Origin of the sequence: Thermorhabdus hydrogeniformans (assembly GCF_049310025.1) — a bacterium.
Lineage (GTDB): Bacteria > Bacillota > Thermosediminibacteria > Thermosediminibacterales > Tepidanaerobacteraceae > JBJYKD01.
Genome location: NZ_JBJYKD010000016.1, coordinates 1 through 57149, shown reverse-complemented (window position 1 = coordinate 57149; position 57149 = coordinate 1). Strand labels below are relative to the sequence as shown.

At 45.0% G+C, this 57149-nt stretch carries 60 protein-coding genes, 2 pseudogenes and 1 riboswitch (1 of these 63 running past the window's edge); of the genes and pseudogenes, 7 read left to right on the top strand and 55 right to left on the bottom strand.

Annotation, left to right across the window (positions count from 1 at the left end; all coding sequences use genetic code 11):
- On the bottom strand, positions 1 to 1532 hold the start of the coding sequence (locus ACKX14_RS09410) for a DEAD/DEAH box helicase (RefSeq protein ID WP_422446961.1). 1639 nt of this gene lie to the left of the window's left edge; only the first 1532 of its 3171 coding nucleotides appear in the window; its start codon is at positions 1530 to 1532; its stop codon lies beyond the left edge, outside the window.
- A 141-nt stretch (positions 1533 to 1673) separates the two neighbouring features.
- Positions 1674 to 1757, top strand: a riboswitch (cyclic di-GMP riboswitch).
- A gap of 67 nt (positions 1758 to 1824) precedes the next feature.
- Between ACKX14_RS09410 and ACKX14_RS09405 the strand changes: the two genes are divergently transcribed.
- Entirely contained in the window at positions 1825 to 3795 is a 1971-nt protein-coding gene (locus tag ACKX14_RS09405) for a methyl-accepting chemotaxis protein (RefSeq protein ID WP_422446959.1), read from the top strand.
- A gap of 119 nt (positions 3796 to 3914) precedes the next feature.
- Here the strand turns inward: ACKX14_RS09405 and nifV are convergent, their stop codons facing one another.
- The 3 genes from nifV to ACKX14_RS09390 all read right to left on the bottom strand — a co-directional run bounded on the left by nifV (position 3915) and on the right by ACKX14_RS09390 (position 6513).
- Complete coding sequence (gene nifV / locus ACKX14_RS09400; RefSeq protein WP_422446957.1) at positions 3915 to 5069, bottom strand: homocitrate synthase; 1155 nt, start codon at positions 5067 to 5069, stop codon at positions 3915 to 3917.
- A gap of 124 nt (positions 5070 to 5193) precedes the next feature.
- Entirely contained in the window at positions 5194 to 5676 is a 483-nt protein-coding gene (gene trmL / locus ACKX14_RS09395; protein ID WP_422446955.1) for a tRNA (uridine(34)/cytosine(34)/5-carboxymethylaminomethyluridine(34)-2'-O)-methyltransferase TrmL, read from the bottom strand.
- Positions 5677 to 6513 carry a histidinol-phosphatase HisJ family protein gene (locus ACKX14_RS09390; RefSeq protein ID WP_422446953.1) on the bottom strand — a complete coding sequence of 279 codons (837 nt, stop codon included), beginning with the start codon at positions 6511 to 6513 and terminating at the stop codon, positions 5677 to 5679. It lies immediately after the preceding gene.
- Positions 6514 to 6719: 206 nt separating this feature from the next.
- Between ACKX14_RS09390 and ACKX14_RS09385 the strand changes: the two are divergent.
- Positions 6720 to 7073, top strand: a pseudogene (locus ACKX14_RS09385) (Uma2 family endonuclease); the annotation flags it as partial.
- Here the strand turns inward: ACKX14_RS09385 and ACKX14_RS09380 are convergent.
- The 37 genes from ACKX14_RS09380 to ACKX14_RS09200 all read right to left on the bottom strand — a co-directional run bounded on the left by ACKX14_RS09380 (position 7014) and on the right by ACKX14_RS09200 (position 40047).
- A complete protein-coding gene (locus tag ACKX14_RS09380) occupies positions 7014 to 8315 on the bottom strand; it encodes a Na+/H+ antiporter NhaC family protein (RefSeq protein WP_422446951.1) in 1302 nt (433 codons plus the stop codon). The pseudogene ACKX14_RS09385 and the gene ACKX14_RS09380 overlap by 60 nt on opposite strands.
- Positions 8316 to 8432: 117 nt before the next feature.
- Entirely contained in the window at positions 8433 to 9641 is a 1209-nt protein-coding gene (gene megL, locus ACKX14_RS09375) for a methionine gamma-lyase (protein ID WP_422446949.1), read from the bottom strand.
- 210 nt (positions 9642 to 9851) lie between these two features.
- Entirely contained in the window at positions 9852 to 11378 is a 1527-nt protein-coding gene (locus ACKX14_RS09370; RefSeq protein WP_422446971.1) for a sigma-54 interaction domain-containing protein, read from the bottom strand.
- Between the two features lie 384 nt (positions 11379 to 11762).
- Positions 11763 to 12485 (bottom strand): amino acid ABC transporter ATP-binding protein, encoded by a 723-nt coding sequence (locus ACKX14_RS09365; RefSeq protein WP_422446947.1) that lies wholly within the window; start codon positions 12483 to 12485, stop codon positions 11763 to 11765.
- Complete coding sequence (locus ACKX14_RS09360) at positions 12478 to 13140, bottom strand: amino acid ABC transporter permease (RefSeq protein WP_422446945.1); 663 nt, start codon at positions 13138 to 13140, stop codon at positions 12478 to 12480. Before ACKX14_RS09360 ends, ACKX14_RS09365 begins: the two co-directional genes overlap by 8 nt.
- Positions 13141 to 13212: 72 nt before the next feature.
- Positions 13213 to 14109 (bottom strand): basic amino acid ABC transporter substrate-binding protein, encoded by an 897-nt coding sequence (locus ACKX14_RS09355; protein ID WP_422446943.1) that lies wholly within the window; start codon positions 14107 to 14109, stop codon positions 13213 to 13215.
- A gap of 220 nt (positions 14110 to 14329) precedes the next feature.
- Positions 14330 to 14635, bottom strand: a complete 306-nt coding sequence (locus ACKX14_RS09350; protein ID WP_422446941.1) for a zinc-ribbon domain containing protein — start codon at positions 14633 to 14635, stop codon at positions 14330 to 14332.
- Between the two features lie 525 nt (positions 14636 to 15160).
- Complete coding sequence (locus ACKX14_RS09345; RefSeq protein ID WP_422446939.1) at positions 15161 to 15598, bottom strand: hypothetical protein; 438 nt, start codon at positions 15596 to 15598, stop codon at positions 15161 to 15163.
- A gap of 181 nt (positions 15599 to 15779) precedes the next feature.
- Positions 15780 to 16490: an acylneuraminate cytidylyltransferase family protein gene (locus tag ACKX14_RS09340; RefSeq protein ID WP_422446937.1), complete on the bottom strand. Its 711-nt coding sequence runs from the start codon at positions 16488 to 16490 to the stop codon at positions 15780 to 15782.
- 4 nt (positions 16491 to 16494) lie between these two features.
- On the bottom strand, positions 16495 to 17565 hold the full coding sequence (locus tag ACKX14_RS09335; protein WP_422446935.1) for a nucleotidyltransferase family protein: 1071 nt from the start codon (positions 17563 to 17565) through the stop codon (positions 16495 to 16497).
- A 15-nt stretch (positions 17566 to 17580) separates the two neighbouring features.
- Positions 17581 to 18594 carry an N-acetylneuraminate synthase gene (neuB, locus tag ACKX14_RS09330; protein ID WP_422446933.1) on the bottom strand — a complete coding sequence of 338 codons (1014 nt, stop codon included), beginning with the start codon at positions 18592 to 18594 and terminating at the stop codon, positions 17581 to 17583.
- Positions 18584 to 19786, bottom strand: a complete 1203-nt coding sequence (gene neuC, locus ACKX14_RS09325) for a UDP-N-acetylglucosamine 2-epimerase (RefSeq protein WP_422446931.1) — start codon at positions 19784 to 19786, stop codon at positions 18584 to 18586. Before neuC ends, neuB begins: the two co-directional genes overlap by 11 nt.
- A 19-nt stretch (positions 19787 to 19805) precedes the next feature.
- Complete coding sequence (locus ACKX14_RS09320; RefSeq protein ID WP_422446929.1) at positions 19806 to 20438, bottom strand: acetyltransferase; 633 nt, start codon at positions 20436 to 20438, stop codon at positions 19806 to 19808.
- Entirely contained in the window at positions 20435 to 21544 is a 1110-nt protein-coding gene (locus tag ACKX14_RS09315; protein ID WP_422446927.1) for a LegC family aminotransferase, read from the bottom strand. The genes ACKX14_RS09320 and ACKX14_RS09315 overlap by 4 nt, the downstream gene beginning before the upstream one ends.
- Positions 21545 to 21555: 11 nt before the next feature.
- Positions 21556 to 22542, bottom strand: a complete 987-nt coding sequence (locus ACKX14_RS09310; RefSeq protein WP_422446925.1) for an NAD-dependent 4,6-dehydratase LegB — start codon at positions 22540 to 22542, stop codon at positions 21556 to 21558.
- 22 nt (positions 22543 to 22564) lie between these two features.
- On the bottom strand, positions 22565 to 22942 hold the full coding sequence (fliS, locus tag ACKX14_RS09305; protein ID WP_422446923.1) for a flagellar export chaperone FliS: 378 nt from the start codon (positions 22940 to 22942) through the stop codon (positions 22565 to 22567).
- On the bottom strand, positions 22932 to 24857 hold the full coding sequence (locus tag ACKX14_RS09300) for a motility associated factor glycosyltransferase family protein (protein ID WP_422446922.1): 1926 nt from the start codon (positions 24855 to 24857) through the stop codon (positions 22932 to 22934). The genes fliS and ACKX14_RS09300 overlap by 11 nt, the downstream gene beginning before the upstream one ends.
- Position 24858: 1 nt before the next feature.
- Positions 24859 to 26226, bottom strand: coding sequence for a motility associated factor glycosyltransferase family protein (locus ACKX14_RS09295; protein WP_422446920.1), 1368 nt, complete (start codon positions 26224 to 26226; stop codon positions 24859 to 24861).
- A 5-nt stretch (positions 26227 to 26231) separates the two neighbouring features.
- Positions 26232 to 26633, bottom strand: coding sequence for a DUF8042 domain-containing protein (locus ACKX14_RS09290; RefSeq protein ID WP_422446918.1), 402 nt, complete (start codon positions 26631 to 26633; stop codon positions 26232 to 26234).
- Positions 26634 to 26644: 11 nt separating this feature from the next.
- The gene (fliD, locus tag ACKX14_RS09285; RefSeq protein WP_422446916.1) at positions 26645 to 28069 is read right to left on the bottom strand and encodes a flagellar filament capping protein FliD; all 1425 of its coding nucleotides are present in this window, start codon (positions 28067 to 28069) and stop codon (positions 26645 to 26647) included.
- Between the two features lie 5 nt (positions 28070 to 28074).
- The gene (locus tag ACKX14_RS09280) at positions 28075 to 28446 is read right to left on the bottom strand and encodes a flagellar protein FlaG (protein ID WP_422446914.1); all 372 of its coding nucleotides are present in this window, start codon (positions 28444 to 28446) and stop codon (positions 28075 to 28077) included.
- A 65-nt stretch (positions 28447 to 28511) separates the two neighbouring features.
- The gene (locus ACKX14_RS09275) at positions 28512 to 29348 is read right to left on the bottom strand and encodes a flagellin N-terminal helical domain-containing protein (protein WP_422446912.1); all 837 of its coding nucleotides are present in this window, start codon (positions 29346 to 29348) and stop codon (positions 28512 to 28514) included.
- 204 nt (positions 29349 to 29552) lie between these two features.
- Positions 29553 to 29765, bottom strand: coding sequence for a carbon storage regulator CsrA (csrA, locus tag ACKX14_RS09270; protein ID WP_422446910.1), 213 nt, complete (start codon positions 29763 to 29765; stop codon positions 29553 to 29555).
- The gene (gene fliW, locus ACKX14_RS09265; RefSeq protein ID WP_422446908.1) at positions 29766 to 30203 is read right to left on the bottom strand and encodes a flagellar assembly protein FliW; all 438 of its coding nucleotides are present in this window, start codon (positions 30201 to 30203) and stop codon (positions 29766 to 29768) included.
- A 12-nt stretch (positions 30204 to 30215) separates the two neighbouring features.
- Entirely contained in the window at positions 30216 to 30818 is a 603-nt protein-coding gene (locus ACKX14_RS09260) for a DUF6470 family protein (RefSeq protein WP_422446906.1), read from the bottom strand.
- Positions 30819 to 30833: 15 nt separating this feature from the next.
- Positions 30834 to 32033 (bottom strand): flagellar hook-associated protein FlgL, encoded by a 1200-nt coding sequence (gene flgL / locus ACKX14_RS09255; RefSeq protein WP_422446904.1) that lies wholly within the window; start codon positions 32031 to 32033, stop codon positions 30834 to 30836.
- Positions 32034 to 32041: 8 nt separating this feature from the next.
- Positions 32042 to 33445 carry a flagellar hook-associated protein FlgK gene (gene flgK, locus ACKX14_RS09250; RefSeq protein ID WP_422446902.1) on the bottom strand — a complete coding sequence of 468 codons (1404 nt, stop codon included), beginning with the start codon at positions 33443 to 33445 and terminating at the stop codon, positions 32042 to 32044.
- A 15-nt stretch (positions 33446 to 33460) separates the two neighbouring features.
- Positions 33461 to 33970, bottom strand: coding sequence for a flagellar protein FlgN (locus ACKX14_RS09245; RefSeq protein WP_422446901.1), 510 nt, complete (start codon positions 33968 to 33970; stop codon positions 33461 to 33463).
- A gap of 31 nt (positions 33971 to 34001) precedes the next feature.
- Positions 34002 to 34298, bottom strand: coding sequence for a flagellar biosynthesis anti-sigma factor FlgM (gene flgM, locus ACKX14_RS09240; RefSeq protein ID WP_422446899.1), 297 nt, complete (start codon positions 34296 to 34298; stop codon positions 34002 to 34004).
- Positions 34299 to 34435: 137 nt separating this feature from the next.
- Positions 34436 to 34840, bottom strand: a complete 405-nt coding sequence (locus ACKX14_RS09235) for a TIGR03826 family flagellar region protein (protein ID WP_422446897.1) — start codon at positions 34838 to 34840, stop codon at positions 34436 to 34438.
- Positions 34841 to 34894: 54 nt separating this feature from the next.
- Complete coding sequence (locus tag ACKX14_RS09230; protein ID WP_422446895.1) at positions 34895 to 35635, bottom strand: ComF family protein; 741 nt, start codon at positions 35633 to 35635, stop codon at positions 34895 to 34897.
- A 227-nt stretch (positions 35636 to 35862) separates the two neighbouring features.
- Entirely contained in the window at positions 35863 to 37077 is a 1215-nt protein-coding gene (gene nagA / locus ACKX14_RS09225; RefSeq protein ID WP_422446969.1) for an N-acetylglucosamine-6-phosphate deacetylase, read from the bottom strand.
- A gap of 17 nt (positions 37078 to 37094) precedes the next feature.
- Positions 37095 to 37634 carry a sugar phosphate isomerase family gene (locus ACKX14_RS09220; protein ID WP_422446893.1) on the bottom strand — a complete coding sequence of 180 codons (540 nt, stop codon included), beginning with the start codon at positions 37632 to 37634 and terminating at the stop codon, positions 37095 to 37097.
- 41 nt (positions 37635 to 37675) lie between these two features.
- Positions 37676 to 38665, bottom strand: a complete 990-nt coding sequence (locus tag ACKX14_RS09215) for an AEC family transporter (protein ID WP_422446891.1) — start codon at positions 38663 to 38665, stop codon at positions 37676 to 37678.
- Positions 38666 to 38943: 278 nt separating this feature from the next.
- Positions 38944 to 39276: an SIS domain-containing protein gene (locus ACKX14_RS09210; RefSeq protein ID WP_422446889.1), complete on the bottom strand. Its 333-nt coding sequence runs from the start codon at positions 39274 to 39276 to the stop codon at positions 38944 to 38946.
- A 166-nt stretch (positions 39277 to 39442) separates the two neighbouring features.
- On the bottom strand, positions 39443 to 39616 hold the full coding sequence (locus ACKX14_RS09205) for a cupin domain-containing protein (RefSeq protein ID WP_422446887.1): 174 nt from the start codon (positions 39614 to 39616) through the stop codon (positions 39443 to 39445).
- A gap of 98 nt (positions 39617 to 39714) precedes the next feature.
- On the bottom strand, positions 39715 to 40047 hold the full coding sequence (locus ACKX14_RS09200) for a sodium:solute symporter family transporter (RefSeq protein WP_422446885.1): 333 nt from the start codon (positions 40045 to 40047) through the stop codon (positions 39715 to 39717).
- A 119-nt stretch (positions 40048 to 40166) separates the two neighbouring features.
- Between ACKX14_RS09200 and vapB the strand changes: the two genes are divergently transcribed.
- Positions 40167 to 40391, top strand: coding sequence for a type II toxin-antitoxin system antitoxin VapB (gene vapB, locus ACKX14_RS09195; RefSeq protein WP_422446883.1), 225 nt, complete (start codon positions 40167 to 40169; stop codon positions 40389 to 40391).
- 17 nt (positions 40392 to 40408) lie between these two features.
- Positions 40409 to 40810, top strand: a complete 402-nt coding sequence (vapC, locus tag ACKX14_RS09190) for a type II toxin-antitoxin system tRNA(fMet)-specific endonuclease VapC (RefSeq protein WP_422446881.1) — start codon at positions 40409 to 40411, stop codon at positions 40808 to 40810.
- Positions 40811 to 40896: 86 nt separating this feature from the next.
- On the opposite strand, the gene ACKX14_RS09185 is transcribed toward vapC, so the two are convergent.
- The 8 genes from ACKX14_RS09185 to ACKX14_RS09150 all read right to left on the bottom strand — a co-directional run bounded on the left by ACKX14_RS09185 (position 40897) and on the right by ACKX14_RS09150 (position 47677).
- On the bottom strand, positions 40897 to 41601 hold the full coding sequence (locus ACKX14_RS09185) for an ABC transporter ATP-binding protein (RefSeq protein WP_422446879.1): 705 nt from the start codon (positions 41599 to 41601) through the stop codon (positions 40897 to 40899).
- Positions 41579 to 42322, bottom strand: coding sequence for an ABC transporter ATP-binding protein (locus ACKX14_RS09180; protein ID WP_422446877.1), 744 nt, complete (start codon positions 42320 to 42322; stop codon positions 41579 to 41581). Before ACKX14_RS09180 ends, ACKX14_RS09185 begins: the two co-directional genes overlap by 23 nt.
- Complete coding sequence (locus ACKX14_RS09175) at positions 42303 to 43286, bottom strand: branched-chain amino acid ABC transporter permease (protein WP_422446875.1); 984 nt, start codon at positions 43284 to 43286, stop codon at positions 42303 to 42305. The genes ACKX14_RS09180 and ACKX14_RS09175 overlap by 20 nt, the downstream gene beginning before the upstream one ends.
- A gap of 4 nt (positions 43287 to 43290) precedes the next feature.
- The gene (locus tag ACKX14_RS09170; protein WP_422446873.1) at positions 43291 to 44145 is read right to left on the bottom strand and encodes a branched-chain amino acid ABC transporter permease; all 855 of its coding nucleotides are present in this window, start codon (positions 44143 to 44145) and stop codon (positions 43291 to 43293) included.
- A gap of 69 nt (positions 44146 to 44214) precedes the next feature.
- Positions 44215 to 45531, bottom strand: a complete 1317-nt coding sequence (locus ACKX14_RS09165) for an ABC transporter substrate-binding protein (RefSeq protein WP_422446871.1) — start codon at positions 45529 to 45531, stop codon at positions 44215 to 44217.
- A gap of 309 nt (positions 45532 to 45840) precedes the next feature.
- Positions 45841 to 46800 (bottom strand): ROK family protein, encoded by a 960-nt coding sequence (locus tag ACKX14_RS09160; protein WP_422446869.1) that lies wholly within the window; start codon positions 46798 to 46800, stop codon positions 45841 to 45843.
- A gap of 17 nt (positions 46801 to 46817) precedes the next feature.
- The gene (locus ACKX14_RS09155) at positions 46818 to 47297 is read right to left on the bottom strand and encodes a ribonuclease toxin HepT-like protein (protein WP_422446868.1); all 480 of its coding nucleotides are present in this window, start codon (positions 47295 to 47297) and stop codon (positions 46818 to 46820) included.
- Positions 47294 to 47677 carry a nucleotidyltransferase family protein gene (locus ACKX14_RS09150; protein ID WP_422446866.1) on the bottom strand — a complete coding sequence of 128 codons (384 nt, stop codon included), beginning with the start codon at positions 47675 to 47677 and terminating at the stop codon, positions 47294 to 47296. The genes ACKX14_RS09155 and ACKX14_RS09150 overlap by 4 nt, the downstream gene beginning before the upstream one ends.
- Before the next feature lie 283 nt (positions 47678 to 47960).
- Between ACKX14_RS09150 and fba the strand changes: the two genes are divergently transcribed.
- Positions 47961 to 48890: a class II fructose-1,6-bisphosphate aldolase gene (fba, locus tag ACKX14_RS09145; RefSeq protein WP_422446864.1), complete on the top strand. Its 930-nt coding sequence runs from the start codon at positions 47961 to 47963 to the stop codon at positions 48888 to 48890.
- Here fba and ACKX14_RS09140 read toward each other — a convergent pair.
- From ACKX14_RS09140 to ACKX14_RS09130, 3 genes and pseudogenes are all read right to left on the bottom strand, one after another.
- Positions 48891 to 50143: pseudogene (locus tag ACKX14_RS09140) on the bottom strand (MFS transporter). It abuts the gene before it with no gap.
- A 773-nt stretch (positions 50144 to 50916) separates the two neighbouring features.
- A complete protein-coding gene (locus ACKX14_RS09135) occupies positions 50917 to 51099 on the bottom strand; it encodes a hypothetical protein (protein ID WP_422446862.1) in 183 nt (60 codons plus the stop codon).
- 90 nt (positions 51100 to 51189) lie between these two features.
- On the bottom strand, positions 51190 to 51738 hold the full coding sequence (locus ACKX14_RS09130; protein WP_422446860.1) for a metal-dependent transcriptional regulator: 549 nt from the start codon (positions 51736 to 51738) through the stop codon (positions 51190 to 51192).
- Positions 51739 to 51879: 141 nt separating this feature from the next.
- Here ACKX14_RS09130 and ACKX14_RS09125 point away from each other — a divergent pair, with 141 nt between their 5' ends.
- Positions 51880 to 52119: a FeoA family protein gene (locus ACKX14_RS09125; protein WP_422446858.1), complete on the top strand. Its 240-nt coding sequence runs from the start codon at positions 51880 to 51882 to the stop codon at positions 52117 to 52119.
- Positions 52120 to 52134: 15 nt separating this feature from the next.
- A complete protein-coding gene (gene feoB, locus ACKX14_RS09120) occupies positions 52135 to 54282 on the top strand; it encodes a ferrous iron transport protein B (protein ID WP_422446856.1) in 2148 nt (715 codons plus the stop codon).
- A gap of 2 nt (positions 54283 to 54284) precedes the next feature.
- Here feoB and pstA read toward each other — a convergent pair whose 3' ends face one another.
- The 3 genes from pstA to ACKX14_RS09105 all read right to left on the bottom strand — a co-directional run bounded on the left by pstA (position 54285) and on the right by ACKX14_RS09105 (position 57022).
- Positions 54285 to 55121, bottom strand: coding sequence for a phosphate ABC transporter permease PstA (pstA, locus tag ACKX14_RS09115; protein WP_422446854.1), 837 nt, complete (start codon positions 55119 to 55121; stop codon positions 54285 to 54287).
- A 2-nt stretch (positions 55122 to 55123) separates the two neighbouring features.
- Positions 55124 to 56017, bottom strand: a complete 894-nt coding sequence (gene pstC / locus ACKX14_RS09110) for a phosphate ABC transporter permease subunit PstC (protein ID WP_422446852.1) — start codon at positions 56015 to 56017, stop codon at positions 55124 to 55126.
- Between the two features lie 165 nt (positions 56018 to 56182).
- On the bottom strand, positions 56183 to 57022 hold the full coding sequence (locus tag ACKX14_RS09105; RefSeq protein WP_422446967.1) for a phosphate ABC transporter substrate-binding protein: 840 nt from the start codon (positions 57020 to 57022) through the stop codon (positions 56183 to 56185).
- Between the last annotated feature and the right edge of the window lie 127 nt (positions 57023 to 57149).

The window sequence follows — 57149 nt, the reverse complement described above, 5'->3', positions numbered from 1 at the left end:
GAACCGTTTTTTAATTTGTAGTATTTCTTTTTTTCCCTTATTGAGCGCAATATTTCGCCAGCGGTCTTGCGGTCAATGCCCTCAAAATCCACATCTATTTCCAGCAGGTTTCCGCCCAGGGATCTTATCGAAGATTTTATTTTAGGAGTTTTTGTTGAAAAAAGGTGCTTTACGTCGGCGGAATAAAGCACGTCCCCCATTTCGGCAAGGTGCGGCAGTGCGTCTTTTATGAAGGCGTAAAGATTGTCGTCATCCTGAAGGACCAATTTGCCCTTCTCTTTCAAAAAGCCGCTGTCGTCCAGCAGTTTCAATATGTACTGTTCCTTCTCGTAATCTCTTATGATGAAACCGTCGTCGCCGCTGAACGGATCAATCTCTCTGTCCCCGTAAATAAATTTTATATCTGCGGCGATTCCCTTCTTGAAGCCGTCAATACGCATACTCAGCCTCAGCGGTCTCTTGACGAACATATCCTTGAGGTCTGCGGCAATTTCCACGCATTGGCTTTTTTCCAGGCGCGGCAGCACCGAAATCAGCTTTTTCTGATTTTCACCGGTAAATTTCAACCCGTTGTTTCCTCTTATCAAAAGCCCTTTGAAAAACGGATAAGCCGGGTCTTCCGTGTCGAGTATATAAATTCTGGCGTCTTTCAAAATTACCCGACATTCCCGGTCCAGTGGCTTACCTATGGGTTCTGCCGCCTTTACGGCAATGCCGTCTCCCAATTTTTCGATCATTACGCCGCAGGGCGGCCTGTGAAGCTCAAAAGTCACCGGGCCCTCCTCAGGTGCCGTCATGTAAACGGTTCTTCCTCCCATAGCCGACGCTATTTTTTTCAAATAGGTCATATTGAGGTTTACGTATCTGTCGCTGAGAAGTATTTTTGGCGGTGATCCATACCTGGCAAGACTTCGCTCTATTTCATACATTTCTTTAATCACACGGAATACCTCACGGTCTTCCGGCGAGAAGTCGTGGAGTAAAGGATGGAATTTTAACATTTTGCCAAACTCAGAAGGCACGCCTCTTGCGGTTTTTTCGAGGAATTCTCTTACGTTTTTTAATACATACATGCGTTCGATACCAAGCCGCATCTCCATCCTCGCCATAAAGCCATACATTTCATTTTGAAAAAACTCTATGCGGTAATCGACCTTTACCTCCTGCTTTTTTTCAGGAGTTTTCGAAAGCAGTTCTTTTAAAACCTCGGCTTCAACATCGTTTTTTTCAACAGGGGATGTGTTTTTTTGTTGTACTCCGTTCTCCATTATATGGCATATGGTTGCAATGATATGTTTACATGCCCCTTCGTATTGCATATAGGCAGGACACGTACAATGAAAGCTCTCTAAAATTTTGCCTCTTAAATACAGAATGACTTGATAATCTCTTTGCCCCCTTACAAGGGCATATATTTTGTCACGGTCAACATAAATCCTTCTTACAGCCCCCGCTTTATAATACTCGAGGCCCTTATTTACCGTTTCAGCCGGGGCCAGCCTAAGAAGGACACTGTGTTCAGCGGTTTGCACTATCAATTCCTCCAGCTTCTCAATAGTCAAAAATCCTAAATTAACAATATAAATCGCACAATTTCATTATACTTTTATTAAAACCATCTTTCAACTTCGGTTGCAGTTAGTGGCAAAATTTGATATAATTGGACAAAAATATTTGTTTTTTGGCAAACTCCCCGAAAGGGGCGGGCGCAAAGCTATGGGCCTAAGGCTTTACGCTATGGCTGCCAGGCTGCACCATTCATTGGTTCAACGCCCGAAAGGGCTTTTTTATTGTCTCACCAAAATTTCAAAGGGGGTCTTGCTTTTGAATAAAAGTTTAAAAACACGCCTCGCCGTCTTTCTGATAGTAATGGCACTGGTCCCGCTGATTGTAATGGGCGTAATTGTAAACTACTTCTCAAAATCGGCCATGGAAAGGGAAATCGAGGAAAAAGTCAGCATTATTGTGGATAATCTGAATGACAATATAGACTTATTCGTGGAACAGAACAAAAATCTCGTTACTTTCCTGGCCACCACGAAAGTGGTAAGGACCATGGACGAGTCGCAGATCACTCCCTTCCTCTACGATATGACCCAGCAAAACCCGCAAATATTGAGGATATACATTGCGGACACGGCAGGTAAAGTTTTTGCGGTTCCTTTTGCCAGTTTTCCAGACAACTACGATGTAAAAAAGGAATCATGGTATACGGAGGCCATCTCCGGCAATAAAACTTACATATCCAACGTTAGAATAGACCCTACATCAGGCAATTTTATAATATCCATTTCAAATTCCATTTTATCCGATACGGGACAAACGATAGGCGTCCTTAACGCCGATATTTCCCTGGTCAGCCTTACGAAAATCGTCATGAACATGAAAATCGGGCAAAAAGGCTACGCCTATATCACCGATGTGGATGGAACGGTTATAGCCCACAAGGAATATAAAGTTGTAAAGGCGCGGGAAAACCTCTCCAAATTTGACTTCGTAAAACAGGCCCTGGCCGGAAAGCGCGGTTTCGCAGTTTATTCCTACGACGGAGAACGCAAATTTGTCGCTTACGGCCGCCAGAAAACCACAGGGTGGGGCATTTTCGTCCAGCAGCCTGTGGATGAAGCCTTCGCCCATACGAACAATGTCACCAGAACCATTTACATAACCGCCATCTTCATGGCCGTGCTGAGCCTTGCGGTGGGACTTTTGATAGGCCGCTACATAGCAACTCCCATAAGCCGGCTGGTTAAAGTCACCAAGAGCGTTGCGGAAGGCAATCTGTCCGAAACCGTAAACATCAAGGATTCAACGGAAATCGGCACCCTCGCGTCATCCTTCAATTTCATGATAACAAATCTTAAAAACCTTGTTCAGGAAGTAATGAAGGCGGCCGAAAGCATGTCTGCATCGGCCGAGGAACTGGCTTCCGGAGCCGAACAGAGCAAGCAGTCCACCCAGCAGGTAGCGGGAGCCATTGAGCAGATAGCCGCCGGCGCCAATGAACAAGCCAAAAAGCTTGCCGAAATATCCGAGATAGTCAACCAGCTGGTGGTCTCCAACGGCAAAGTCGAGGAAAACGCTCAGTCAACGGCGGAGTCGGCCCAAGAAATGGTAAAAAGCGCCAGAGACGGCCAGCAGAAGATACAGATTGCGACAGAAAAGATGGGTTCCATTAAATCATCGGTGGACCGCTCCAACAAAATCATGGAGGAACTTGATAAAAAGGTCCGGGAAATTGGCAACATATCCACCATCATCCGGGAAATTGTAGACCAGACAAACCTCCTGGCTCTCAACGCATCCATCGAAGCGGCCCGGGCCGGGGAGCACGGCCGAGGATTTGCGGTGGTGGCCGGCGAAGTGCGAAAACTGGCGGAACAGTCGGGAGAGGCAGCCAAGCAGATAGCCGATATAGTCAAGCAGATCCAGACGAGCAGCAAATTTGCAGTCACCGCCATGGCCGAAAGCATTCGGGAAGTGGACGAGGGGCAGGACCTCATTATGGATATCAACGAAAAAATAAATGAAATAATAAAGGATATTGATATGGCCGCGCAGCGTTCCAGGGAAATCTCAAGCGAGCTTACGGCCCAGTATACCCACGTGGAAAACATACTGGAAATGATTCAAAACATATCCAGTATATCGCAGGAAACCGCCGCCGGCACCGAGGAGGTTTCCGCTTCCTCCGAAGAGCAGACGGCCACCATGGAAAATGTAGCCGCTTCTGCCCAGGAACTGGCCAGACTGGCGGAAAATTTGACGGCTCTTGTCAACCGCTTCAAGGTCTAAGACCAAGCCAAAAAAGAAAAGGGGAGCCCCGATTGCTACGGTGGGCTCCCTTTTGTGCTGTACCATTTTTTCAATTTATTTTTTTATCGTATCGTTACATTTTTGCCGCTGCAGGTTTTCTACCCCGCCTTTTCCCGTAATCGCTCGATGTGCCTGTAAATCGAAATAAGCTCCCGGTCGAGAAGCGGCCTTTTGAGCGCCACAGCCGTACCCCGCACCTCTTTCAATATATCCTTCGCCGTCTCTTCATCAATAAAAATGCCGTATTCCTGCAATTTGGCTTTTATGGAGGCCGTCCCCGAATGCTTCCCGATTATAATTTTCCTTTCAAGCCCCAGCTCGGCCGGATTCAGAAATTCATATGTCGATGGGTCTTTTATCACACCGTCTGCATGTATACCCGACTCATGTGCAAATATGTTGTCACCGACTATAGTCTTATTTACCGAAAGGGGGCGCCCCGACGCCCTGGCAACGTACTCGCAGAGTTCCTTTAATAAAGAAGTTTTTATCCCGACTTCATAGCCCATGGCATATTTCAAAGCCATGGCCACTTCTTCCAGCGGCGCATTCCCCGCCCTTTCACCCAGGCCGTTGACGGTAACCCCCACATAGGTCGCACCGGCCTCGAGCCCTGCCAGAGCGTTTGCCGTGGCCATCCCCAGGTCGTTGTGCGTATGCATTTCTACGGGGATGCCGGCTTTTTCCACGAGCTCGCCGACCATCCTGGCGGTCTTAAAAGGATTCAAAATCCCCAGGGTATCGCAAAACCGAAGGCGATCGGCCCCGGCCTTTTTGGCTTCCCGGGCGAATTTTACCAGGAATTCCATATCTGTCCTGGAGGCGTCTTCGGCGTTTACAGAGACGTAGACCCCCTGACTCTTTGCAAATTCCGTGCATTTTGCCATCTGCTCCAGAACCCACTCCCGGCTCTTTTTCAATTTGTTCTTTATGTGGATATCCGATGTGGAGATAGAAATGGCCACCGCGTCAACGCCGCAGTCCAGGGACTCCTTTATATCCTCTATGTTCGCCCTGTTCCATGCCATTATGCTGGCCGAAAGGCCGGCTTTGACTATGGATTTTATGGCTTCCCTTTCATCGCCGCCCATGGCGGGGATGCCCGCTTCGAGCTGGTCTATGCCGAGTTCATCCAGCATCCTGGCGATTTCAAGTTTCTCGTGGTTGGCAAATACGACTCCCGCCGTTTGTTCCCCGTCTCTCAATGTGGTGTCCACAATTTTTACTGTCCTGCCCAAAAAACTTGCAGTCATTGTGAATACCTCCCGCGCTATGTATTATTGTATACGATTATACTAGTATAATTGCTTTCTGTCAATACACAACAAAAAAATCTCCTAAAAAATATAATTCAGGAGATTTTGAGACGATTTTACATCATTTTTTGGATGGCCCCTGTATTTTCAAACCTCGAAAACCGTTCTGCCTTAAAGCTTCATATACGACTATGGCCACCGAATTGGAAAGGTTCAGCGAACGGGCGTCATCCACCATGGGGATTCTCACGCACCTTTCGCGGTGGGCATTCAAAAGTTCCTGAGGGAGGCCGGCTGTCTCCTTGCCAAAAACCAGATAACACCCGGGTTCATATGTCACGTCGGCATAACATTTTTTGGCCTTAGTGGTGAGAAAATACATGGATGCGCCGGGATTTTTTTCTACAAATTCCCGATAATTCTCGTAATACCTGACATCCACCAGCGGCCAGTAGTCAAGGCCCGCCCTTTTTAAATACCTGTCGTCCAGAGAAAAGCCCAGCGGACCGACCAGATGCAGGACGCAGCCCGTTGCGGCGCATGTCCTTGCTATATTGCCGGTATTTTGCGGTATCTCCGGCTCCACCAGCACCACATTGAACATTTAAACCTCAACCTCACTCAAGCGGCTTACCATCTTTTTTCTCCTGTGAAAGTAAAATAATCTATCATATCCATACCCCTTCAAAAATTCCAGGGCTTTGTCAAAGTCCCTCCCCACATCTTCCGGTTCATGGGCGTCGGAGTTTATCAAAAGCTGGACATCATACTCCTTAAAATATTCCATCATCAGGGGCGACGGGTACAGTTCACCCGCCGGTTTTCTGAGTCCCGCAGTGCTTACTTCGGCGCATATATCTTTTTCTTTCAGAGCCCGTGCCACTTCCGCATAAATGCCCCCCATGTCCCGGCGCGCCCTGTGGCCGAAAACCTTTATCACATCCGGATGGGCGATGCAGTCGAAGATGCCGGACCTTACGGCCTTCAATAAAACGTCAAAATACTCTTCATAAGTTCGGTCAACATCCCGCCGTTCCCATTCATCAAAGAGGTCGGGGTTGTCAAAGCCAAAATCCCCCAGCCAGTGGACGGCACCCAGCACATAGTCAAAGGGATAGCGGTTTACAAACTCACGGATCTCCTCCTCATATTCCGGGATATAGTCCATCTCTATCCCCAGCTTCACGGGAAACCCAAGGCTTTTGGCCTTTTCCACTATATCGATGTATTCCTCAATATCCTCCGTGGCTTCCGAAGCCGCCCATCGGCCCCTGTAGCCTGAGCTCCTGTAAATGTCCCCTGCCTGGACGAACCTGTGGCCGTGCTCGGAAAAGCCTATTTCAATCACGCCTTTTTTGCGGCCCTCGTCCAGAAATCTCTTCATCCATTCGACGGTATACGGTCCCCGCTCCAGGTGGACATGATAGTCTCGATACTGCATGCGGTCCTCTCCCAATAGTTGTGATTCTCCTTCTTTTCATAGTTTCTTCTCAAGAACCACGTATAATTGGTTCTCCCCCATAGTTGTGATTCTTATTCAAAATATAGAAAGTCGTTACGGGTGATTGCGGCGGCCCGGCACCCAACCCAGCATAATGGTATAGCTTTATTATAGCATAGAATGCAAATCTTTACTTTATTCTTTTTGTTAAATTCTGTGACAGTTCAAAGCTGGATGAAAAAGGCTGCAGGGGGGCTCCGGATCTTATCATCGAAATAACGTCACCTTCCACGTCAAAAAAAGACATGATATTTAAACTTTCCCTTTACGAGAAGGCCGGCGTCAAAGAATACTGGATTGTCTGGCCGGAGGGGAAAACGGTCATGGTTTTTAAGCTGAGCGAAAACGGAAAATACGGCCGTCCGGAAGTATACTCCGACGAGGATACCGTCAAAGTCGGCATATTTAAGGATTTTGAAATAGATATGAAAAATGAAAAATTATCGAGCGGCGCTCTTTACTTTCGGAAATCCCAGGCCGATGGCGATGAGTGCCATTAGGCCCAGCAGATAGGGATAATATAGTGTCGGCATTATCTCTATGGGAGAAAGTTTTGATATACTTCCAGCCAGCAGCAGTTGAGCGCCATAAGGGATGATGCCCTGCCATACACAGGAAAATATGTCCAGCATACTGGCGCTGCGCCTGGGGTCCACGCCGTTTTCGTCGGATATCTTTTTGGCCATGGGACCGGTTATGACTATGGCCACCGTGTTGTTGGCCGTGCAGATGTCCGCCACGGATACCAGGGCGCCTATGCCAAGTTCCGCTCCTTTTACGTTCTTAATCCTGCGGCTTATTACATCCAGCAGGTAATCTATACCTCCCTCTCTGGTTATCAACGCCGCCAAACCCCCGATTAAAAGTGAAAGGATGAAAATCTCCTGCATGGAACCAAAACCCTCATATATCTTCTGAGTAAACCCGATAAAAGTAAAGCTGCCGTCGGCCAGGCCTATGACGCCCGCCAGTAAAGTTCCTATGATTAAGACCAGAAAGACGCTCATTCCCAAAAGCGCAAGTATTAAAACCGCAAGGTAGGGGAGTATTTTCAACACATTGTATTGAAGGGAGGCGGGTACCTGACCGCTCTCGCCGAAAATTATCATAACTATTATAGTCAGGATGGCGGCCGGCAGGGCTATCTTGAAATTCATTATAAACTTGTCTTTCATGGCGCAGCCCTGGGTTCTGGTAGCGGCTATGGTCGTATCTGAAATCATTGAAAGGTTGTCCCCGAACATGGCCCCTCCCACCACGGCTCCTACCGCCACGGCCAGCGGGAGGTGAGCTTTTACCGCCATGTCCGTCGCAATCGGAGCCACCGCGGCGATGGTGCCCATGGAAGTACCCATGGCGGTGGCTACAAAAGCCGCTATGATAAATATTCCGGGGAGTATTAGACCTGGCGGTATGATGGAAAGGCCGAAATTAACGGTAGAATCCACACCGCCCATGGCTTTGGCCACAGTGGAAAATCCTCCCGCCAGAAGGTAAATCATGCACATGATGACGATGTTGCTCTCACCGACGCCTTTAACAAAGGTATCCATTTTTTCGTCAATACTTCCTTTTCCGATAATAAAAGCTATTATGATACCCACCATTGCTGCCACCGGCGAGGGAAGCTGGTAAAAGGCAAAATCCACTCCTTTTAAATTGAAATAAATGCCCGTCCCCAAAAATAATGCCAGAAATACAGCCAGAGGTAAAAGAGCCACAGGGTTTTTTCTATGTTCCATACAGATCCCCCTTTTATTTATTTGGGGAATTGCCGGCGGTTTTTAAAACTTGACCGGCAATTCCTGAAAATTTTTTTCTTTATTTTAATTGATGTACATGCCTGCTTAATTTTTTCCTTATCGTTTTATCGCAACTGTCTCTTCAACTTTCTTTAAAGCCTGGTCCAGATCGGCGATAATATCCTCCACGTCTTCGATACCCACCGAAAGCCGTACAAGCCCATCAGTGATGCCGGCCTTCAACCTTTCCTCCGGCGGCACCGGCGAGTGAGTCATCGATGCGGGATGCTCAATAAGCGAATCCACACAACCAAGACTTACGGCCAGCGTTATCAATTTCACACTGTTCATCAAAACCTTGCCGGCTTCAAGGCCGCCTTTCACCTCAAAGCATATCATGCCACCAAATCCGTCCATCTGCCTTGCCGCCAGCTGGTGCTGGGGGTGGGATTTAAGTCCGGGATAGTAAACTCTTTCGATTACGGGATGCCCTTCCAGATATTCGGCCACTTTCATGGCGTTCTGGCAATGGCGCTCCATCCTAACGCCCAGAGTTTTCAGGCCCCGGAGCAGCAGCCAGGCGTCAAAGGGCGATATAATGCCGCCAAAATCCTTCAAATACGGTATCCGCATGGTATCCAGCAGTTCTTTCGGCCCCACTATAATACCGGCTACCACATCTCCATGGCCGCCGATGTATTTTGTGGCGCTGTGAACCACCACATCGGCACCGTACTCGATGGGCCTCTGCAGATAGGGTGACATAAAGGTGTTATCCACCACAAGTCGCGCACCGTGCCTGTGGGCGATATCCGCCGCACCTTCAAGGTCCACCAGTTTGAGAGTGGGGTTGGCGGGAGTTTCCACATAAACGACTTTTGTATTTGGCTTCATGGCCTTTTCTATATTTGAAAGGTTAGAAGTATCCACCAGAGTAACTTCCACCCCGTATTGTGGCAGCAACTCACTGATGAGGCTGTGGGTGCAACCGTAAAGTGTGTCTCCGCCCACAATGTGATCGCCCTTTTTCAAAAGGGATAGCAGCACCGTTGAAATGGCGGCCATGCCCGAAGCCGTGGCAATGGCGGCTTCCCCGCATTCAAGTGCGGCCATTTTTTCCTCCAGTTCAGCCTCTGTTGGGTTTCCCAGTCGTGTGTAAATGTATCCCCGCTCTTCTCCAGCAAATCTCCGGGCTCCCTGGTCTACATCTTTAAATACAAATGTGGAAGTCTGGTATATGGGAGTCACATGGGCTCCAGTCACAGGGCACGGTTTTTGCCCCGCATGAATGGCTTTTGTATTAAACTTCATTTTTCTTATATCCATAAATTTGAACCCCCCGAGGATTTTAATTTACTTGTTGCTATTTTTGAAAAAGCAAAAACTGTGCCACGTGCTTTGCGGCCGAATTTCGGGGGATATGGTAAATATTCTTACCGCATTTTAGGCTGGAAATGGTCAAATTATTTACCATCGGTATATTTTTTAACCACCGGACAAAAAAAATGTGTTCCTCTGCGATGCCTTTAGATCCTGTTAGACTTCACTCAGGTTTATTCCATACTCCCTAATCTTGTTAATGATTGTGGCGTGGGAAACCCCCAGCGCTCTGGCGGCCTTTCTTATGCTCCCGCACCTTTTTAAAGTCTCGCTGATAGCCCTCTTTTCTGTCTCGGCTACCAGGTCTTTCAGCTTTTTCTGGTGGTGGTTCTCTCTTTCACCGGCATCCAGTGAAGACCCGAATTCTTCCTCCCTTAAGATGAGGTGTCTTGATTCTATCCTGCCATTACACAGGTTCATGGCCCTCTCGATCACATTGGAAAGCTCCCTGATGTTCCCCGGCCAGTCGTAATTCATAAGTTTTTCCAGCGCTTCATCACTTATGCCTTCCACCTTTTTGTTCATCTTCTGGGAAAGCTTTTCTATAAAATGCCGGGCGAGGATTGGAATATCTTCTTTCCTTTCACGGAGGGGCGGTAGTATGATCGGTATCACATTCAGCCTGTAGTAAAGGTCGTCCCTGAACTGGCCTGACTTCATAAGTTTTTCCAGGTCCCGGTTGGTGGCGGCAATTACACGGACATCCACAGGAATCTCCTCATCGGCCCCTACCCTTCTTATCCTGCCCTCCTGGAGGACTCTGAGCAGTTTTACCTGGAGGTGCGGTGAAAGTTCACCTATCTCATCGAGAAAAATCGTGCCTTTGTCGGCATATTTAAAAAGCCCCTGCTTACCACCTTTTTTTGCTCCGGTAAAAGCGCCTTCCTCGTAGCCGAACAGCTCGCTTTCAAGCAGGGTATCCGGCAGAGCGGCGCAGTTGACCGGAACAAAGGGCCTGTCTCTGCGGGGGCTCGCCATGTGAATGGAACGGGCGAAAAGCTCCTTGCCGGTGCCGCTTTCCCCGCGAATGAGTACGGTGGAATTCCCCCTGGCCACTATGCTTGCCATCTCCTTCACCCTCTTTATCTTTTCGCTCTCGCCGATTATCTCATCAAAAGTTATCATGGGAGGCCGGGTAAAGGAATACACCAGATCCATAACCCTTTCTATATCTTGCAGTGAAGCCACCGCCCCGATGGGATTTCCCTCTTCATCGAGAATCGGCCGTCCTGATGTAATGTAATGGCTACGCGTGGTCTCGGTGTTCAGAATAATCTCTTCGTTATCGTAACTTTCACCCGTGGCAATTGTCTTTAGCACTGGCAGGTCCGGTGCGAGAAGTTCGGCTATATTTTTCCCCAGGGCATCTTTAGCCTTTATCTTGAGAATCTTTTCGGCAGCAGGGTTAAAAGTGGTAATAACGCCTTCCCTGTCTACGGCTATTATGCCTTCACCGGCTGCATCCAGCACGGCTTTAATATGTTTTTCCCTTTTTTCCTGGGGAAGCAGTTCTATCTCCTGCACATTTTTTACGTCCGGCTCTTTCAAAAGCTGTTCTTTCAAAAAGTCAAGATCCACATCGGCTTTTCTCTCCATCTTTATGCACACAAGTCCCGGCCCCACTTCCATGGCTTTCAGGTTCACGCCGTACCTGTATAGCACTTTCAGGACATCCAAGGCCATACCCACCCGGTCACGGGTAATAACCCTTATGCGCACCGTTTCATTCAATTTTATCACCCGCTTTTCAAATACGGCTATACTTAATCCCCGATTCCACAATATATTATACTATATTAATCATTTCATTTGGGATGGGTAATTATGTCTCTGCAGCAAAAGCACAGCTTTCTTCCGCTGCCTTTAACCATCTCAGGAACAGCTTAAGTTTCTGCATAAAAATCGAAAATAAATTGCGGAAGCATTTAAATAAGGAACAAAATTAAAGAGCCCGGAAGTATCGGGCTCTGAATAAAAATTATTTTGAGGGGGAGACTATATAATATTAATCTATTCTGGATTAATTTAATCTGTATTAATATAATTAAAATTAATTATTATAGAAAGCTAAAGTATTTTGCTCAAAAACTCCTTTGTCCTTAAATTTTGCGGACTGTTGTATATTTCTTCCGGGGACCCCTCTTCCAGTATCCTTCCCTCATCCATGAACATAACCCTGTCCGCCACTTCTCTTGCAAATCCCATCTCATGGGTTACCACCACCATGGTCATTCCGTCTTTTGCCAGGTCTTTCATGACATCCAGCACTTCCTTTATCATCTCCGGGTCCAGGGCCGATGTGGGCTCGTCGAAAAGCATTACCTTTGGGTTCATGGCAAGGGCTCTGGCTATGGCCACCCTCTGTTTCTGGCCTCCAGAAAGCTGTGAAGGAAAGCTGCGGGCCTTGTCGGCAAGCCCCACCCTGTTCAAAAGCTCCATGGCCTTTTCTTCGGCTTCTTTAGGGTTTTCCTTCTTTACTTTAACAGGAGCAAGGGTGACATTTTCCAGCACCGTCTTATGGGGAAAAAGGTTGAAATGCTGAAAAACCATGCCCACATCCTGGCGGAGTTTATTTATATTGGTGGCCGGGTCCATGAGGTTTTTCCCTTCAATGTAAACCTCACCTCTGGTGGGCCGCTCCAGCAGGTTCAGACATCTTAAAAAGGTGCTTTTTCCGGAGCCGCTGGGGCCTATTATCACCACCACTTCCCCCTTATCTACCCTGCCGTTGATGCCTTTCAATACTTCAAGAGGGCCGAAGCTTTTATGCAGATCTTTAACTTCAATCACTTATCTTCAGCCTCCCCTCAATAAAATTCAAAATCTGAGTGAAGCCCATTGTCATGATAAGATAGAAAGCCGCCACCGTAATCAGCGGTTCAAAAGGTTTGTAAGTTATGCTGCCGACTATCTGACCCCTCCGGGTAAGTTCCTGAAATCCTATGGCCGTCGCCATGGAAGAATTTTTAAGAAGCGTCACGAATTCGTTTCCCAGCGGCGGAATCATCTTTTTAAAGGCCTGGGGGAGTATAACGTATCGCATCGCCTGTCCGTAGCTCATCCCCAGCGATCTTGCGGCCTCCATCTGCCCCCTGTCTACCGCCTGGATGCCGCCCCTGATGATTTCGGCCACATAGCCGCCGCTGTTAATGCCCAGGGCCAGCACGGCCGCCGGGTATTCGGGGATATCAAAGCCGATTATCTGCGGCAGCCCGTAGTAGAATATGAGGATCTGCACCATGAGCGGCGTCCCGCGGATTACTTCCACATAAGCCGAGCAGACGCATCTTATGACGGGATTTTTCGACATCTTGCCCATTCCTACAAAAAGGCCGATGATGATTCCCATGAGCACGGCGAGTGCGGTTATTTTGATGGTGACAAGGGCACCCTCTGCAAAAAAACCGAGGTAATTTTCTATTATGAAGCCAAAATTTAAATCCATTTTCCGGCAGTTTCTCCTCTCAAAGCTGCGGGGGCCCCATGAGCCCCCCCTTACAATCACATATTCTGAATCTTATTTGTTTTCAACGGGTTTAAAATCTATAAACCATTTTTTGACCAGCTTATCGTATTCACCGCTGTCCTTTAAATCCTTTATAACCTTATTTACCACTTTCAGAAGTTCGGTATCTTCTTTCCTGACGGGGATTCCGTTTTGTTCGGAGTTCAGCCTCTCTCCCACAATTTCAAGGTCGGGATTCTCCGCGGTGTAAGCCTTGGCCACCACCTCGCCCACTATGATGGCGTCCACCCGCTTGTTTTTGAGTTCCAGCACGGCTTCGGTGACAAGGTCAAACTGCTTCAGCTTTGCACCCTCTATCTTTTTGGCCTCTTCCTCGCCGGTGGTGCTTATCTGCACACCTATCTTTTTGCCTTTTAAGTCTTCCTTGCTTTTTATGCCGCTCCCCTTATATGTCACTATCTGCTGGCCGCCGTCAAAATACGGATCGGAGAAATTCACACTTTTTTTGCGCTCTTCGGTTATGGTAAAAGCCGCTATGGCAAGGTCAACTTTTTTGGAAAGCAGAGCCGGAAGGACGCTGTCAAAGGCCATATCCTTTATATCAAGCTGGACTCCCAGTTCCTTTGCAATGGCATTGGCTATATCGATGTCGAAGCCTTTAATCTCGTCTTTGCCTCCAGAAAGGTCGTGGAACTCATACGGAGGGTAGTCGGCGCTGGTGGCAATCACCAGTTTACCCGAACTTTTGATTTTATCGACGATGCTTTCCTGCTGCGGGGCACCTTGATTACCACTTCCGGAATTTTGTTGGGCCGAAGCCTCCTGCTGTTGATTTGAAGCTTCCGGCTTCTGTCCGGATGTGGCCGCAGGCTTGCCGCAACCCGCCAGTATGCCCGCGGCAATTATTACTATCAGTGCCAGAATAAATATTTTTTTCAGGCTGAACATAATATTACCTCCTGAAGCGTAAAGCGCTCAAATTATGTATTATTATACATTAATGCGTATGTTTTTTCAATACCCCGGACGGCTCTTCTGGAAAAGTTTTTGTAAATGAAAATGAGCCGCGTAAACTTCGCAAGGATATGCCGCAGGCTTTTTGAAGGGCTTTGTAAAAAATAAAAAAAATAAAAAGCCCGGCAAAGCCGGACTTTATATTCCCTTTTTGTTAACCGTTCAGGGCCATGCGGTGATTCTGGTAACAAGCGCTGCAGTATACGGGTCTATCGTTTCTGGGCTTAAAGGGAACCTGTGTGGGCGCTCCGCAGTCGGCGCAAACCGCATCGTACATCTGCCTGCTCTGCTTTCTTGCGCCGCCGTCGCTCATCCTCTTCTTGCGAGCATCTCGGCAAGCCTTGCAGCGGGTGGGTTCATTTTCAAAACCCTTTTCTGCATAAAATTCCTGCTCGCCCGCGGTAAAGGTGAACTCCTTCCCACAATCTTTACAAACCAATACTTTGTCCTGGAATGCCATTAAAAAAACCCCTCACTTTGAAAATTGATTTTTTGGCACTTCCTTAGCTGACCTGGTCTTTCCCCAAAGACGCCGCATACTGCAGGTGGAACGCCACCCTTGGGAGTCGCTTCGCCTACGGCCCTGGCATCGACTTTCAACCACAGACCTAAGTTATGCCTACTATATTATACATTGATCTGTCAAAAAAAGCAAGAAAAATTCTGAGCTAGAGTGCGTCAAGTGGTTTTTTATTTTTAAAAAAGCCGGATGACATTTTTATTTATTGAAGATTGACCTAGATATGAAACCTTTAAAAGGCAGATAGATTAAAACTGTAAGATATTGTAGAGATTAAATTCATTTTACAAAAATCTAATAAAAACCTTACAATATACCATCAAACCATCGGTTTTTATATATGGCAAAACGTCTGAAAATCCTGCTGCCATTTGGCGTGCGGCTCCGCATTGTGGTCATGTTTAACTCCACAGTTTACAGTTAGGAACATATACTATGAATATGAAAAAATGCAGCACAGAGTGCTTATTTTTTCGTATCTATAAAACCGCCACCGGTGAAAGGTATTTGTGTAATATAGTTTTTAAATGCCTTATGTGATTTTTGAAGATTTATTATGTTTTCCTGAATAGTATTTTTAATTTTTATGGCATATCTCTGGTTTTCTTCATCTACATTTTTTATATTATTCAAACACGCGATTATTTCCCTGTAAATCTCTCCGGCTTCTCCCTTATCACTGCGCAAATATTCCATTATATTGATACTCCCCCCTGCGCCTGCAAGCTTTCGGCCGCACTTATCAAACCGTTCCATCAGCCCTGCAGAAGATGCATATATGTCCGCCACCATCTCGGTATCCTCCTGCCGCAGCACCAGATAGGCTTTTTCAGAGTTCTCCAGCATTTTTTTTAGAATTTTCAGCTGCTCCTTCAGTATTTCCATCACTTTTTCGCTGTCCACAATTTACACCTGCCTTTAATAAACTCCGTTTTAAAATAATAATCCGAATCCCCAATTTTTTATATATTGACTTTTTGTATCATTTTCTCGCTCTCTTCACTATTTTCTGGGAATTATATATTTTGCAAAGTTAATATCACAATCATTTTAAAATAACATGAACTGACTATGGATAACTCCTTTACCGCAGGCTTTCTTTATTCTCCAATATAAATTCTGCAAACTTAAAGTCAAAAACATCATCTATGTCGATAGATCTCATCTTCGGCATTATGTAAGCATAGGTTTTGGGACCATACCATGTATTACTTTTTTTAATAAAATCCCACCTGCTCAAATATATTGCTCCATTTATTCTATAATAAACAGGCAACTGTTGGCGATTGATATTTTGTAATTCAGGTCTGATAAAATTAGCCATACATAAGTCTTTGGGCAAAGTATTAACCAAGAACGGATTATAATCTACTTCACAGACTGACACTATTGCTTCCGCCTTGCGCTTTAACATTAACTCACAGGAGGATAATATATCTTCAACAGCTCTTAAAGGACTTGTAGGCTGTAAATACATTAACCAGTCAAAAATCATGTCATTTTGCTCTAACCACCTCATAGCATGATGAATTACATCAATGCTTTTTGCACCATCCGAAGCAAGTTCTGCCGGTCTTATAAAAGGTACTTGCGCTCCAGCTTTTTTTGCCAGTTCAGCTATCTCTCTCCCATCAGTGGAAACTAATATATAATCAAAAATCTCACTTTTTTGAGCTACTTCAATGGTATATGTAATTAAAGGCTTACCTGCCAAGCTTTTTATATTTTTCCCCGGAATTCCTTTAGACCCTGCCCGAGCTGGAATTATTGCCAATATTTTTTTATCTTGATACATATTATCACCTAGTTTTTCCCTCAATAAATCTAAGCGTTTGACGGTATTCTTCCCACTGTCCTACATCAAACCATTTCCCATGATAAGGGTATACACCAATTTTTAAACCATTGTTTTGGGCTCTTGCAATCAAATTTGTCATGTCAATAGATTCATTTAAAGAAATTAAATCTAAAACTTCAGGTTCAATTATGTATACACCTGTATTTACTAAAAAATGAAATTTAGGTTTTTCTTCTATGGCCTGAAAACTTCCTTTATCTATCTTTAAAACTCCATATGGTACAGTAAAATCCCGTAAAGCTCCAATTATAGTTATACTAAACTTTTTTTCCTTATGATATGCCAAAACATCAGTATAATCTGCTTCAACAATAATATCACAATTCGTTAAAATAAAGCTTTGTTTCTCTACCCCTTTTAATAATGCCAAAGATCCGGCAGTTCCCAATGGTTTATCTTCTTGAATATAATTTATTTTGTAAGGTTTTTGGTTGTTCTCTTTAAAGTACAGTTTTATTATCTCGGCTTTATATCCTAAAGACAATGTAAAATTTGAAAATCCCTGATTATAAAATTTGTCCATAATAACTTCTATAATAGGCTTATCGCCAAGTGGAATCATCGGTTTGGGAAGTATTCTGGTAAAGGGATCAAGTCTGGTACCTTCACCTCCTGCCATAATAACAACATTTTGTGATTTAGGTACCAATTTGTTATCAAATAGGTCAAACCATAGAATAATATCTTGTACCCGATTCAAGTCATCCACTAAAGGTATATGTCGTATACTATTCTTAATCATCATTTTTTTTGCTTCTTCTTTAGTAGCACAACTTATTTTTAATACTTTCGGATTTGGATGCATAATTTCTTTGACATACGTATCTAAACTTCTTCCTTTAATTAAAGCACGTCGCATGTCACCATCAGTGATTATACCTAAAATCGATCTTTCATTATTTACCACAATTAATACCTGCATGCCAGCGTTCTCCATTTTCGTTAAAACGTCTAATAGCTTTTCTTCCGGAAAAACCAAAATATCTTCCAATTTTTCTTTATGCCAGTTCAAGACATATCCCCTCTTTTAAATCATATCCCACGTTATTACATCATCTTTTTTTATTAAACATTTAGCTTTCCTACCCAAGACAGTGTCAATAAACATTGGCGAAATCCCGGTACCCGGTCGTTTTACAACTATATTCTCCTCGGTCAATATTTCCCCTTGTTTTATATCTCTTGCTGCTACTATACTTCTCCTAACAATTGGTATAATTTTCTGTTCACTTTCAGTCGGGATTTTAATGCCATTGCCCAGACTTTTTTCTACTTCCCTAATGGCTTTGACCATTTCTTTAAATTCTTCTGGCTCCAAAGAAGCTTTATGATCGGGACCGGCCATATTTTTGTCCAAAGTAAAATGTTTTTCAATTACTTTTGCTCCTAAAGCAACGGCTGCTATTGGAATATTAATTCCTCTTGTATGATCAGAGTAACCAACCATTAGGTTAAAAGCATGCTTCATAGTAATCATAGCTAGAAGGTTTACTTCTTCCACAGGAGTGGGATAATTAGTAGTGCAGTGAAGTAAAATTATTTCTTCTGTGCCTGAATTTTTTAAAATATTTACGGCGTTTTCAACTTCACCTAACGTGGACATACCTGTGGACAAAATTACCGGTTTTTTAGTTCTACCTACTTTTTTTAAATATGGGAGATTTGTAATTTCCCCTGAAGGTATTTTTATATATGGTACATCTATTCTTACTAGAAAATCAATACTTTGTAAATCAAAAGGCGAAGATAAAAACATTATTTTTTTTTCATCACAATATCTTTTAATCTTTACAAAATCATCATAAGTCAGTTCTAAATTTTTTATCATTTTATACTGGCTTTCAGACGTTGATGGCATATTAATTTTTTGATATTCGGCCTTTGGTGCATTAACCGTCACAACTTTTTCAGATACAAACGTTTGAAATTTTATAGCGTTAGCACCTGATTTAATTGCTTCATCTACCATTCTTTTTGCAGTTTCGATGTTACCATTATGATTTACCCCGGCTTCGGCGATAATAAAGACATTATTGAACATTAAATGCTTCCCTCTCTTTCGGTTCGGGAAAATCCAATCGTTTTTCAAGTAGTTTTTTATCTAATACTGTTTCTTCCAAAATTTTTACTATTCTTTTACTTGCATTACCGTCTTTGAAAGGGTCATAGGGGTTAACTGTAAAGGGTAGCTTTTCAATAAATTCTTTATCAAAAAGAATTTTATTAAGCCCTTTTATTATTTCATCAACATCTAATTTTACATCTATTACACTTGAAGCCCTTATTCTGCCTTTTTGCCTTTCACCGATATTTAGTGTTGGAACACAGAAGCTAGGCGCCTCTATTAACCCGCTAGAAGAGTTTCCTACAACCGCTCTGCAAATCTTCATCAAACCTAGATAAGCTTTTGACCCTAAACTCTCAAATAAAAATACATTGGAATGGTTTTGTGCATATTGTTTCCATGCATATATTATATCTTTATAGCCTGCTTCAACGCCAGGAAATGTTATTACTTGTTGATAATCAGAAAAATACTTTAAAGCATTTATTAAAATCTCTATTTGACTTGCGGGATCTTTTTCTGAAAGTAAACTTTCAGGATGGTATGTAATCAGCAATATGGGCTTATTCAAATCTATCCCCAAAGCAAGTTTTAATTGGAGAGGTGTCATATATGACGAATTGCGTATATTTTCAACACTCAATGAACCTGTTACATGAATGCGCCATGCCTCTTCTCCCATCTGCCTGATGGCCCAACCGTATTCCATCGTAGAAGGAAAATGAAGATGAGCCATTTTGGTCAATGCATGACGAATTTGTTCATCTATTGCTCCTTCAGTAGATTCTCCTCCACATATATGAACTATTGGCACTCTTTGTATCACAGCACAAGTGGCCGGTGCTAAAAGCTCATAACGGTCTCCCAGCAATATCAACATGTCCGGCTTTTCCCTTTCAAAGATACTGGATAATTCCAGTATGGCTATACCAACGGATTTTGAAAGTGCTTCTCGTGTATCTTCCATTAATATATGAGTTATTTTCTCAGTTATCGTGAAACCATCATCTGTTATTTCAGAAACAGTATAACCTTTTTCTTTTAATAAATGGTCTCCTGCCACTACTAATAAAAGATTTAGATGTGGACTTTCTTTTATCCTCTTTAATAGTGGTTTCAAAAGTCCATAATCGGCTCTTGTAGAAGTAAATACCATTATTTTTTTCATAATTTTTAACCCTTCCAGATCACTTAAGTTCTCTGGCCGGATTTCCGACTACTTTTGAATTTGATTTTAAATTCTTTGTTACTACTGCTCCGGCACCTACTATAGTATCTTCATCTATTGATATGCCTGGAAGAATACACGCTCCCGCCCCAATATAAGCTCTTTTGGCTATTTTAACGCCCCCGCATAATATGGCTCCCGGACCTATTTGAGCAGAATCTTCAATTATGCAGTCATGCTCCACAACAGCTCCAGTGTTTATGATTACATTAGTGCCTATTTTAGTTCCTGGATTAATTATAACTCCAGGCATTATTACTGTCGCCTCTTCTATACTTACATCTTTTGAGATTAAACATGATTTATGTCTTAAAACTGGAAATTGAAAACCCATGCTTTTAATTTTTTGATATAGATTCTGCCTGTATAGATTACTTATTCCTCCCACACCCATGGCTGCACATTTTACATTACCAAAAATATTTTTTAAATCATCATCACTTCCAATGTAATGAATACCGTATTCTTTTAAAGTATTGTCTTTTTTTAAATCAGTACAACCGAAAATCTCATAAATCCCCATGGAATCTATTATTTCAACTACAACTTTTGCATGGCCGCCAGCGCCAATAATTACTATTGGCAATCTCATAAAATCACCCTTTTTAAACAGTGACAAGTATACTTTATATCTTTTTCAGTAAGAAATGTAGCGCTGGGTAAATTAATCCCTCTTGAATACAATTTAAATGCTATGGGACATAACGGAAAACTAAACCCTTTATAACAGGGCTGCATGTATATAGGTTTAAAAAGCGGCCTGGTCTGAATACCGTCGCACTTCAAATCATTGATAATTTCTATTCTGCTCTTATATTTTTCATCCAAAATTACAGAAAATAACCACCAGTTAGAACTGGCTTCAGGTATTTCTTGTTGCCATGTAATCCCTGGAATATCGTTTAATTCCTGTTTATATATTTCGGCATTTTTTACTTTTGCGCTCAGAAATTCAGGTAGTCTTTTAAGCTGTGCCAGGCCCAAAGCTGCCTGGAGGTTAGTAAGTCTATAATTGTATCCTATTTCTATATGTTCATACTCAATAATTCCCGATTCTCTTCCTTGATTTACAATTAGTCTTGCTTTTCTGGCAATTAACTCATCATCGGTTACCAGCATACCTCCTCCACCAGTGGTAATTATCTTATTTCCATTAAAGCTAAAAACTCCTATGTCACCAAAGGTCCCCATATATTTTCCATTTAGTTTAGATCCCAAAGCCTCACTAGCATCTTCAATAACATGTAGATTATATTTTCTGGCTATTTTAATAATCTCAATCATATTTGCTGGATTGCCATACAGGTGCACCGGAATTATTGCTTTTGTCCTCGGAGTTACCGCTTTTTTAATGGCTTCCGGATCTATATTCCATGTAACAGGGTCTACATCTACTACCACAGGCGTAGCACCAACATAAATCACAGGGTTTACTGAAGCTATAAACGTCAAGGCTGGAACTATTACTTCATCTCCTGGGCCAATAGAAAGTAGCATTAAAGCCAAATGCAAAGCCATAGTACCATTGGCTGTAGCAACTGCATATTTTGCCCCAACGCAATTGGCAAATTCCTCTTCAAATTTTTTAACAAGTGGCCCTGATGTAGATACATATCCACTTTCTATTGCTTTTACAACATATTCTTTTTCAAGTTCACCAAGATTCGGCCAATCTAAAGGAATTTTTATACCTATCATTTTCAGCACCCTTATGTATTGTATATTTCCGGCTTATAAAATTTGTAATTTTCGCTAAACCAATTAATTGTTTCCTTTAAACCTTCCTCTAATGAATAATGCGATTGCCAGTTAGTAAGATTTTTTATTTTTGTATTATCACAACAAAGCCTTTCAACTTCGCTTTTTTCCGGTCTTAATCTCTGTTTATCCTGCTTTATTTCTATCTTTTTATTCATGATTCTTGATATTAATAGTACAAGCTCTCTGATGGAAATCTCTTTTCCACTTCCTATATTTATTACTTCACCAATGGTCCTGTCCGAAAACGCAATAGCCATTAACCCCTCCACGGTATCCTTTACATAATTTAAATCTCTGGTAGGATAAAGATTACCCAGTTCTATGCATTCCTTACCCGAAAGTATCTGGGTTATAACAGTAGGTATAATAGCCCGGGCCGATTGTCTTGGGCCATAGGTATTAAAAGGCCGGGCCACTGCCACGGGAAGATCAAAAGATCTGTAAAAGCTCAAGGCCAGTTGATCAGCCCCTATCTTACTTGCCGAATAGGGTGATTGAGCCTGAAGTGGGTGTTGTTCGTCTATTGGAACATATATAGCGGTCCCGTAGACTTCGGATGTGGAGGTATGGATGATTTTTTTTACACCTTGTTCCATTGACCCTTTTAGAATATTATACGTTCCTTCTATGTTAGTTTTTATATAGGCTAAAGGTGATTTGTAGGAATACGGTATACCAATTAGCGCGGCTAAATGAAATACTATGTCTATATTTTTTAAAGATTCTTTAACTCCATCATAATCTCTGATATCACCCTGATAAACCTCGATTTCATTTTTTAATGGTGATGTTTCTAACCATCCCCAACTTCCGCTTGAATTATATCTTATAAATGCTTTAACACGGTGCCCTCTTTTAACTAATTCTTCAGTTAAGTGAGAACCGATAAAACCTGCAGCTCCTGTCACCAGAATGTTCAAATTTACACCTCCCATGCAAAGTACCATTTATGAATTTCTAAGGATTTTTGGCTCTTTTAAAAACTTCTACCCATGTATTTCTAAAATCTGTTAAATGGTTTAATACTTCTTCGAGCATTTCCGTATCTTTGTTGAAATTGGCTTCTATTAACCTGCTGTAAAGGTAATCATATACTGCGGATAGATTTTTCGCTATGCCGCCAGCATCCATATTCAGGCTCATTTTTAATTCGAGAACTATATCTTCCGCCCTTTTTATATACTCATTTGCGGACGAAAAATCTCTTTTTTCTATGGCCTCTTTACCAAGCTTTATGAACTTTATTGCTCCGTCGTACATCATCAATATCAATCTTTCCTGGCTGGCGGTTTCCACCTGAATTTGCTGGTATTTCATATAAGGGTTATATAGCATAGCCTGTCTGCCCCTCTCTTAAATTCTTGAGGTTTTCTATACATTCATCGATTAATTTTAAAACAAACTCCCCCTGTTCACATATACCATTATATAACAATTCGGATTTTCTTGAAACCAGTTTGCCAAACATCTTTTCATCCTTCTGAGATTCGAAATCGTTGGAACCGGCATAAATCAATTTTATCACCGGCTGCACGGCCATTGCTATGGCTTCTTTCGCCTTGCTGTTCTTTATACCATCGTCAATTCTATCGAGTTTCCTCAGTATTTTTTTAATTTTATCTGAATGGATACTGCCGTTATCGTATATTTCAAAAAGCTCCCGGGAAAATTTTCTACCTTTTTTTGCATCTTTTACAAGGGAATTAACCTGCTCACTTAAATCTACAAGAGAATTTATAAAAGTTTCCATTACCTCTCGTGAAGGCTTATTAAATGAATTTATTGCGGAAAATATTTTTTCCTGGATCGGATATTCTCTTCTGCAGTATTTATCTATAGCTTCCCTCAACGTCATGATAGTCGTGCCTTCTATTTTCGCTCCACCTTCAGTGGCATCTATAAACTCAATGGATTTGTCCGAATCTTTTATCTCTCTTTCAAACCATTTCAGAAAAGTGTACATCGAATAATTGGTGTAAATTTCATTGCCGTAGATGTCCTTTACTTTAATTAAACTGGCTGTTTTTGGAGTCGCTTCCACACGGTTTTTTTCGTAGACCGTGCCAGCAGCATGGGTTTTCCCATCGGTAAAAGCCAGATCCTGGCCGATAAAAATAACAGGATTTGCACCTGCCCTTCGGGCCAGGTCAAATGCCAGGCACGCCACAGAACCTCCAACTTTTAAAACTCCCACTTCTCTCCTCAATCTATCCACAATCCATTCGGACATAAAGTGACCACATGAAAAAACTATCTTTGGCCCTTTAAATGCATTCAGAATTTTGTAATTAAGCATGAATTCGTATATCAAAGGCACTTTACTTAAATCATTTTCAATACCCTGGAAATGTTTAAAATTCGCTTCTGCGCCATCGATAGAAATCACCACATCAGGTTCTATATTTCTTTTTAAAAGGGCTTTAAGGGCGGTTCCCACACATATTATCAGGGCCCTGCCCTTAACATCCTTCAATAATTCCACATTTTTATCAAGGGAAGGACCCGCCGATACAATAATGGCAGGAATATTGTCAAACATGCCGAAAAAGGAAGAAACGCCCGGAGAAGATATTATGTGAGGTATATTTTTAAACAGGTTTTCCGTCCATAACCTGGAGAAAAAAAGTGTTGTATTCAGGTTTACGACCGCATTCGACAAAAAATCAAAAAATTTTTCCCGAACCCTTTCAACATAAGCATTAAAAACCTTTGCGAAAGGAGAATATTCATAAAGATTTACCTTCTCGGGAGTATATGGATTATAAACCATTGAAATTTTTTCAATTACCGAATCCGGTTCCTCTTCCACTAAAATCAAAATATTTTCATCATTCAATAAGTCGGTCATATCCGCGTTTTTAAGGGCCGTTACAAAGCTTTCTATTGACGGCTCTAACAGTATGACTCTTATGTTTAACTTTTCTTTCAAATTTTCCTCTTCATTTTTTATTTTGTCAATAACCTCCCGGATATGGTATCCCATTCCCACACCGAGGATAATAATTATATCATCTTTTTTGAAAACTACTCTATTACTCCATCTTTCACCCTCGGTTAGCGGGTCATATGCGCTGTGCAGATAAAACCTTTTCCCATCTTTTGTGCAATACATGGTCCTGCTGCCGTTTTTGGAATCTTCGGCAAATATCTCTTTCGTTTTGTTTTTTTTCTCAAACTCAATTACTTTACTGTATAGAAAACTATCCTTATCCTTTAAAACCTTTAAGTTCAATTCGTAAAAAGAGTCCATATTATACACCTCTAATAACTGGAAGCTGGCTTAATACATCTTTCAAATAAGCATCAACCGCTCCTTCAATATGCGCGCCGCCCTCAGTTGCGTTTATAAAAACTATATCTCTTTCTCTTAATATCCTTCTTTCCATCCATCTTTTGTAATAAGACAAATTCTTCGACGAAGTCACTTTACCTGCCCCGCCCCATGCTTTTAAATATACGGTACAAAAATCTTCATCAATGGCCATGTCTCCGTGGACGGTGCCGGTGGCATGTGTTTTGTGTGCCGTATACGCCAGATCCTGGCCCACAAATATTACCGGGTTTGCTCCAAATTTTATTGCTACATCCAGCGCAGTAGTAGCCACGGAACCTCCCGTCTCTAAAACTCCCCAGGTAGATTTAAATTCCTCAGACAGGTCTATCCCTTCCTGAATTCCCATAATCCTGGGACCGGTGTAGCACTTGACCACCTTCCAGTTGACGGTGGGTAAAAATATCAGCGGTGTGTCAACGCTTAGATTTTTAACCTGTTCAAATACAAAGGGAGATGGGTCAATTATAACGCAGAAATCAGGAAATATATCTCTGTATATAAGCGGCCTTAAAGCGGTGCCGACGCAGATTATCAGTGCTTTATTCCCGGCCTCGTGAAGCAGCTGGATGTTTTTATCAAGAGAAGGCCCCGCAGAGACTATTATCGCCGGCATACGGTATCTGCCAAAAAAATCCTTTACTTTTAAATAACCGGAAGTATCCTCCAAATTTATTTTTATATTGGCTTCCATCTGAGGCTTAAAGTGTTCTATTGAATCCACGCCCAGTGCAAAATCAGTCAGGGCATTTTTTAAATCCAGCATTGCTTCCGGTATCGTTTCCAGTGACGGTCTGTGAATTATCAAGTTTCCACCGCCAAAAATAATTTTATCGAGCGCTTTTTTCAGAACCTCCAGTATTCTTTCTTTGTAATAAGCCGCATGAATCACAAACCTTTTATCTGAAAAAATACGAGTTAAATCCCTGGTTTCCAGCGCTTTTCTAAAAATGCCCAGGTTTAACTCGAAAACCGTTATCTTATCATTTGCACTTATTAGATTCAAAATTTCCTCCACTATATAACCGTTGCCAAAGCCATACAGGACTACATCTGCCCCCGGTTTGATGTTTTTAGATTCCACAAACTTTTTTGCTTCCTTTACCGGATCGTAAAGGCTGTGGAGGACTATTCTGCGTTTTCCACAGGTATAAATGCATACAGGCAAGCCTTTTCTGGATAGGGCGACCTCCACAACTCCCGGTAAAAACCCTGCTGATTTCACCTCATCCCACACGAGGGGGTGGAACTTTTTTAACGCATTCATATTGTTTTTAAAATAATCCATTGTTTTCACCTGTTGGCTCTCGCTTTTATGACTTCATCCACCGTACATTCCCATTTCTCTAAAACGGGTATGAGTTCATACTCTGTAATGTCTCTTATCAACACCATATCTCTATTTTCCCATGCCTGAAGGAGGTTGGTCAAAATATTTTTGTATTCATTTACTTCCTCTCCGAACATCCCGCTGAAGCTGCCCGCCTCATCTATCCCCCAGGTGTTCAGACCTACAATTATGTGGGAAAACCAGTCCATGCCTTCAATGGCGTTTATGTACAGCGAAATAGCTTCTCCCTCTTTATCTTCGTAAATCAGGTCAACTATTTTCTTTAATGCTTCCACCAGCTTTTTTAAATAATCCTCAGCTGTCAGTATCCCTTCCCACACCAACTCATAAGGCTTTGATTCCATGTTCATTCCACCTATTCCCCATTAAACATGTTGATCTGGTTGTTGAGCCAGGCTGATTGATTTCTCATGGCCGAAAGGGCTTTCTCCATCTCCGTAAACTGCCGGTAATACCTCTGTTCCACTTCATCCAGCCGTTTCTCCATATCCTCTATTCGATTATCGTAATCTTTTATTATAGTGTCAAATGAAGAAAGCTTTTTTGTGATAATGCCTGAAGTAAAACCTGTCAGAAAATCCACGTAATCCTTTACCCTTTCGGCTACACCCTTTTCCGACGCCTCAACTTTTCCGTCGGTGTCCACGTCCTGGCGGAAGGCAAACAGGTTGTATACAGCGTCCGGATCTTTTTCCAGAACATCTCTCAATTTAGCTTCATCCACAATCAGCTTGCCCGATTTTCCAAAATCCGTACTTTCGGTCGTTATTCCCACTTTTGCCAAAATATTGTAAGTGTTCAAACCCGATACCGGATCGGAAACCATTTTTCTCAAAGAGCCCTTTATATCTATCAGGTTAAAATCTCCTCTTAAAAGACCTATTTTCCTTTCGCTGTCATTAGCAGGATTTTGAATGGGTTTTTCAGACAATCGCCGGTTGATCAGATCGAGCAGCGCATTGTATTTATCCACAAACTGCTTGACAGCATTAATAGCCGTATCGGCATCTCTCTGAATTTCCAGGGTGGCGGTGCCCTGAGATTTAAGGTTTAGAGTCACGCCTGGGATGATATTTTCAAGCCCGGTGTTTTTGTCAAAGGAGACGGCTACGCCGTTCACTTGCATCGAACCGTAACTCGCGTCACTGATTTTGTTCTTAAAAGTAGTAAGGTCCGGGTTTAGGACTCCCAGACTTACAAAAATCCCATTTACATCTTCAGATATGACAATATTGTCATTTGCCGTGATTCCTTTAAGTATGAGCCTGTTATCCACAATCGAAGCTTCTACGTTTATTTTATTTCCATCTGCGTCTATCGCTGAATTAATTTTATCCATTATATCTTTCAGGGAGTCAGTGCTGTTCACTGTAATGGCAGTTGAGGTCTTCGCTCCGTCACCTATTTTAAAGGTGCCGCTCAGCCCCAGTGAAGCATTTATATCTCCCTGCCTGTCGCTTGCCACGGTCAAAAAACTTGCAAGGGTGATGACATTAATATCATATTTTGAAACAACTGCATCTGAATTGTACGTAGCCGTTAAAATATTTTCATCGCTTATGGTAATTTTTTTAGAATTGTAGGTGCTTTTGTCTAGCAATGGGTCAAGAGTAGTCTTTAATGATGCTAAACTTGTATTTATCTCCTGCCACAGGCTTTTTTTCAAATCATAAGATGTTTTCCTTTGTTCCAGCAGGTAAAGGGGTCTTCTCTCTATTTCCATGAGCTGTGATACCAGGGTATCCACGTCAAGACCGGATACAAGGCCTGAAACTCTCACATCCATTACCTCCTTTCATCCACAAAAAGCCCCAGCAGTTCTTTTATCCTGGCTGCAAGCTTCAACACCTCTTCGGGAGGCACCTCTCTTATTATTTCTCCCGTCTGGTTGTTTATTATCTGGACTATAATTTTATCGCTGTCTTCATCGATTTTGAAATGATATCTCCGGTCGAATATTCTTATGGTATCGTTGATTTTTCTTACTGCGTCATCCAGTTCCATGTTGCTTAATACTTTTTTATCTGTGCTGCTTATTATTTCAGATGCTACATCTTTTGTATAATTATTTCTATCGACGACTTCTTTACTATCAGTTCCCGGCAAAATGTTCTGAACACCCCTGAAGGTGGAAATTTGATTCGGGCCAATCTTCATATCAACCACCCTGCGTTAAAGATTAAGCCGGTCGGCCGACAGAGTCAGCCGACCGGCTGTCTTTATTAACCCAATAACTTCAATACGGACTGGGGTTTCATATTGGCCTGGGCCAGCATGGCATTGCCGGCTTCAGCTAAGATTTGATACTTTGTAAAGTTCATCATTTCAGCGGCCATATCAACATCTCTGATGCGGGATTCCGCTGCAGTGAGGTTCTCTGCCGCGGTGTTAAGGTTGTTTATGGTATGCTCCAGCCTGTTCTGATTGGCACCGAGTTTGGAACGCTCATCTGAAACTTTTGAAATTGCGTCATCAATGAGAGTTATAAGAGTTTCTGCTACCTTCTGACCACTGGCACCAGCAATACTATTTATCTTATTTGCAGTAAGACTAGCATTTAAAGCACTTGCATACATTGCAGCTATACTAAGTGATATTGTTTGCCCGCTGTTGGCTCCAATATGGAATATTTTTCCACTAAAGCTCCCGGTTAATAATTTTTGCTTATTAAACTCAGTCTGTCCTGCAATCCTATCGATTTCCTGTTTTAAATTAATCATTTCATCTTTTATCTTTGCTCTATCTGCGGATGTGTAGGTGTCGTTTGCCGCCTGTACGGCAAGTTCCCTCATCCTCTGAAGTATGCTGTGGGTCTCGTTCAGAGCGCCCTCAGCCGTCTGAATGAGGGAAATGGCGTCCTGGGCGTTTCTTGCGGCCTGATTCAGGCCTGAAATCTGGCCTCTCATCTTTTCAGATATGGCAAGGCCCGCAGCGTCGTCTCCTGCTCTGTTTATCCTGAGACCGGAAGACAGTTTCTCCAGGGTCTTGTCCATGGCAGTATTAGTTTTCTGCAGGCTGTTGTAAGCAAAAAGCGCGCTGATATTGTGATTAATCCTCATTAAAAATCATCCTCCCTGATTTTTTTCCGCATCCCTGCGGCGTATTTTATCGGCCGGCCGGACCGAAAATCTTGTTTCTATACTGTTTATCGTTAAATCAGGGCCCCATCGTTAATACTAATTTTTGCTTCTTATAAGCTTTATACCGCATTTTTCCGGTATTTCTTCAAATTTTATGCTCGTATGCTTAAATTTCTTGATTTCTCATAAAATGTCTTTTAAAACTTCATAATCCACACTTGCGGCCTTTTTGTTCTCCCCGGCAATCTCGCAGTACAGCTCCTCGCGCAGAATTTTTACATCTTTGGGAGCATCAACAGCCAGTTTAACCCTATCCCCCTCAATCTCAATCACTGTTACCTTTATCCGGCTTCCAATTAAAAGGCTTTCGCCGATTTTTCTGGTAAGTACGAGCATTCATTCACCCCTTGTTTTTAAAGGAATAGGGTGTCTTACCTGATAGTTTTCGTTTTCGACTATAACCTGGTCTGCGACCCTTTGAAGGGTGTTAATTACGACCGGAGCTTTGAGATTAACGGTAGGCCTGCCGGCATCACCGGGTACCGCTATTACGCACAATATCAGGGCTTCTCTTTTAGAAGTTAAATTCAGCCTCTTTAAATTTTCTTTCGAAATTATCGGATCATACTCGGGAAAAAGTTCCACCGGGTTTACCAGGGGAATGGACACGTCCGGGTTCTCAATGGATTGAAGCCATTTTACCTTTTCATTCCCCGGATGGGCCAAAAGTATAAATTTTCGCAGCTCGTCAAATCCCGGCAGCCCGTCGGGGAATTTTATTACATCCCCTCCATCTATTTCAATTCTCCCAAAATCTCTTGTATTTATGAACATCAAAACGACCTCTCATACCCTTTTGTCAAAAGTGGTTTTAATGGGTAACGCTTTTATCTTGATATAAGGATTTTCCGCAAGTGATATATACACTTTTGCCTTTTTAAAAATTACCCTGCCTGTTTTATAAGAGGGCTTTACCTTTATCCGGCCGGGAATGTATTCAATTTCCACTTTTCCTTCCTTTAAGTCACCGCGGGGAAAACTTTCGGGTACAGCGGCGGTATTTATTTCTTTTTCCCCGCCAAAAGACTCCTCTTCTACTATCTTCAGAAATTCCTCCAGCCCCCGGGAATCGGCGAGTATATCTCCTTCCCGTGCTTTTTTCTCTATGAAATTCAAAATAGAATTTTTGGACTCATTATATATATCCCTGGCCAGCTCGTGATACGGTTTTAATCCCATATCGTAAAAGCAACGGGATAAATTCAATTCCAGTTCAGGATATGTGGTTTTTAACTTTAATTCGGGCGGTTCCTGCCGCAGTTGGATAACGTCTTCAGGTCCGGGCAGGCGGATATTAAATTCCCCGCGCTCAATTTTCACACCGAGCTTACCGAATTTTATTTTTATGTCGAGAGTATATCTCATATTCAGGGCAGTTGTGGAAGTCATTCTATTTCATCCTTTTTACTTCAGAAAATCCACCAGGGTGGGTTGAATTATTCTTGCCCCCACCGCCAGGGCGGCTCTGTAAACGCTTTCATCCATTTTTAATTCCATTACGACTTTTGCAAAATCTATATCCTCTGTTTTGGAAAGAAGTGCCGTAAAGTCAATGTTGTTAGACTCCAGGCGCGCTTTTGTGGCCTCAAGGCGGTTGGTTTTCGCGCCCACCTGAGAGCGAAATTTTAAAACCAGATCAACGCAGTTATCCAAATCCGAAAGTTTACTTGAAAGGCCGGAAATATTATCGTTCAGCAAATCATTTTCTATTGACTCTACCACCTTAAATATATCCGTATATAATTCATTCCCGTTGACGTTAACCTGAATGTCATTCAGCCTTCCGAGATTGTATTTTATATTATCCTGGGTTAATTTTATTACAGCTGTACCGTTGCCGGTTATCTGATTCTTCCCCAGGTCAAGTTCGAAGTTCCATGCCGGCCCTGAAACGCCATCAATTACCTGGTTGTCAGAATTGATTGAAACTCCTGTTTTCTGGGCGACAACATTATCCATGCTATCTCTTATTTCAATATCGGCAGTCCCGCTTACTCCATCATAATTTGAGACTACAATCTTATATTCTCCTACTGTCACACTGGCACCCAGGTTGTTCAAATCGACTGCCTCTCCTGTTATGCCAGTTCCACCGCCGTTAATCAATTCCGCCTTTTGAGGCAAATTAAATGCGCTGTTTGCCTTTATACTCCCGTCAACATCCATGTAAAATGGCGGTTTGTCAGTGTAGTAATTGCCAAACAAATATCTATTATTATAGCTGGTGTTGGCTTCCTGCAGAAGCTGGAGTTTCAACTGGGTTACCTCGTCAAGGATGGTTTTCCTGTCTTCCGCGGTAAGGGCTCCGTTGCTGGCATATACGGTAAGCTCCCGGATGCGTTGAAGTATATCTCCCGTATTTGCCAGGGCACTCTCGGTATTGTTAAGCCATGTCAATGCATCACTATCGTTATTTACATACTGTTCCAGAGATTTGAGGGTTCCTCTTAATCTCATGGCCAGCACGGCCGATACCGGATCGTCTGAAGGAATCCTTACTCTTTTACCGGAAGAAAGCATGTCTTCTTTTTCGCCGAGCCTTCTTAAATTATACGAGAGGTTTCTTATAAAGGACTCCGTAATCATTCCCTGGGTTATTCTCATTTACATCACTACCTTCCCGTTATGCCCATTCTGTTTACGACGGTATCCAACATTTCGTCAATAGCTGTAACTACCCTCGCAGCAGCGTTGTAAGCATGCTGATACATCACCATTTTTGCCATTTCTTCATCCAGAGAGACCGCAGAAATTTCTTTTCGCTGCTGGTCAAGCTGGCTTACCATGAATTCCTGGCTTTCCATCATCCGATTTGCTTCCTGCGAATCTATACCAAGCCTTGAAATCAATGCTCCATAATAGTCGTCTAAAGTTCCATTCAATTCCGCTATTTTTTCGAATTTTAGATTGGCAAGTTTTATTGCATTTCGGTTGTCCCCGGGAATGCCGGTTTTCGTGGCGGCAGCCGCAATTTTACTTAAATCGTCCTGTATCACCTTGTTAACAGATAAAAAGTCGCCGGACTCCGAATCCGTAAATATAAAGAATTCGACTCCCGGATCGCCGTTCAGGTCAAATCCGCCTTTATGTATCTCATTAAACTTTTCGGCGAAGGTCTTCGCAAAAGTTTTTATCGAGTTAATGTATGCCTTTATTTTGTTATCTCTTAGATTTATTAAGCCTTTGAGTTCGCCCTTTGAAAGATTTACGTCAGTATTATACGTTTCCCATTTTATGCCGGAAGACAAATCGCCTTGATCAAACTTCATACGCTCATGTTCCGAACCTTTTACAAGTATAGTGCCACCTACGTTTACGGTGAACTGGCCATTTTCATCTTCATATGTATTTATCTGTAAAAGTTTAGAAAGTTCGTCAAGCAACACATCTCGCTTATCCCGCAGATCGCTTGCGGTTACTCCGGCGATTTCCAGCTGCTGAATCTGGGCGTTTAATTCACTAATCTGCTTTGAAAGAGTATTTACTTCTTCTACTTTAACCGATATCCTGAAATTGACATCATTCAGTATTTCATACAATTGATTTGCGGTGTGGTTTATTGTGTTTGAGAGCGTAACGGCCCTCTCTTTTACGGTTTCTCTAATTTCCACTGCCTCCGGATTTTTTGAAAGTTCTTCGAGAGATTGCCAGAACTGAGTAAGAACCGAAGAAATACCTATATCCGAAGGCTCATTAAAAACCGCTTCTATCTGCTTCAATGAATCGGCCTGAAACTCCCATTCCCCCAGGGCGGAGTTTTCATCTCTGTATTGCATGTCTCTGAACGCATCTCTGATCCTGGTTACATCTTGTATTTTTACTCCGGAACCCAGTTGTAATGCTCCTCCGAAATACATTCCCCCGTATGGTCTGGTGAACGTGGCCTCCATAACCGCCCGCTGGCGGGAATATCCCGGCGTATTGGCATTTGCGACATTATGAGCAACTGTCTGAAGCGCTCTTTGTTGCGCAAAAAGGGCTTTTTTTGCGATTTCAATACCGAAAAAATTGGACATTCCTTCACCGCCTCATCATGCTTTCCTGTCTACAAAATGAAACGCCCGCTGGCGGGCGCTCTGCCCGTCGGCGCCGTAGCCCGTTTTGGGCTCGCCGGCACCGGTCAAAAGATCTATGGAAAAGTTGATATATTCCAGGGCTTTTTTTATAAGCCGTTCATTGACCCTGTTTTTTTCGTCGATTTTCTTTAATACGTCTTTAAATTCTTGGTATATTTTTGTAAAATTCTCCGTTTCTTGCGGCGGCAGAACATCTTTTACAAAGGTGGCGGTTATCTCTGATGGGTCTTTATGCATGGCCTCCGCCAGTTGCTTTACCAGGTCATATCTTTCTGCTTCCATTCTGCCGAGCTTTGCAATCATTTCCTGCTCGATTTTTGTTATTTCGTCTAAAACCTTTACATCGCCTTTTACCAGGACATCAGTTTTTCTTTCGGCGAGTTTCAACAACTCTTTGTAAGCGTTTAATTCATCTCTCAATAAACTCATGATTAAAGCGCCAGCTCTTTTATCTGTGGATACCATTTTAATGCCCCCTCGTCTCGCCCCTTTACCTTTATACCAGTCTGCCGGTCCTGAATTCTTCTATGATTTTTTCGGCAACGAGTTTTCCGTCTATATCATAGGTGCCGCTCTGTATCTTTTGCCTCAGCGCCTCCACCTTTTCGGCCCTTACCTCGTCGCTTCTGGATGCAATTTTTACGGCCTCCATAAACTCCATGGCGGAGGTTGATATATTCAGCTGGTCGGTGTAGTTTTGCCGTGTTTTTTCCTTATCTCGACTTTTGGCTTCCTTTGGGCAGGTTTTATATAAATTTATTATGCTATCCAGTTGACTGCGAGAGATGTTCACTGCCGTGCAGCCCCCTTTTTTATTTCCTAATTTATTTATCGAATAACAAATATTCTTAGATAAATGCCAAATATCTCGATAAGGGGCGTTTAAGGGTGGATTACCGGGCAAAATCGACCGTTTTCCGTTATGTTTTTCTATTTATCGTCTTTTTGAAGCTTGGAGAGATGAATCTTCCCTTTCATATCCTGATTGACTCCGAAGGGGCTCTTTTTTATGACATCCAGTCTCTTTTTCATATCACCGGCACACTTGTCGCAGTACCTGCCGGTAAGGATCGGGGCGCCGCACATCTCACAGCTCAATATGCCGGCGTTGGCATTTTTCAGCACCAGGCGGCCCTCCCTTAAGAATTCCAGCACCTTTTTGCTGTCAACTCCGGTCTTTTCCGACACTTCCTCAATCGTGGCACCGGGATTATCGTAGAGGTAGTCCCGGACCTTCTCAAAATCTTCTTCTTCCTTTTTCACACAATCGGGGCACAGGTTTTTCACCGTGTATACAAACAGCTTTCCGCACTCAGGGCAGTTGCGGAGCTCCATACAAACCGCCTCCATAAATATTATCGATTTTTTTAGGATTTTTTTTAATCTCAATCATCCCCGCGCACATGTCAGAACAAACACTTTTGCCGCCCCCGCATCCAGAAGGCTTCTGGAACACTCGTCGGCCGTGGATCCGGTGGTATAGACATCGTCAATCAAAAGTACGGTTTTGCCTTTTAAGTTAACCCCACCGGCGGCGGCAAAAGCTCCCGTCAGGTTTTTTTCCCTGCAGGCTTTATCCAGAAAAGTCTGGTGTTCCGTGGGTTTTACCCTGACAAGGGCTCTGCATACCGGCAAATTCACCTCCCGGCCCAGTACGCCGGCCAGTAAGGCGGCCTGGTTATACCCCCGCTCTCTTTCCCTCTTTATATGCAGGGGCACCGGAACCGCACAGTCGAACTCCGGCCATCCGAGGGTTTTCAAGGTGGAAACCATCCTGCCGCCCAGGTATTTCGAAAGGTCGCGCCTGCCGCGGTATTTGAATTCGTGGATGAGGTGTTTTAGAACTCCTTCGTAACGCCCGCAGGATCTCGCCTCCACAAAATAATGGCGCTTTGACCGGCAATCACCACACAGAAATTGGGAGGCAAAAGGCCCACTCTCATCGTAACGACCCCAAAACGGTCTCCCGCATTTTTTGCACATGGGCGGCTCAATGGCCACTATCTTTTTTTCACATTCACCGCACAAAAACCTTTCGCCGGTTTTAAGCCTCCCCGAACACACAATGCAGTAAGGCCTGGGGGGGAACAAAACATCAAGTATGCTTTTTGTAATTTCCTGCAAGCCCATAAGCTTTGCACCATATTTATAGATTTTTATCGCCTTTTATTTATGCATTAATGGATATTATTCTACAATATGTGCCAAAAACCTTCTTTTTCGTCCCTTAATCTTTCTCTTTCTATAAAAATTGCAAAAACCCCCCTGACCATTTTGTAAAAGGGTCATAGGGGGCCAAAGCCGAAAAGCTAAAAAGCATCATGCTGCCCGTTTATGCCATTGTTATGGGATTTATTTCAAGAATTAAACCTGACGGTTCCTCTCGTTATGACGGTTTTGATATTTATCCTTTCGTCAAAGATTATAATATCCGCATCCTTCCCGGGTGCGAGGACACCTTTTCGCCCGGCCGCTCCGATAATCCGTGCGGGGGTGCTGGTCATCATTCTTACAGCATCGATGAGTGGGACACCGGCTATTTCCACCATTGTCTTCACAAGCCTGTCGGCGGTGGCCACGCTGCCTGCAAAGGCACTGCGGTCCGGGAGCTTGGCCACTCCTTCTTCGACTATTACCTTTTGACCGCTTTTTAAGCTTCCCAGGATATACTCGCCGTCGGGCATGCCCGCGGCCCGCATGGAGTCGGTGACCAGGCATATCCTGTCGGGGCCTTTTATTTTGTATATGAGCTTAAGCAGGCTCTGAGGCAGATGTTTGCCGTCGGCTATGATTTCCACAGTCATATCGTCGATCAGGAAAGCGCTCTCCACCACCCCGGCATAGCGGTAGGCGTTAATTCTCCGTACCATTGACATGCCGGAATACAGGTGGGTAACATGCGTAAAACCGTTTTCAAACGCTCTTTGCACATCCTCGTAGATGGCGTTGCTGTGTCCTATCGATGGGAGTACGCCCCGGCTTTTGAGCTCACTTCCCATTTCCAGGGCCCCTTCCAGCTCCGGCGCCACGGTCCAGCGGATGATATCTCCTGAATAATCCAGGATTTTCATGTATTCTTCCCTGTCGGGGTTTTTAATGAATCTGGGGTCCTGGGCGCCTCGCTGTTCCATGGAAAAATAGGGTCCTTCCAGGTGAAGGCCCAGAAGCTCCGGACCGTCATGCTTTTCTCTGGCTTTTTTAAAATTGTCCAGTGTTTTGAACAGGTCTTCCAGCGAGCTGGTCAAAGTGGTGGGCACCAGAGAAGTGGTGCCGTGCCGCATATGTGCTCCGGCGGCTTCAAGAATGGCTTCCACAGTGCCGTCCATGAAATCATGCCCGCCGGCGCCGTGGGTGTGGATGTCTATAAAGCCGGGGGCGATGTAGTTTCCGCCGGCATCGATGACTTTACTGTCTTTTTGTGCCGCCGTAAGTTTTGATTCCGCTCTGCGCACGTCCTGCTCCGTTTCAAGCACCTCGGATATTACGCCACCTTCCACCAGCAGCCCACCGCCCGTAATCTCACGGAAGGGGGTAAGGATATTTCCGTTTTTAATAAGCAATTTCACGGCCATCACCTCATAACCACATATCAATTTTTGGCAACTTCCAACTCGGATGCCGAATCTTCATCCAGGTACAGCACGGCGTTGGAGTGCTTTCTCAAAATAGATGCGGGGCATTTTTCCGAAACCGGGCTTTCCACTGCGGATTTTACCGCCACGGCTTTGTTTTTACCCGGCATGAGTTTCCCGTAGCGCTCACATTCCGCCTGAATATCCTCTGCATTGCCGTTTAAGTAATTTACAGATTTGAAAGGCACTTTAGAAAAAATCCTGTCATGTAAATACCTGCCAAACCTCTGAGGTGCGTCCTCCGAAAGGCCGATGTATTCATCCAGGTGGAAGGCATTTATCCTGTGCCACTGTATGCCATGGATTTTCGTAAGTTCTTCCAAAAACTCGTCCTGGGACGGCGCCGCTGCAAATACCATGTTTAGTTCTTTTTTATGAGATAAAAGTTCTTTTATTTTAGAGGCGGTGTCACTGGCGGCGGCATACCCTAATTCTTTGCGATTATTATATATATTAATCAGCAGATTGTCTGATTTGAAAGTGGTGATTTTGCTCATCATTCATGCCTCCAACTTTTCAAGGGATTTCTTGTTCTAATCTAGTAAATCAATTCCAGCAAATAAACTACCGCCGGAATTGTAACCATGGAAAGAAATGTGGTGATTAAAACCGTTTTAGCCGCAAACTCCGAATGTTTATTGTACTTATCGGCCAGAATGGCTGTAAACATCATGACGGGCATTGCGGCCTCAATGGTAATTACCTTTTTGAGAATCAAAGGAACCGGCACAAAATATACGACTCCTCCCACCAGGAGGGGGGAGATTATAAGCCTGATAAAGGCCGCCCACATTACCAGGGTATCGAATATTTCCCCGGAAATACGAGAATGGCCTACGGCCATCCCTATAAACAACATGGAAAGGGGGATGGTGATATCCCCCACAGTCTTTGCCGTTCTGCTTATTATGCCCGGCAAGGGAATTTCCAGCATGACCATAAAAACGGCCACGGTCAGCGCTACCAGGGGTGGGTTGATGAGGTTCTTTAAAAAGCGACCCAGTGTGAAAAGACATCCCTTTAAGGAGTTCCCAGCCTCCTGTGATTTTTCATATTCACCTGTGCAACAGCCCTTACAGGCAAGTTTCATCCCCAGCGTCCAGAGTACCATCCCCGAACCCAGGTCATAGAAAAACACAAAACCGGCCGCGCTTTCACCGTATATGGACGTCACAATAGGTAACCCAATAAACACCGTATTGCAAAAGGAAACGGTCAGGTAGAACACATCTATTTGCGTTTGATCTTCAATTTTAATTATCTTTCCAACTGCATATGCCGCAATTAACGAAAGGAGAGTCATCAGTACGGCAAACTGAGGAACGGCGAGAGATGACAGTACCGTGTCCCGGGTAAAATATCCTGTGACGTTGGAAAGTATCAGAGCCGGGGAAGTTATATAAAAAATCAGATTGGAAAGGGCTTTTGTATCATTTTGCTTAATTATTCCAAGCTTCGCCGCCAAAAAGCCAATTCCCGTAAGTATGATTATTGTCGCAATGGATTCCAGTAAGCCGTTATAGTTCATGGCCATGCCTTTCTATTTAAACTATCTCAAATGTTTAATTCTCCCCATATACTTTTCAAAATACTTTTTATTTGCTTCATCTCCACCTGGCATATTGGCACTGCGCCAGACCGGCGGGTTTATGCCTTTTTCCAGCAATTTTCTTACGGTCTCAACGACCAGTAGATTTACCGTAAAACTGTTGACAAGAGTTGATGTAGGTGCTACCTTTTCCCCAAAATTTTCAAATTCAACAACAGCGTCGCCCAGTGGCAGATGGCTGTCTACAAAAACGTCAACTATTCACCGCCGCCCACTCCGTAGCTATCGAGCACTGCTTTGCCGTAACCGGGAGTTCTTTCAATCACCGTTGATCGAAAAGCTCCACAGATCAGAGCGGTTCCCTGATCAAGTATGGGGTTTACAGGCACAAGACCGCCCGCCCTGTAGAACATTTCTTCAGCTCCAATATTGGAATGCCCCCCGGGGCCTATCACGTGAATTAACCTGTCTTTTTCTATGGCCTCCACCATTATATCCGAAGCTCTGTCAATCGCAACTTTATTCTCCCTCTCAATAACAGAGAACAAATCTATTACTTTCTTTAAATAGAACTCCGTTTCTTTACTCATCTTCCATCTCTCCTTAAAATAATAATACCGGTTTTTTAAACTGTAAAGATAAAACCTTATAATCTTTTTAAGACATTGTAGTATTTTTCAAAGTAGCGCTGATTTCTCTTCCCCGCATCGGGAGTATTTACGCTGACGATTACCGGAGGATCTATACCTCTCTCGATTAATTTTTCAACGGTGCGGCATACCCTTTTCCACTAATTATCCAGTAGGTCTGCTCTTCATTGTCGTGTACATGAGGAGGAACACGCTCCCCGGGCTTTACGCTGACGTGGCTCATAACAATTTTATCTTGTTTAAATAAATGTTTATAATCGTTTTCTTTCCAGTATCTCAAAGATTTCATCCACTTCAGCCTGTTTTCAGGCGGCATCTTGGAAATATAGCCTTCAGCTATAAAAACGATAGCCGTTATGAGCAATGAGCCGCCGGTGTTCAGAGTCCATGAGCCATGCATGGGATACTTAAATATGAAGAAGGAGACCATACCGCGGCTCCATAATTTCCAGCGGTGTAAACAACCTTTTTGTAAAGGCCGAGATTGGTCCAGCGCGGTGCAAACACAAGAGCACCCATGACCATTGCGATGGCGATAGTCACCGCCCAAAGGGTGTAAATCGGAAAACCCACTTTATATGCAACACTGGCGTATGCTATAAAGGCAAAGGCGCTGTACCCCGACATATGGTGGGAAATAGCCGCCAGCCACCAGGGCATTCTGTGACCGGCCGTAAAGTAGTCTTCAATCCCCTTAATCAGATTTTTCACATATACGCCGATAATAACCAATACTACAAAAAATAGCCCTATCACTATGAATATAATTGACAGATTGAAGCTATTGGTATATGGTATGGTATATACCAATAGTCAAGGAGATGATTTCCGTGGATGTAGCCAAAATCTTTGAAAATGGGAGAAGTCAGGCTGTCCGTTTGCCAAAACAGTATCGCTTTAAAGGTTCCGAAGTATTCATAAAAAAACTTGACGACATCGTTATTTTAATTCCTAAAGAAAGCGCATGGAAAAGCCTTGAAAGTAGCCTTAAATACTTTTCTGAAGACTTTCCAGATAGGAGTCAACCCGAACTTCAGAAAAGGGATGAATTTTAGAAAAGGGATGAATTTTAATGAAGTATATGCTTGATACAGATATATGCATTTATATTATTAAGAAGAAGCCTATCAAGGTTTTAGAAACATTGAAAAAATTGGAAATAGGCGATGTCTGTATATCCTCAATAACATTGGCTGAGCTTGAAGATGGGGTTCAAAAAAGTCAATACAGAGAAAAAAATAAAATTGCGTTAGCCGCCTTTCTGGCGCCTCTCGAGATACTGCCTTTTTCTGACAGGGCAGCGATAAAATATGGAGAAATCCGAACAGCCCTTGAAAGAGAAGGACAGATTATTGGAGCATATGACCTTTTGATTGCCGCCCATGCCATTTCCGAAAACCTTATTCTGGTGACGAACAATGTGAACGAATTCGGCAGAATCCCGGAACTTATCATTGAAAATTGGGCTGAATGATTAAAGGGCCCGTCGATCCAGATGCTTTTCTGGAAGGAGGGCACCTTTGTATCAGGCCGCTTCGATTATCCGTGCGGGGTCTTTTTTCACATTCCCATATATGCCTTTTTAACCATGCGGCTATCCAGAAGTTCTTTTCCCGTGCCTTCGGCTATTATGCGGCCGGTCTGGAGCACATATCCCCTGTCGGCCATTTCCAGGGCTTCCTGGACCTTTTGTTCCACCAGCAGCACCGTTAAGCCCTGCCTGCTGATTTCTTTCAATATTTCCATGACCCTGTCCACGAGGATGGGCATGAGCCCCAGCGACATCTCGTCCACCATGAGGAGTTTGGGCTTTGACATGAGCCCGCGGGCTATGGCCAGCATCTGCTGCTCTCCGCCGGAAAGGGTTTCGGCTTTCTGGGATTCGCGTTCCTTCAGGCGGGGGAATATTTCATAAACCTCTTTCAGCCTGTTTACAATCTCTTCCCGGTTTTCAAGGGTATAGGCCCCCAGAAGCAGGTTGTCCAGTACCGTCATCTTCCCGAAAACATGCCTTCCTTCCGGCACGTGGGCGATGCCGCACTTTACTATTTCGTGGGCCGGCATCCTGTCTATTCGCCTGCCCAGAAACTCGATCTCGCCGGAAAAAGGTTTCAAAAGGCCCGACAGGGTCTTGAGGATGGTGGTCTTCCCGGCGCCGTTGGAACCCACTATGGAGACCAGTTCTCCTTCATTCACCTCAAAAGACACGTCAAAGACCACCGGTACACCGTCGTATCCAGCGTTAAGATTTTTTACTTTTAGCATGGTATCTCTCCCCCAGGTAGGCCTTGATGACCTCTTCATTATTCGTGACTTTTTCGGGTACATCATCGGCTATTTTTCTCCCGGCGTTTAAAACCACCACCCTGTCGGAAATGGGCATAATGGCCTCCATGATGTGCTCCACTATTAGCAGTGTGACACCCTTTCGTTTCAGACTGAGGCAAAGCTCCATGGCATCTTTTATTTCGGTCTGGTTGAGCCCAGCCATGGCCTCGTCCAGCATGAGCATTTTAGGCCTCGTGGCCAGGGCCCGGGCTATCTCCAGGCGCTTTTTGTCCGCGATGGTAAGGCTTGCGGCGGGGACGTCGCTCTTGTCCGCCAGATGAGTGAGTTCCAGGATCTCCAAGGCCGCTTTCTCCGCCTGTTTTTTGCTGGAGGTCCTCAAAAAAGCCCCGGTCATCACGTTTTCCCTGACCGTCATTTCTTTCAGCGGTTTTACAATCTGGAAGGTCCTGGTCAGGCCCAAATTTGCCGAATAATGCGGCGGCTTTCCGGTTATGTCGACGCCGTTGAAAAAAACTTTTCCGGCATGGGGTTTATAGAATCCGGTGATGCAGTTGAAAAGCGTTGTTTTGCCCGCACCGTTGGGGCCTATGAGGCTTACAATCTCGCCCTCGTTTACGGCAAAACTCACGTCTTCGTTGGCCACAAGGCTGCCAAACTTCATTGTAATTCCGCGGACGTCAAGCATTGGCTCTGACATAACCCGCACCTCTTTTCTTCCTCTGCCTTTTTTTGAAGATACCCAGGATTCCTTCCGGCTCGAAACAGGCCACCGCCACGATCAGGGCACCGAATATTATGAGGTCCACGCCTTTTCCGGTCCCTCCCAGGAATATTCTGGTATACTCCGACAGCGGTATGAGAATGGCGGCTCCGATAACAGGCCCGTATATGTTTCCAAGCCCTCCCAGCACCGTGAGCAGTACTATCTTCATCGAGACGTCCATGGAAAACACCATGAACGGATCGATGTAAAGGATGTACTGCGCGTAAAGGGTGCCGAAGGCCGCCGACAGGGCCGCGCTGATCATCATGGCCAAAAGCTTGTATTTTGCCGTATCGATTCCTATGGACTCGGCGGCCTCTCCGCTTTCGCGGATGGCTTTAAGATAGAAGCCCATTTTGTTTTGTTCGATATAATATGCCGTGAGCACGGCTATGGCAAAAATCGCAAAGGCTATTAGGAAATAGGGTATTTTTGAGGTGTGAAACTGCATGGTCAAAATCCCCTCGTCCATCACGGGGATGGATATGCCGGTAGCCCCTTCGACATAATCCCAGCTTATAAATATCTGCTTTATTATCTCAGCAATGGCAAGGGTTGCTATGGCAAAATAATGGCCCTTTAATTTGAAGCAGGGGTAACTCACCACCGCGGCCACCAGGGTGGCAAGGAGTATCCCCAAAATCATACCCGCCCAGGGGCTTATATGCATCTTATAAAAGAGCACGGTGGAAGTGTATGCGCCTATGCCGAAAAAAGCGGCATGCCCGAAGGATGTCTGGCCTGCAAAACCAGTTATTATGTTCCATGCCTCTCCCAGCCCGGCGTAGATTAAAAACATTATCATTATGTGGTGAAAATTAATGTTGCTGCTCATAAAGGGTAGGATGAGGATGACAAAAAAAGTTGCGGCCAGCGGATGAATTTTCATTTTTTTCATCATATCACCACCCGAACAGCCCTTTCGGCCTTACTTGTATTACCAGCAGATAAATCAGGAATACTACGGCGTATTTGAACTGAGTGCCCAATGCAAACCCTCCCAGCGCCTCCGCAAGGCCGATGATTATTCCGCCGTACAGGGCGCCTTTTATGTTGCCGAAGCCTCCCAGCGCCACTATGACAAAGGCCAGCAGGCTGTAAAGGGCGCCCGACTCGGGGTATACCGGGAAAAAAGTGGCCATCAAAGCCCCGGCCACGCCCACACAGGCTCCTGAAATGCCGAAAGTGATGGCGTAAATTTTTTCAGTATCTATGCCCATCAGCTTTGCCGTATCCCGGTCAAGGGCCGTGGCCTGTATGGCTCTGCCGGTCCTGGTCTTCTGCACGAAATAAAACACCAGGATGGTCATGACGATGCTTCCCGCGGCCGCAGCCAGCTGGGGAAGGCCGATTATAACGGGGCCCATGGTTATTTTTTTATCCGCCACCAGGGAAGTGGTGACAAAGCGGTAATCGGGCGTCCACAGAAATTGGGCCAGGTTTCGTATAAAAAGGCTCAGCCCGAAGGTGGCGAGGAGAGCCGTAAGCCCCGGAGCGTCGATGACCCGCTTTATGATGATTTTATAAGTCAGGTAACTTATGACAAAAACCAGTAAGGCGGCCACGGGCAGCGATACGAAAGGATCGAATTTCAGCAGGGTGTACATCCAGAAGACCGTATACATGGAAATCATCAAAAATTCGCCGTGGGCAAAATTTATGATGTCCATGACGCCCCATATGAGGGTGAGGCCTATGGCCACCAGGGAGTATACGAATCCGATGAGCACCCCGCTTGCTATGACCTGCAACAGCATTTTTAACCTCCTAAACTTTATGTAATCAATAAAGGGGCTCAACTTGCTGTCAAGCCCCTATATCGTTTATTAACGCTTGCTCCAATCCGGGAAGGCCGGGATGGGTTCCTTCGTCTGATAATCCGTGGGCCAGACGGCTTCGTAAACGCCGTTCTGTATTTGTGTCATGACTGATGCCGAGTAAATGTTCTGGCCGTCATCTCCGAATTTAATTTTCCCGGAAACAAAGTACGGAGCGGCAAACTCCTGCGTTTTTAGGGCTTCGAGTACCTTTGCCGGCTCAGTGGTGCCCGCCTTGTTTATGGCTTCGGCGATGACCATGGCGGAGGCGAAATCCTCCAGGGTGGGACCGTCGATGTCAACTTTAGACCTGGCTTTGTATATTTCGTTTATTTTTGCAAGATCCGGCATCTTGGAGAAAAGAGCCGATGTGGTGGCATTGGGTCCCGAGAAATAGTCGGCGTCCTTGCCCAGGTTCACCACAAATTGCGGGTCCTGATACCCGCCGCAGTAAGAAAGCACCACCTTTGGCACCACGTTTAATTCTTTATATTTCTTCACAAACTGGGTCATGTCGCCGATATAAGACGCGTGGAATATGGCGTCGGGTTTGGCCGCCTTAACCTTCTGGGCTTCGGTGTCCACATTGGAAACGTTGGCGGGGTATTTTATGTCGGCCACCAGTTCAAATCCGTCGGCTTTGTAATTCTCTATGATTTTCTTGACCATTTCAAAGGCGTGCACACCGTATTCGTTATCGATGTATACGACGGCCACTTTCTTGATTCCCGCGCTGTACTTTTCGTTCAAAAACTTCAGGTAGTCAAAGAAAAGTTTGGTCTCCATGCCGTCGTGAGGGGCTATCCTGGTAAACCACTTGAGGCCCCTTTCGGTCAGGGCTGCGGAACTGGAAGAACCGGCCACAAAAGGTATCTGGAATCTCTCTGCCACCTGGCTGGCGGGCTTGGTGGCGGAGCTGTGGTAGCACCCTATGAGGCCGACCACCTTTTCATTCTGTATGAGCCTTTCAGCTTCGGATTTGGCCACTTCGGGGTTTGCCTGGTGGTCTGCAAAGATGAATTCCACCTTCGCCCCGTTCAGATTGGAAAGACCCGCGCTCTTGGCCAGTTCCATACCGATTTCCGGGTGCTCTCCGTTTATGATTTCCTGGGCCGTCTCTATGGCATATTTCAGCTTGACGCCGGTGGCCGCCGCGGAACCCGAGAGCGGCAGTATGGCGCCGATTTTAACGGTTTTGGCCTCTTCCTTAGCAGCTTGATCCTGCTTTGCGGGCTGCTCCTGCGCCTGTTTTTGCTGGCCGCATCCCGCCTGGATTAAACCCGCCACAAAAAGCAGCACAAGAGTCAAAGCCAAAAATTTTTTCATGACAGAACCCCCCTAATTCTTTTTATTTTTCCCAGCCCAAAAGCCGGATTAATATATCATTTACAACCATGGTAATTAAAAATTCCGGCTGTTATTAATATTCGACATATATTTAAAAAGTCCTTCCTGAATCTTGTTGCAATTCATTGCAATTTCCACTTTTCCGACTTCGCTGCATATTGTATACAATTCATCTTATAAATTACTGCTTTTTGATCTCTGCAGAGATCGGAAATACTGATAAAGCCCGAACTATTTATCGCCCGATTTTTCTAAAATATTAAAGGAACCGGCATCCCCGCCGGCACCTTATTTTTGCGTGCTCCATGCCACCGCAGCCGCTCCGATTATACCCGCAGCGGCGCCCAGCGCGGCTTTCACCACCCGGAGATCTGCCGTATTCGCCTTTAAAGCCCTCTCTTTCATCACGCGAATCATGGTCTCGTAAAACATGTCCCATTCGTTGGTGAGGCCCCCGCCCATGGCAATCAGGCCGGGGTTGTAAGCGTTTATCACATTGGCAAGGCCGACCCCCAGGTAAAACGCCTCTTTTTCTATAAGTTCAAGGGCAAATTCATCGCCTTCTTTTGCCGCGGCAAACACGTGCTCGGCTTTAATGCCTTCCTGCCCCGCCATTTCAACAAGCCTGCTGTTCCTTCCGCCCCTGATTCCTTCTCTGGCAAACCTCGCCAGTGCCGTGCCCGAAGCGTAAGCCTCCCAGCAGCCCCTGTTGCCGCACCCGCACCTTGGACCGTCAAAGTTTATGGTGGTATGGCCTATTTCCACCGCATTGCCGTATTCTCCGGTCAAGAGTTTGCCGTCCACCACAAAGCCCCCGCCTATCCCGGTGCTCACAGTTATGTACATAAAGTTTCGCACGTTTTTTCCCGCCCCGTATAAATTCTCCGCCAGAGCCGCGGCATTGGCGTCGTTTTCCATAACTACGGGAAGGTCAAATTCTTCCCGCATCAGGGCGATAAGTGGTATATCACGCCAGCCGGGCAGATTGGGCGGATTTTTCACAATGCCCCTTTTTCTGTCCAGCGGCCCCGGTACCCCTATGCCTATGGCGGCGATTTGTTTTTTGTCCATGTGGGTCTTTTCCATAAGATCATACACGGCCTTTTTCATCCTGCCGACAACGGCATCGGGCCCTTCGTGAGCCAGAGTGGGGAGGGTTTCCCTGGCCAGTATTCTGCCTCCGGCATCCATTATGCAACTTGCAATCTTTGTGCCACCAAGATCTATTCCCGCGACATAACCTGACATCCTGCCAGCCCCTTTATTTAATTTATATGCAGTTTCTTTAAAAACTCACAAAACCCATGGAGCTCTTCCTCAGCTTCTTTAAATACTTCTTCAACATTTTCTACAAGCTTTTGAATCCTATCCATCTTAAAATTATGAGCGTAAACATTTCTGACTATATGTCGAAAAGCTCTGTATTCATCGAGCGTCTGTAACAAATTTCCGGAAATAACAGCCGGTCTGACTCTGGGTATTTCGGTGGCCATCTGTTTTAATAATTCCTGATGCCAGCTATTTCCGGAGGGTTTTAATTCATCAATGTCTTCAGCAATTCTTTCAAATATTCTCTCCAAGCCGCTATAAAAATCATGTAAATTTAAGGCGACACTGTCCAAATATAGAAAATCTCCCAGTTCTCTTGCTTTATCCCATGCGCTTGTCGCCCGCTCGACACTTTTTTTTATCTCTGAAAGTTCCTGTTCAATCCGTCCCATCAGGGTAAAGTATTTATTAATCATATTTTTAAGCCCTCCCTTTCAATGGCTTTCTTCAAATCGTCACCGCACTCTTCAGGATCAACCAAATCAATTTTAATTTCGGAATTTAAAGATATCATTTCAGCCACAGCCTTATAAAAGAAATCGTCGGGTATACCCCAAACAGCCAGGTCGATATCAGACCATTTTGTAAATTTTTCAGGATTTGTCAATGAGCCGAACACGAAGACCTTTTTTGCACAGTATTTGTCATACAATATCTTGGCGGCTTTTCTGGCTATATCCCATGCCTTATAGTATCTCTGCTGCAAATCCATTTTTTCCTTCTCTTCTTTTTCCTTTAAAAAATTGCGATATTGTTCCATATCATCTGAAGTCAAATCTTTTGCGGTTTTTGCCATAAAGACACCTCACCGGATTTTTAATGATAAGCACTTTCAGCCGCGCAAAAGGCCTGCCCAAAAAGCCGGTCTAAAACCTCTCATTCCGTCTATTCCAATCATATCAATTCTTGAATTTTTTGTAAATGGTACCTCGTTGAGGCAGATAACAAGCCGATCTTTAGTATATATTTATTATTGTAGATATTTATAGAGTGTTATATAATTCTTTTAGTATTACAAGTTGGATAATTTTTTTGTTAAGCTCAGTAAATGGAAAAAATAAATTTGAGGAGGTTTTATCATGCCGCTTGTCACATCAAAGGAAATGTTTAAAAAGGCCTATGAGGGTCATTACGCCGTAGGCGCCTTTAATGTCAACAACATGGAAATAATTCAGGGGATTGTGGAAGCTGCAAAAGAGGAAAACGCCCCCCTGATTCTCCAGGTTTCCGCGGGGGCGAGGAAGTACGCAAAGCCCGTCTACCTCAAAAAGCTGGTGGAGGCGGCGGTGGAAGATACGGGTCTGCCCATAGTGCTCCACCTGGACCATGGCGAGAACTTCGAGATTTGCAGGGCCTGTGTTGACGACGGCTTTACTTCCGTTATGATAGACGGCTCAAAACTGCCCTTCGAGGAAAATGTCGCCCTTACCAGAAAAGTCGTGGAATACGCCCACGAGAGGGGGGTTGTGGTCGAGGCGGAATTGGGCAGGCTTGCCGGTATTGAAGACAATGTCAGCGTGTCCGACCGGGAGGCCACTTTCACAGACCCCGACCAGGCGGTGGAGTTTGTGGAGAGGACGGGAGTGGATTCCCTGGCCGTGGCCATAGGCACCAGTCACGGGGCATATAAATTCAAGGGGGAGCCCAGGCTGGATTTTGAGCGCCTGGAGAAGCTCACAAAAATGCTTCCGGGATTTCCGCTGGTGCTGCACGGGGCTTCCACCGTCCTGCCGGAGTTCGTGGAGCTCTGCAACAAATACGGCGGAAATATCCCCGGGGCAAAAGGCGTTCCGGAGGAAATGCTTAAAAAAGCCGCCGGTATGGGCATCTGCAAGATAAACATAGACACCGACCTTCGCCTTGCCATGACAGCCTCCGTGCGCAAATACCTGGCGGAAAATCCGCCGGAATTCGACCCCAGAAAATACCTGGGCGCGGCCCGTGAAGCCATAAAAGAGATGGTAAAGCACAAGATAAGGAACGTGCTCGGCTGCAGCGGAAGGGCATAATCAACAGGCCGCTTCTTGTCTTTTCAGGAACTGGACCATGGCGTATGCCGCAGCAGCGCAGCCTATGATACCTCCGGCGGCAAAGGCCACCCGGGCGCCAAATCTGCCCGAAAGGTAGCCTGAAAACAGGCTGCCTATGGGGGCCACTCCGCCGAATACCAGGGAATAGACACTCATCACCCTTCCCCTGAGATAATCCGGCGTATTTACCTGAATAGTGCTGTTGGCCGAGGCCGTGAAAGTCACCATCATCCAGCCGGTGAAAGCCAGGCAAAGCATGGCCAGCCACCGGGCTTTGATGGACGCCAGGACAATCTGGGATGCCGAGAGTCCAAAAGCCGCACCTATAAGGATTTTTGGGGACGGCCGGTGAGCGGTGGCCGCCAGCGTTACGGATCCAACCAGCGCGCCGACGCCCAGAGACGACATCATGAGGCCGAACCCCTGCTCCGAAAGCGAGAAGACTTTTTTGGCCAACACCGGGACCAGTACGTTGAAATTCAATGAAAACGTACTTATCTTATCATGGCAATGAGCATAACGGTAATAAAAACCACCGGCGTTTTTCGAATGTATCTCAGCCCTTCTTTTATGTTATCAAGGACGGGCTTAGAAGTTTTCTGCGGCGGCGTATCGTTTCCGGATTTCGGCGGTATTCGGATCATTAAAATGCCGCAAATTACGGCGATAAAGCTGAGGGCATTTAAATAAAAGCACACCGCAATGCCGAACAGGCCCATTACAAATCCGGCCACGGCGGGGCCCAGGAGCCTGGCTGCGTTGAATATGGCGGAGTTCAGGGTTATACCGTTCATCAGGTCCTCCTTCCCCACCAGTTCAACGATGAAAGCCTGCCTCGCCGGCATATCAATGTTGTTTACAAAGCCAAGAATCGTGGCCAGAATCAATATGTGCCAGTATTTTATGAGATTTGTGGCCGTGAGGGTGGCCAGGATAAAGGCCAGAATCATTAAAGAAGTCTGGGTGAAAAGCAGTATTTTCTTTTTTTGAAACCTGTCCACGAAAACTCCCGCGAAAAGGGAGAACAGCAGCACCGGTGTGAATTGGAGGGCGCTAACCAGGCCCAGTTTAAAAGAGGAATCGGTAATTTTAAGCACGAGCCAGGATTGCCCGATGTTCTGCATCCATGTGCCAATGAGGGAAACGCACTGGCCGGTCCAGAAAATCCTGAAGTTACGGTGGGTCAATGCGGGAAAATGCTCCGCAACCCACACTTTTATTTTGTTTTGCATTTTTTACATTCTCCCAATCGATTATTTTAATTTTCCCGTCACCTATTGAACATGACCTGATTGAATATATTAAAAATTGTTCTTTATGTTTTCTTAAATTCCTGCTGATTAAAAAAATCGATCGGTTTTTAAATTAAAAAACCGAGGGTCGCGGGCATGGAAAAAGCCCCGATTTCATCACATGAAAACATTTCATGCGGCAAAATTATTTTAAACCATCTATTGAAAGTTCTATAATATGTTGTAAAATTTACTATATAGAACAACCAGAACATCACTTTTAAGAAGAGGGGTGAGCTGATATGCCCAATGCCAACAACTTTTTCAACATGCCCCGTCATCAGGGAGACAAAGGGCGAGGAAATTTTCCGGCGGCGATATATGTATTCAATTTTATCTGCAGGCCACACAATTATTTTAATGTTATTCAGAACATCAAAAACACCATACCGAGTCTCGACGAAATTTTACGGGAAGTTAACCGGAATTTTTCCGGCGGCTTCACACCTCATAAATTTTCTAAAAATCCAACCGGTTTAAAACTCAAAAATCCCGGATTTTATACGGGATCTCCAAAAAGAACCAGTGCACCGGCTTCCGGCAATAAAAACCCTCATTGTAAAAAAGGTTACTCTAACCGGGTATACAGGTATAGGACCGGAAAGGCCAAAAGGAAAATCAAAGTCATATATGAAATCACCGAGCAGAATTAAAGGCCGCATTTCCGCCATTCTCTCACAAAAAGCCCCGATGGTTGTAAAACTATCGGGGTTTTAAATTGCCGATTTATTCTGCAGAAACTTTTTGTGCCAGCGCCATTTTGCGCCGAAACTGCCATCGGAATTCAGTGCTTTCTGCATCATGTAGTCAACAGGAGTGAAGCCCTGGCTGCTTTTCCAGTTTGCAGGGTCCATGCCCAATTTATTCAGTGTAACAATTGCCTCGGCAGTATCCACCACCGGATCATCCGGATAGGGCGGTCAGCACCATCACATTGTCATAAATACCGCTGCCAAAATAATAACGCGAGCCGGCTGTCAAGCTCTTCAATTGCGGCCCTCCTCCGAAAACAGCATCTTATGTAGCTCTTTTGCCGCGTTGCAAATGCCAAACCCCTCATTCTCCCGTGCAATTATAAATTTCTTCAATCTTTCGACTATATCCGGATTTTTAGTGAAAAATTCATTGAGTAACTCTATATTCCTGACGGAATCTATGCTGAGGTAATGCTCTATCATTTCGGTTTCTTTCAGGATGCAGCTTTCCCTTACGCCAATATGCCGCAGGAAGGTCTCTATGGTCCTGTGCCGGGCCAACAGAAAATCGCCGATTTTCTTTCCTTTTTCCGTCAGCTGTATGATTCCATACTTTTCATACGCCAGCAGCCCTATCTTCGCCAGTTTTTGAACCACCTTGGTTACCGACGGCGCCTGTACGTTCAACTGTTCGGCCAGGGAATTGATCCGCACAATTCTATTGCCTTCACACTGCCGGCTTATCATTTCCAGGTAATCCTCCATGCTGGCCGTCAGGTACATTTTATTTTTTCTCTGCATCTCGTAACCCCTGAATGTAAAAAACTCTTTTTTCTTCATCCTGCCCAGCCTTCCCGAACAAATTCGGCGGTAACACATACCCTGCCGAAATCATACATTAATTTTAGGAAATAATTTTTCCCACCACTAATTTTATGAATGACGGGAAAAAAATATCACCTGCTGATGGAGGACACCGCCATGAAGAAAAATTTAATTCCCTTAAATATGCTGCCGCCGGGCAGTTCCGGTAAGGTCAGGGTTATAAACGCCGAGGGCGGGGCCAGAAGGAGGATGCTGGACCTGGGCCTTATAGACGGAACAAAGGTGGAAGCCCTCCGAAAAAGCCCTCTGGGAGACCCGGTGGCCTTTCAGATCAGGGGTGCGGTAATCGCCCTCAGGACGGAGGAATCGTCGAAAATACTGGTGGAAATCTGCTGAAAAGGAGGTGCTACTATGGGCCTGACCGGTCAATCCACCTGGGTGGGAACCCTGAAAGAAAATTTTCGACCCGACACGACGGCAGGCGACAGCCTTGTTGTGGCACTGGCCGGCAACCCCAACACCGGAAAGAGCACCGTCTTTAACAGCCTGACGGGATTAAACCAGCATACGGGAAACTGGCCGGGTAAAACTGTGGCCAACGCCAGGGGCGTATTTTCATATAAAAACAAAAAATTCGTGCTGGTGGACCTTCCGGGAACTTATTCACTGATGGCCGGTTCGGTGGAAGAGGAGGTTGCCAGAGATTTTATTTGCTCAGGCAAAGCTGTCGTCACCGTGGTGGTGGCCGACGCCACGTGCCTGGAAAGAAATCTGATTCTCGCGCTGCAGGTTTTGGAAATAACATCAAGAGTTGTGCTGTGCGTCAATCTCATGGATGAGGCCAGAAGAAAAAATATACGGGTCGACCTGAAAAAATTGTCAGAACTGCTCGGCGTACCCGTGGTGGGCACCAGCGCCAGGGATGGAGAAGGCTTGGATGAATTAAAAGAAGCCATCCATGCAGTGGCTGTGGGAGAAATAAAATGCTGTCCGCCGGTCATAATCTACGACGAAATTATCGAAAGCAATGTCAGACTCGTTGAAACGCATATAGCAAAAATTGCGGGGTTGACTGTAAACGCCAGATGGGCGGCCCTCCGCTTTATTGAAGGTGATCTCGCCCGGCTTGAATCCTCCGGGATGTATCCGGGATGTGCACCGCAGCAAAATCATGAGCTGACCGTGCTTCTTGATCAGGTTAAAAAATCGTTGCATGAACATAATGTGGATTCCGAGCATCTGAGGGATGTGCTGGTTTCGCGCATCGTAAAACTGGCGGAAGAAATAGCCGGCAGTGCGGTCGTCGCCGGTCACAGCTCCTACAGCCGGCTGGACAGGAAAATAGACGACGTCCTGACTTCAAAAATCCTGGGGTTCCCCATAATGGCCGCCCTTCTGGGGATGGTACTCTGGATAACCATTGTCGGCGCCAATTACCCGTCGGATCTCCTGGCTGCGGGTTTTTTCTGGTTTGAAGGCAGGCTGACAGATTTCTTTCTCTGGGCAGGGCTGCCGGGATGGCTGCACGGCCTGCTGGTCCTGGGAATGTACCGCACTCTGGCCTGGGTCGTATCGGTAATGTTGCCCCCCATGGCCATATTTTTCCCCCTTTTTACTCTGCTGGAAGACCTGGGTTACCTTCCGAGAGTTGCTTTTAACCTGGATAATTTTTTTAAAAAGGCCTGCGCCCATGGGAAACAGGCGCTTACCATGTGCATGGGGTTCGGCTGCAATGCGGCCGGGGTCACCGCCTGCAGGATCATAGAATCCCCAAGGGAGAGGTTTATTGCCGTCATCACCAACAATTTCGTCCCCTGCAACGGGCGCTTCCCAACACTGATAACGCTTTCCGCCATATTTTTTGCAGGGTCAACCGGAGCGTTTCAATCTCTGAGCGCGGCCGTCACCCTTCTGGGAGCCGTAGTATCGAGCGTAATTGCAACACTCGGGGCATCCTTCATATTATCCAAGACACTGCTTAAAGGGGTGCCGTCGTCCTTTTCCCTGGAACTGCCTCCCTACCGGAGGCCCCAGGTGGTCAGGATACTGGTGCGTTCCCTGCTGGACCGCACCATGTTCGTGCTGGCCCGTGCGGCGACGGTGGCGGCCCCGGCCGGAGCAATCATATGGCTCATGGCCAACACTTCGGTGGGCGGTTTGAGTATCCTTGACCGCTGTGCCCGGTTCCTCCAGCCCTTCGCCTATCTCTTGGGTATGGACGGGTATATACTCACGGCATTTATACTGGGGTTCCCCGCCAATGAAATAGTAATTCCAATAACCGTCATGAGTTACCTATCGGCAGGGTCGATGCTCGAACTCAACAGTCTTTCGGCTTTGAAAGATGTAATGACGGCAAACGGCTGGACCCGGCTAACAGCCCTGTGCACCATGCTGTTTTCGCTGAACCATTTTCCCTGCGGCACCACCATGCTCACCATATTAAAGGAAACTCAGAGTCGGAAATGGTCCTTTATTGCCTTCTTTATGCCCACCCTGACGGGGATAATAATATGCTTCGTCGTGGCCCAGACCGCCCGTCTCCTGGGGCTTGTGTGAGGTCAGCGTACCGCTGCAAACCGGCTCTTGACAAAATGGGCCATGAGATTTAACGCCAGCACCGTTATGATGAGCACAGCGGCCGTACCGAAGGCCACATCCATGGCACCGACTTCCATGGCCACCAGATATATGTGGAGCGCCAGTGTCCTGGCAGGGTCAAAAATGGAGGTGGGGACCAGTACCGAACCGCCCAGAGTTAAAAGCAGCGCCGCGGTTTCCCCCACTATTCTCCCAATGCCAAGGATTACACCGGTTACTATGCCCGGCATGGCCGCCGGTAATACCACCCGGGTGACGGTCTGCCATCTGGTGGCTCCCAGAGCGTAACTTCCCTCCCTGTATTCTCTGGGGACAGATTTAATAGCCTCTTCCGAAGATCTTATCAGCACGGGCAGGATCATAAAAGTGCCGGTGAGAGCGCCCGATATTATGGACCACCCACGGGTCACCGGGTGCAGTAAAACCACAAAAAACGCAAATCCGAAAAGGCCAAAAACGATGGACGGCACCGCCGATAGCGCTTCATTGCCGAATCTTATCAATTTGACCCAGAAGCTCTGGCGGGAGTACTCGGTCAGGTAAACCGCCGCCGAAATCCCGAGGGGGATTGAAAAAAGCATGGTAAAGAGAGTGAAAAATATGGTGCCAACGATGGCGGGATAAATGCCCCCTTCTTTCCCCATGGCTCTGGGAACGTCGGTCAAAAACTCATAATTTATCATCTTTACGCCGCGGGATAAGATATAAAACAGGATTACCAGAAGTACGCCGACGGTAGACAGAGCGCTGATCCACAGCAGGATTTTTACCAATTTCTCTTCCGTTTTGGGATTCACTTTTAATTTACCCCCTTGCCCGCTACTTTCAACGCGACAATGTTCAACACTATGATCATCGCGAAAAGCACGATGCCCGTTCCGAAGAGAGCCTGAGTATGAGGTCCTGCCGCCGCATAGGCAATCTCCACGGCAATGTTGCTGGTGAGGGTTCTTACCGGGGAAAAGATGGAAGTCGGAATGTTCACGGTGTTACCCGCCACCATTATGACGGCCATTGTCTCTCCGATGGCCCTTCCCATGCCGAGAATTATGCCGGCAAAAATTCCGGACCTGGCGGTGGGTATGACAATCCTGGAAACCGTCTGCCATTGAGTGGCGCCCAGGGCGAGAGAGCCTTCCCTTAATTCCCTGGGAATCGCCCTGATGGCGTCCTCGGATATGCTTATGATGGTGGGCGAAATCATGATGGCGAGAATTATGGATGCTGCCAGGATGCTGTACCCGGCCTGAAGCTGGGGTGGCAGCTGATGGGAAAAATGCCTGATTTCAATTGCTCTTATGATGGGTACTATGGTGGTCATGCCGAAAAGACCGTATATGACTGAAGGAATGCCGGCCAAAAGTTCAATGGCTGGCCTAACTACAGCCTCTGCTTTTTTTGGAGCAAACTCCGTCAAAAATATGGCCGTGGCAAGACTGAGCGGCACTCCGATTATGAGAGCGCCAAAAGTGACGGCTACACTCCCAACAATCATGGGAAATATCCCAAAAACTCCCGAGAGCGGCTTCCACTGTCTTCCCGAAATAAAATTGATAAGTCCCACCTTCTTTATAACCGGATAGCCTTCCATAAATACAAAAATCGCTATCATCAATATTGCTATAACGGAAATGAAAGCGCTGGCCAGCAACAACTTTTCGTAATATTTTTCCAGCTTTTTATCGTCAAACATGCCCTTCCCCTCTCTACGCAAAGCAAAGGGTGGAGTTTGTCCACCCTTTGCTTCGGCCAAAATTGGTTTTAACATGCTAAAAGCGGTTTCGCATCATGGATTTGCTCATCGCTTTATTATATTATTAATATATACCTTACTATGCCATAATATCTTTATGTTTTGCTATTTTACCGGAATATATTCCTTACCAACTATGCTCTGACCTTCAGGGCTTAAAACAAAATCGATATACGCTTTTACAATGCCGCCGGGCTCACCTTTTGTCAGATACAGGAAAGGTCTTGAAATCTTGTAAGAACCGTTGAGCACATTGTCTTTGGTGGCCTCAACACCCTCTACCTTAAGGGGCTTTATTTCATTGTTGATGTAGCCAAAGGAGATGAAACCTATGGCGTCGGGATTGCCGGCCACGGCGGTCCTCAGGGCGCCGTTGCTGTTCTGGATTATGGCTTTATCGGTGAATTCGGCGTCTTCCCCTATGGTCAATTCCTGAAAAGCCCCACGGGTTCCGGAACCCGCTTCTCTGATTATAACTGTGATGGGGGCATCCTTGCCTCCAAGGTCTTTCCAGTTAGTGATCTTGCCGGTAAATACCCCTTTGATCTGTTCCATTGAAATGTTTTCCACCGGGTTGTCGGGATGAACTATTACCGCAATGCCGTCTTTTGCAATCACCGTTTCTTTAACGGTGCCCTTCTCCGTATCTTTTAACTCTCTGGAAGAAGCGCCGATATCGGCCGTGCCCTGCTGGGCCGCTTTTATTCCCGCTCCGGAGCCCCCTCCGGCTACGTTTATCTTAACTCCGGGGTACTTTTGCATGAAAGCCGCCGCCAGTTCTTCCGACAGAGGCTGAACCGACGTGGAACCCGCTATCTGTATGGAACCGCTCAATTTCTGCTCCCCATTCTGCTGTTGCCCCTGCGATTGGGCGTTGTCCCGGGATTTCTGCCCGCACCCCGCCACCGCCAGGGCAACAGCCACCGCAAAGACCAATGTTACCATCAGGATGCTTCGCTTTTTCAAAATGATTCTCCCCCTCTTAAAAATTTTATATTTGATTCTAGTGTAGAAACCCTACTTTTTTACTTCTTTTCCCGAACCTTGAAAATTTCATAAGGAATGTTTTGGA

What these genes read in the sequence shown, in the direction of transcription:
- ACKX14_RS09215 (WP_422446891.1), bottom strand. Translation starts at nt 38,665, where the DNA reads ATGAACTATAACGGCTTACTGGAATCCATTGCGACAATAATCATACTT.
- fliS (WP_422446923.1), bottom strand. Translation starts at nt 22,942, where the DNA reads ATGCTATATAACCCTTATATGAAATACCAGCAAATTCAGGTGGAAACC.
- ACKX14_RS09235 (WP_422446897.1), bottom strand. Translation starts at nt 34,840, where the DNA reads ATGGAGCTCCGCAACTGCCCTGAGTGCGGAAAGCTGTTTGTATACACG.
- ACKX14_RS09310 (WP_422446925.1), bottom strand. Translation starts at nt 22,542, where the DNA reads ATGGGAGGTGTAAATTTGAACATTCTGGTGACAGGAGCTGCAGGTTTT.
- flgL (WP_422446904.1), bottom strand. Translation starts at nt 32,033, where the DNA reads ATGAGAATAACCCAGGGAATGATTACGGAGTCCTTTATAAGAAACCTC.
- megL (WP_422446949.1), bottom strand. Translation starts at nt 9,641, where the DNA reads ATGGATATAAGAAAAATGAAGTTTAATACAAAAGCCATTCATGCGGGG.
- ACKX14_RS09390 (WP_422446953.1), bottom strand. Translation starts at nt 6,513, where the DNA reads ATGCAGTATCGAGACTATCATGTCCACCTGGAGCGGGGACCGTATACC.
- fliW (WP_422446908.1), bottom strand. Translation starts at nt 30,203, where the DNA reads ATGTTCATAAATACAAGAGATTTTGGGAGAATTGAAATAGATGGAGGG.
- nifV (WP_422446957.1), bottom strand. Translation starts at nt 5,069, where the DNA reads ATGACTGCAAGTTTTTTGGGCAGGACAGTAAAAATTGTGGACACCACA.
- ACKX14_RS09180 (WP_422446877.1), bottom strand. Translation starts at nt 42,322, where the DNA reads ATGTCAGAGCCAATGCTTGACGTCCGCGGAATTACAATGAAGTTTGGC.
- ACKX14_RS09230 (WP_422446895.1), bottom strand. Translation starts at nt 35,635, where the DNA reads ATGGGCTTGCAGGAAATTACAAAAAGCATACTTGATGTTTTGTTCCCC.
- ACKX14_RS09175 (WP_422446875.1), bottom strand. Translation starts at nt 43,286, where the DNA reads ATGAAAAAAATGAAAATTCATCCGCTGGCCGCAACTTTTTTTGTCATC.
- ACKX14_RS09275 (WP_422446912.1), bottom strand. Translation starts at nt 29,348, where the DNA reads ATGAGGATTAATCACAATATCAGCGCGCTTTTTGCTTACAACAGCCTG.
- ACKX14_RS09340 (WP_422446937.1), bottom strand. Translation starts at nt 16,490, where the DNA reads ATGTATCAAGATAAAAAAATATTGGCAATAATTCCAGCTCGGGCAGGG.
- ACKX14_RS09150 (WP_422446866.1), bottom strand. Translation starts at nt 47,677, where the DNA reads ATGGCAAAAACCGCAAAAGATTTGACTTCAGATGATATGGAACAATAT.
- ACKX14_RS09290 (WP_422446918.1), bottom strand. Translation starts at nt 26,633, where the DNA reads ATGGAATCAAAGCCTTATGAGTTGGTGTGGGAAGGGATACTGACAGCT.
- csrA (WP_422446910.1), bottom strand. Translation starts at nt 29,765, where the DNA reads ATGCTCGTACTTACCAGAAAAATCGGCGAAAGCCTTTTAATTGGAAGC.
- ACKX14_RS09260 (WP_422446906.1), bottom strand. Translation starts at nt 30,818, where the DNA reads ATGACTTCCACAACTGCCCTGAATATGAGATATACTCTCGACATAAAA.
- ACKX14_RS09160 (WP_422446869.1), bottom strand. Translation starts at nt 46,800, where the DNA reads ATGTCAGGTTATGTCGCGGGAATAGATCTTGGTGGCACAAAGATTGCA.
- vapC (WP_422446881.1), top strand. Translation starts at nt 40,409, where the DNA reads ATGAAGTATATGCTTGATACAGATATATGCATTTATATTATTAAGAAG.
- fba (WP_422446864.1), top strand. Translation starts at nt 47,961, where the DNA reads ATGCCGCTTGTCACATCAAAGGAAATGTTTAAAAAGGCCTATGAGGGT.
- ACKX14_RS09245 (WP_422446901.1), bottom strand. Translation starts at nt 33,970, where the DNA reads ATGGTATCCACAGATAAAAGAGCTGGCGCTTTAATCATGAGTTTATTG.
- ACKX14_RS09370 (WP_422446971.1), bottom strand. Translation starts at nt 11,378, where the DNA reads ATGGCCTTGGATGTCCTGAAAGTGCTATACAGGTACGGCGTGAACCTG.
- ACKX14_RS09315 (WP_422446927.1), bottom strand. Translation starts at nt 21,544, where the DNA reads ATGATAGGTATAAAAATTCCTTTAGATTGGCCGAATCTTGGTGAACTT.
- ACKX14_RS09380 (WP_422446951.1), bottom strand. Translation starts at nt 8,315, where the DNA reads ATGGAACATAGAAAAAACCCTGTGGCTCTTTTACCTCTGGCTGTATTT.
- flgK (WP_422446902.1), bottom strand. Translation starts at nt 33,445, where the DNA reads ATGTCCAATTTTTTCGGTATTGAAATCGCAAAAAAAGCCCTTTTTGCG.
- ACKX14_RS09220 (WP_422446893.1), bottom strand. Translation starts at nt 37,634, where the DNA reads ATGAGCAAAATCACCACTTTCAAATCAGACAATCTGCTGATTAATATA.
- ACKX14_RS09170 (WP_422446873.1), bottom strand. Translation starts at nt 44,145, where the DNA reads ATGCTGTTGCAGGTCATAGCAAGCGGGGTGCTCATCGGATTCGTATAC.
- ACKX14_RS09295 (WP_422446920.1), bottom strand. Translation starts at nt 26,226, where the DNA reads ATGGATTATTTTAAAAACAATATGAATGCGTTAAAAAAGTTCCACCCC.
- ACKX14_RS09210 (WP_422446889.1), bottom strand. Translation starts at nt 39,276, where the DNA reads ATGAGTAAAGAAACGGAGTTCTATTTAAAGAAAGTAATAGATTTGTTC.
- ACKX14_RS09355 (WP_422446943.1), bottom strand. Translation starts at nt 14,109, where the DNA reads ATGTTCAGCCTGAAAAAAATATTTATTCTGGCACTGATAGTAATAATT.
- nagA (WP_422446969.1), bottom strand. Translation starts at nt 37,077, where the DNA reads ATGGCCGTGAAATTGCTTATTAAAAACGGAAATATCCTTACCCCCTTC.
- neuB (WP_422446933.1), bottom strand. Translation starts at nt 18,594, where the DNA reads ATGTTCAATAATGTCTTTATTATCGCCGAAGCCGGGGTAAATCATAAT.
- neuC (WP_422446931.1), bottom strand. Translation starts at nt 19,786, where the DNA reads ATGAAAAAAATAATGGTATTTACTTCTACAAGAGCCGATTATGGACTT.
- ACKX14_RS09105 (WP_422446967.1), bottom strand. Translation starts at nt 57,022, where the DNA reads ATGGTAACATTGGTCTTTGCGGTGGCTGTTGCCCTGGCGGTGGCGGGG.
- ACKX14_RS09130 (WP_422446860.1), bottom strand. Translation starts at nt 51,738, where the DNA reads ATGAAGAAAAAAGAGTTTTTTACATTCAGGGGTTACGAGATGCAGAGA.
- trmL (WP_422446955.1), bottom strand. Translation starts at nt 5,676, where the DNA reads ATGTTCAATGTGGTGCTGGTGGAGCCGGAGATACCGCAAAATACCGGC.
- feoB (WP_422446856.1), top strand. Translation starts at nt 52,135, where the DNA reads ATGGGCCTGACCGGTCAATCCACCTGGGTGGGAACCCTGAAAGAAAAT.
- pstC (WP_422446852.1), bottom strand. Translation starts at nt 56,017, where the DNA reads ATGTTTGACGATAAAAAGCTGGAAAAATATTACGAAAAGTTGTTGCTG.
- ACKX14_RS09125 (WP_422446858.1), top strand. Translation starts at nt 51,880, where the DNA reads ATGAAGAAAAATTTAATTCCCTTAAATATGCTGCCGCCGGGCAGTTCC.
- ACKX14_RS09155 (WP_422446868.1), bottom strand. Translation starts at nt 47,297, where the DNA reads ATGATTAATAAATACTTTACCCTGATGGGACGGATTGAACAGGAACTT.
- ACKX14_RS09165 (WP_422446871.1), bottom strand. Translation starts at nt 45,531, where the DNA reads ATGAAAAAATTTTTGGCTTTGACTCTTGTGCTGCTTTTTGTGGCGGGT.
- ACKX14_RS09185 (WP_422446879.1), bottom strand. Translation starts at nt 41,601, where the DNA reads ATGCTAAAAGTAAAAAATCTTAACGCTGGATACGACGGTGTACCGGTG.
- ACKX14_RS09350 (WP_422446941.1), bottom strand. Translation starts at nt 14,635, where the DNA reads ATGGCATTCCAGGACAAAGTATTGGTTTGTAAAGATTGTGGGAAGGAG.
- ACKX14_RS09360 (WP_422446945.1), bottom strand. Translation starts at nt 13,140, where the DNA reads ATGGATTTAAATTTTGGCTTCATAATAGAAAATTACCTCGGTTTTTTT.
- ACKX14_RS09320 (WP_422446929.1), bottom strand. Translation starts at nt 20,438, where the DNA reads ATGAGATTGCCAATAGTAATTATTGGCGCTGGCGGCCATGCAAAAGTT.
- ACKX14_RS09300 (WP_422446922.1), bottom strand. Translation starts at nt 24,857, where the DNA reads ATGGACTCTTTTTACGAATTGAACTTAAAGGTTTTAAAGGATAAGGAT.
- ACKX14_RS09280 (WP_422446914.1), bottom strand. Translation starts at nt 28,446, where the DNA reads ATGAAGATTGGCCCGAATCAAATTTCCACCTTCAGGGGTGTTCAGAAC.